Here is a 57,671-nt window from a genome sequence, read left to right on the forward strand (position 1 = left end):
ATTGAGCCTGAACATCTCAATTTTATCGGAATGGTCTTGTTGGTCAAACCCTAGAACCCTCCACCCGCATAGCGGGTGGTTTTCTGTTTCGCGCGTTTCACGCACTCAACTGGCTAAAGCCATAATAGAATAAGCAGCCTAAGGCTGCTTATTTTTGTAATATATGACCATAGATCGCAAGCAGCTTTGGAATGATTTTGTCCCCGTCGTGATACTGCTCAATGAAGGTTCTGCCCATCCTCCCGAGCGTATGCCTGCGCTCTGAATCGAGTGCCAATTCCTTTAACCTGTCATACAGCGTATCCGGATTCGCTGAAACAACGGGGAAATTGGAAGGCAGCGTCGCGACAATATCCGGTCTCACATAGCAGATGACTGCCTTCCCTAATGCCATCCCTTCCACGCTCAAATTCCCGTATGCACCGCAAAGGATCTGATCAATGATAATATCTGCTTCCTGATATAATCGCAGCGCCTCCGCGTGGCTCATTCCCTCTATCAGCTTAAAGTCCAGCGGAATTTCCTTTTTTAATTGCTCTACAACTTTAATGACAATATCCGATCCTTTGAACAAACGATTCGTCGGTGCATGGACGATAAGCGGTCTTTTATTATGGACAGAAGGATAACTCGGAATGGTCTTTGCCGGATCAATCAGCCTTGGAAGCATATATACGGATTTCCCTTCCGCTGCATAGTAATCAATAACATAGTGATACAACTCAAAATCTTGAACAATCGCAGCGTCCATATGCTTTGCGAAAAAACGCAAATTCCGATCGATATCCGCATCCGGATGCGACCCTTCCGCATACACATAAGGATTATCATATCCGTTCCACCTTGCCGAGCGTTTCCTTGACCTAACGTCGTTCCCGCGATGATGCATGATCATCTTTTTTCCTGCGTCCCGGATCATTTCTACATCTTTAAATCCCGGAAGAATCGTATATCCATTATGAAAATGGAAAAGATCGAAAACCTTCGTTGCCGGCTCCAATATTTTGACTTGCTCTACCCCGCTCACTTCATAGATTCGATTATATTTTAGCGTGTTCGGAAAATAATTGTACCCCGCAGCATGATGACCGGCCTTTTTGGTAAAGTCACATATCATCCCAACTTGTCCTGCAATCTCCAACGGAACATGAATAATCTTATATTTGGATTTTTCCAAAGCGAAGCCGCACCTCTCTTTGTCCACCTATAATTGGTTATAAATTTGAAGCAGGCGTTTCGTGACTACACCTACGGAATGGTAATTTTCCGCGAATTTTCGGCTGGCCATCCCGATTTCATGACGCTTTGCAGGATTTTGGATTAATTCAGAAAGCACATCACGGAGTGTCTCCGGCGTAGCCCCTACAATAGGAAATTCAGGCGGTAATTTTCTCCTCACATCGTCACGGATAAATGCAACCACGACTTTTCCTAAAGACATGGCTTCCACACTTAATGCTCCGTATGTTCCTATTAACATTTGATCTACTACAATATCAGCACTGGAATAAGTTTTGAGCGCTTCCTCGTTCGTCTGCTTCTCGACAAGTCGAAACACAAACGAATGCTTGGCTTTCAACTCATCGATGGCCCGTTCCACATGCTCGGTTCCTTTAATTTTTCGATTCGTCGGCGCATGAACAATAACAGGAACTTGATTGGCCGGATCAGGATAAACGGGTATAAATCGATCGACGACGCAGGCTAATGGGAGAACATGAACATGTTTATAGTAATCTTGGACATAAGGGACCATTTCATAATCCTGCACGATGGCATGATCGATGTAGGATGAAGTGATTAATAAACGTTCGTGCATTTGTTCGTCCTTTAAATAGCTTGGCGGGAGAGGGTATGGATTGAGCTGCTTAACCCACTTTTGTGCGCGAACATCCGAACCCCAATGATGCATCACCATTTTTTTACCTGCGTTTTTAATATGAGGCAGATCCCTGTATTCCATCAACGCCGAATTTCCATTGTGAAAATGAAAAATATCACAATTATTGACGAGGGGATCTATGATTTTTGCAATCTCGTATCCATCCGTATGCACAATTTTCCCCTTATATTTAATGTTGTTCCGGAACCAGTTATATCCGTTTACGCTCATGCCTGCTTGACGAAGTCCGGTACATAATGCATTCATTTGTCCGGCTAATTCTGTAGGCAGATGTACAATTCTCAAGCATGATTCCCCCTGTCATAAATTCTCCTTATCAGTTTATTCATGCTTGACTGACTGGTTCGCCATGCGGTAAAAATGGTTGTTTCACTATAAACGAAATATAACGCTTGCTCATATGCTGTTTAAGAATGTAATTTAATGAGAAAGGCGTGGGTAACCCGATGCCAGAAACCGATGAATCTTTATGCTATCTCTCACCTGACAAGTTGAACATCCATAATCATCTATGCGTTCTCCCTTGTGGCGGACTTTCCGAAAAAGATGATGTCAAATGGACCGAAAAAGAGTTAGAGCCTGCTGTATGGTATCTTCTCGAGGGCAAAAGGGTTGACAGAATGTTCGGCGGATTCGTGTTTAACGCGATCAGCTGCCGCAAAGATCGATATCTGTACCCTCTGTATATGGGCTTCGGGGAATTGCCGGATATGGAAGATTGGAAAGAATGGATCAACACCCTGTTTCGCGGAGGAGAAAATCTGCACGCCCTGCAATCGCTTGCCAATCGACCGTTAGATGTTTGGGTATCCGTTCCTTACCCGCACCACTTCCAGGAGCAATTTGGCGTAGTGAATGGCAAGATGCTCGATTTTCGAGATGAAGAGGATCGTTTTCAAGCCGTGAAATGGTGGATTGATCTCTTTATGCAGCGGTGGAATGCTGAGCAACCTGTATTGAGCCATTTAAACTTCCGCGGCTTTTTATGGGCAAGGGAATCTGTAGACGAGGGTGACACGGGGCTGGCTAAGCGATATAATGCGTACGTCAAGGAAAAAGGAGCTCACTCCCTTTGGCTGCCCAATTATGGGACATACGGTATTGTGGACTCCAGCACTTTAGGCTTTGATGTGACGTTAGTCAATCCCAATTACTATGGCAACACTCCTTATGGCATGGAATGGATTCAGCATACGAGCGACTTCGCCCAAATTTATCATACCGGCATGCAAGTTATTTTCGGAAAAGGATTTGTTTACAACGATGTGCATTTATTGGACTACCTTAATTTCGGTCTGCCTGAGTACAAAAGATATATGACGAAAACCCTGATTGCTTACCAATTTCCGAATCAAACGGTGAGAACCATTTATGAACAGCGATTCGTGGACTATATCCGCATTTATAGTTTTATCAAAGGCATTTATGCAAAAGTCAATTATCCAGGCATCACTTATTGAATAGTGTGCCATTGATTTAATCAGATTGAATCAAACCTGCCGGGAACGAAGACACTTCTTTTAGATTAAGTCGATAACAAGATTGAAAAAAGAGCGAAATCACGTGGTATCATACACACAATGACTTCGCTCTTTTTTCGATCAATTTTCATTATTTAAACGAATAAATGCTCGAAACTCAGTTTCAAAATGCATTGAGATGCTTGCTTCGTTTTCTCTACCCCGTATAAATCCCTTTGATGAAGGTGTATAGCTGTATATAACGCTCCATGTCATTCACCATCATTTGATCCACTGTTTCGTTATGAAACTGGTACACCATCAGCGATTCCTTCATATACTTCAATTTGTTATCCAAACCTAAGCTGAAATAGTGCTGTACATGATCATCGCTAAAAGCATAGCCTCTCCCGATGTTCACCTGCATGCCCATATGATACGCTTTAGCAAAATGGCTCGCATTCGTGATCCAATCTACGCCATAGCTGTTATGGCCGTAATAATTGCTATTGATCGCAGCGACATCAAAGCCTTTGCTGTTCCAATCCATAACTCCGTACGAACCGTAATTAGGGAGCCACATCGTTTTCTGCCCATATCGATTATGGATCATCGTATTTACCTGGCTTACAAACGATTCTTCCTTTACAAGAACCGCTTCCTTCGGCCAAAGAAAACCTCTCAAATGCAAGCGAGAATACAGTGATCGCTCTCTGCTCCACCTTTTCATAAACTGTTCAATCCACCAGTCCAGTGCCTCCAACCGATCTTCGTCCTTTTGAAAATTGAGATCGCGCTGATGTACAGCACCAAACTGTGTCTTCATCGGATGCGGATAGGGAAGTGAAATCCAGACGTCCGGTATGATAAAGTCCGTTAGCTCCGACAAGGCCTGTAAATTATAACCCGGCGTAAACAGATCCTCAATCCACTGTCTCCAATGCCTCCTCCTTGACGGTCTCTTAAACCCGATAAACATGGGATGCAGCATTCTCTCATTGAGGGTGGTTCGAATGCCGTAAAATATATATCCGCCGAACATGCGATCTATCGCTTTTCCGTCCAATCGGTAAGCTGTATAAGGCGCCAGTTGCTCCTTACTCCATAGAATGCGATCGCTTGAATTTAAACCACCGCAGCGGATCACAGCAATGTGGTTCTGCACACCAGCTTCCTCAGGCTTAAAATAACCATATGGCAAGGCGCTCAAAGCCTTTCCCCTCCTTTCATTCCTCACCCCCTATCATATGACATCCATCCTTAGAACTCCTGATACAATCAACCATTTTCATCATAAATGCTGTCCATCGGTTCTGGCCGTGAATAAGATAAGCTATCAGCAACTGAAAATGAACCCATGGAGGGCTGGAATTGAAAATCATACATGCACCAACCGAAATTGCTGGGCAAATGGAAATTTTATGCCAAAGCTTAAAAAAACTCGAAGTGACTGCTAACGGATACAACTGGTTTCATAATTATCTTAACTTTGGTGATCAGCTCGTCAAAACCGACGCATATGAATTAGCCAAAATGCTGGACCCGCTCCTCCAATATTGTGACATTTTTCATTTCCATAACGGAAATTCGCTCTACCTCCAAAATAAAGATCTCCCTTTAATTCATCAGGCCGGCAAAAAAATGATTATGCATCATTGGGGAAACGACGTGCGAAAGGCAGCCATGGTATCCAAATTGAACCCTTATCCGCTGCCCCCCAGCTATTTAACCGATGAACAGATTCACGAACGATTATTATACTTGTCTAAATATATTGAACATGCCATTGTCCAGGATTATGAAACGTTTCCGTATGTGAAAGATTATTACGCCCAAGTACACGTATTGCCCTTGGCTTGTCATGTCGAACGCTTCCCGGTTCGCTTTCCGGAAGAAAAGGTGAGAATACCTAAAATCATTCACGCCCCGACGAATCAAGCCTTTAAGGGTAGTGAATTTGTAGAGAAAGCTATCAATGATTTAAAAAAACAATATCGTTTCGAATATATCCGTGTGGAGAAAATGAGTCATGCCGAAGCACTGCAAGCCTATGCTTCTGCGGATATTATTGTCGATCAAATTCTATGCGGATCGTATGGAATGCTAAGTGTCGAGGCCATGTCTATGGGGAAAGTCGTCGTTGCCTATATTCGGGATGATGTATTGAAACACAATCCGGTCGCGCCTCCCATCGTAAATGCCAACCCAGACAACATGAAGGAGGTTTTGTCCGATTTACTGAAACAGCCGGAACAGCTGCGGAAAATCGGCAAGAAAAGCAGAGCATACGTGAAGAAGGTTCATGATGCTGAAATGATTGCCCGTCAGCTAGTCCAAATCTATTCAAAATTATAAGATCTCAAGGGGGTTGAAGCCGTTGAGGAATATTTTGATTCTCGAAGGTCCCTTCTGTCCCGTTAGAAAAGTCGAAATGCAATGGCCGGTAGAGCAATTATCTCCTTTCACGACATATCCTGCCCCCTCGGAAAGCAAGTCGCTGTTTACAGAATTTTTACTGAAACCCGTACAATTACGATCCGGAAAATATATATGCGGCTTAGGTGCCAGCTTAACACCTGCTCATCCCGCCGATTGGGCGGAGTGGACCGATGAACTTCTAGGAAACGACCGCTGGCTGGATTCGTTAGGGCGTTTGTCGCAACTTCAACCTGAACCTTTCCGAGTATGGATCATGCTCCCTTATCCAGTGTATTGGATGTATATAGATACAAAAGAACGCATTGATGCCGTCAAAGTTTGGATTGAAGAATTCACTTCGCGCTTTGCTTCATCGCCTGCAGCAACATCTTTACAATTGTCGGGATTTATATGGGGGCGGGAATCTGTCCATGAAAATGATATTCCTGTCGTCCAAGGTATCAACGACGTTATTCATTCGATGCAGCTTCGGTCATTATGGTTGCCCAATTACAGCGGAGCCCGGGTACAAGAATGGAGCGGGCTTGGATTCGATGAGGCTGCGCTATTTTCGAATTATACGGGCTCTGGACCCATCACCAAAGATTGGGTAAGAAATGCATGCAAATCCGCTTTAGTCCATCAGTTCGGTCTGCAAATGGTTTATGGGATCGGAAAACGATTCCGTGCTGGGCATATAGAAACTTACAAAGAATGGATTACACATTATATCCGGTCCGGCGGTGCAGGTCCGATTATTCACCGATGCTTCTATCTTAAGCCACAGGAAATGATGTCGGTATTGCCAATCATGGGGAACATCCTCCGCTTCATGAAATGAGGAGCAAAACATCAGAGAGGAAGTGAGCCTATGAAAGTATTGCATTTGCCGCTGGAAGTAGGGAATCAGGTCAGCGAGCTTTGCAGAGGGATTAACGACTACGGTGAGACTGCCATCGGCTTCAATTGGCGGCCGACCCACTACCTTGGCTATGATAAAAAATTAGTTCAAATCGATTCCTATGAAATGGCTTCTCATATGGAACTGCTGATTCATCATTTTGATATTTTTCATTATCATACGGGATATACGATCTTCGAAGACAAGACGGATATTTTACACGTCCTTGATGCAGGCAAAAAAGTCATCATGCATCATCGGGGCAATGATGTTCGTATTCCGGAGCAAGCGTTAAAAATGAACCCGTACGTATATACGGGAGATTCTCAGCCAACCGAAAAGATCATTCAGAATCTGCAATTCTTCTCAAAACATATATCCACCGCAATCGTACAAGACCTTGAGTTATATGATTACGTTTCAGATTATTATGAAAAAGTCTATATTCTCCCAAGAATTATTGATACAAGTCGTGTGAAACCAATTCGTAAATGGCGTTCAAAGAAAAAGGATTTGCTCGTCGTCCATGCACCCACGAGCAGACGCTTTAAAGGAACCAGCCAAATCATCGCTGCTGTCGAAATGCTGCAAAAGGAAATTCCGTTTCAGTTTCGTTTGCTGGAGCAGATGAGCCGTCAGGAAATTATAGACTGCTTTCATGAAGCGGATATTGTTATTGACCAGATTTTATGCGGAGCCTATGGCAATGTGAGTGTAGAGGCAATGGCCTTAGGGAAGCCTGTCATTTGTTATATTCGTCCGGATATAGAGAAGCGTTCGGAAATCCCGATTCCGGTCGCCTCAGCCCATCCGGAGCAGTTGTATTACAAGCTAAAACTGCTGCTGACTGAAGAGCCATTGCGGAAAAGGATGGGGAAAATGGGAAGAAAATATGTGGAGAAGGTTCACGACCGCCGCGCGGTGATTCCGAAGCTTCTAAAGATTTATCGCGAACTTCTGGACCAGTAAATAGTTTAAGACTGGGTTAACGAGACGCGCGATACTCTATTTGATGTTCACGAACTTCATCCGACTCGGACCACTTAAACGAAGGATGAAGTGCTATTCCCCGCCGCTTTATTTCATCGAGCAGCAATTGAATAAACGCCTTCTCACACTTCACTTGGACGGCCAACTCGTAAGTTTCAATCAACAATTGATCATTCAGCTTCAGCATAGAGGAACTCATCCTCTTCACTCCTTTTCTTTATTGAAACAAGATCATAGGAACTAGGACTATTGTCGATAAATTACTAATTATTTTCAGTTTATTAAAATATTCGATATATTTCAATGATATTTGTCCTTTTATTTTACGAATTTCGCATTTTTTCGCCATCATCTGTTCATAAAAAACCTCAGGCCGACTCGGCCTGAGGTTTTTTATCGTGCATGTTTGCGGCGTGAGACCTACAACAAGGATTCCGCCCCATCGATATAGATCTCGGTTCCCGTAATATGCGAGGACAGCGGGGATGCAAGAAATGCGACTAAATCAGCAACCTGCTCCGGGCTGCCTGGCCCGTGCTCCAGCGGTTGACTGCCTTCCGGATATTTCACCGGGATTTTAATTTTATCCAATTCAGGGGATTTGAATGTGTTCTCACCGATATGGGTTTGGATCGCGCCTGGACAAATCGCATTGACACGGATGCGATATCGAGCCAGCTCCAATGCCGCCATCTTCATGAGTGCGACTTGACCCGCCTTGGAGACGCTATAGGCAGACATTCCAAATCCGGAATATTTACGGTTGCCGTTAATGGAGCTGGTGAAGATGACGCTCCCGCCCTGCTGCTTCATGTAAGGAAGCGCACATTTCAGAGTCAAGAACGTTCCTGTTAAGTTCGTCGACAGCGTATGTTCCCACTGCTCTAAAGTGAGATCCTCAATCGGTGCGACCGTTCCGTTAATACCTGCATTAGCGAAAACAATGTCGATTCGTCCCCACTGTTTCGCCGTCTGCTGAATGGCTTCCTCTACCCGATTTACATTGGACAAATCGGTATCGCATACGATCGCCTCTCCGTCAAAATCTTGGATCTGCTTCTTCACCTCTTCGGCGCGGCCTTCCTTTAGGTCTACTAAAGCGACCTTCGCTCCCGCCTGAGCAAGTCTTATAGCTGCCGCTCTGCCGATACCGGAGCCAGCTCCGGTGACAAAGGCCACTTGGTCCTTCAGCTCAATTTGCGGATTTTGCTTTACATTGTGTTCTAACGTTGAGGTCACCATGGTGGAATCGTTCCTCCTTCACAAGGATGCATCGTTTTCCTCCCCATTGTTCCTCCAGCATACAACATTTATGTACTTTATCATTAACAGATGGCTGCTTGACTCCTCCCGAACCGCCATAACTCGCCGAAGTTCAGCCCTGCTGCTTCAAGAGCTGGTACAGCACTTGCGTTCCGCGGTCGGACTCCCCTTGCGCACTTAATTGATCATACAGCCTTTTGGCAAGACGCAGGCCCTCCAGCTGAATGCCTAGCTGCTCCGCCGCTTCTATCGCGATTTTTAAATCCTTCAAGAAATGCTTTACATAAAATCCGGGAGCAAAGTCGCCTTTCAACATCCTTGGTCCTAGATTGGACATCGTCCAGCTGCCAGCAGCCCCGCTCTCAATACTTCTCAGCACCTCGAATGGATCGAGACCGGCTTTTTCTGCGAATACCAGCGCTTCAGCTACAGCGATCATCGTCGAAGCCACCGCAATCTGATTGCTTAGTTTGGTATATTGCCCGGCACCAGCCTTCCCTTGATACACAATATTTCGTCCCATTTTCTGAAAAATGGGCAGCGCCGCCTCGAAGACATTCCGTTCCCCGCCAACCATAATCGACAGCCTAGCTTCCCGCGCACCGACGTCACCGCCGGAGACCGGTGCATCCAGCGCGTAAATTTGCTTTTGTTCCGCGTGTTCGAAAATGGTTTGCGCCAGCTGTGGACTTGACGTCGTCATATCGATCACAATACTTCCGGGCTTAGCATGTGCCAAAATGCCGTCAGAATCCAAGTACAAGCTTTCCACGTCCTGTGGAAAGCCGACCATCGTAATCACTATATCGGACTGCTCCGCCAGCTTTCCAGGCTGATCGAACCATACAGCCCCCTTCTCTAAAAGCGGCTCGGCCTTTTGCTTTGTCCGGTTGTATACATGCACGGTGTAGCCCGCACTTAACAGATGTCCAGCCATACTCTGCCCCATGACGCCTGTGCCAATCATACCGATCTTTGGATGCTCCTTCATGATCATACGCCTTCAGCCCTTTCGTTCATGTTTTCTTCTTATTGTAAGAAAAACAGCAGTCGAAGTCTATTCAAAGCAGTCGTTTTTCCCGTTCATGACGATATGCGAGATGTTCGGCGGGCAATGTTTTTCGCCATTTGTGTTATTTTTCGGCCTCCTTCCGCCATCAGCCATCGCACAAGCGGTTCTTGCTTCACATATTGACTTTTCCACTTGGCCTGCGGATTGGCAGCATGTGCGGCTTGACATAAAAAGAACAAGGCGATGATCGCAATCGCCGTTGGCAGCATATCCGCTTCTGCGTCTGTTAAGGGACCGTATCCTTTTAGAAAAGCATGATCAAAGCTAGCTGAGTGCTCAGGGAGCAGCATATAGATGACCCACATCGTATAAGCCACATCCAAAATCCGTTTTCCGTGCTGTACAAAGTCGAAATCGAGAATATAACGTACCATCCTGCCTTCGTACAGCTGATTCCAGAAATGCCAATCACCATGTAATATCGTCTCAGGCAAATCCGGAGCCGAATCATTCCAGCTGCGCCATATTCGTTCCAGATAGCGTTCAATGGCTGACAGCTCAGAATCGGAAATCGTAAACAAGCTTTGCAAACGACGGATCGCATCCTCATAATACGACTCCGGGCGAAAAAACGACCAGCCAGGCATAGGACCGGGTTCTTCATCCACTAACGCTTGATGGAACGACCTCAGCATCGATCCACTCGAGTACACTTGATTCTGCTTGCACAAAAATGTCTCCGCACTGCAATAAGGAGTCACCTGCACTAACTCCCCCTGATAATAGACGAAGGGTTCTCCACTTGGTGCGGTCTCCGGCACGATGGCTGGCACGCCTTGCTGGGACAACGTCAGCAATATGCGCTGAACATATTTTAGATGTTCTGCCGTATTGGTCTTATTTAATATCCGCACAATATAGTGATTTTGACTCGATTGAATTTTCAAATTTCGATTAAAGGAGCCGCCGACAGATCCTTTAGTTTCCCTCCACTCCCCCAAATGAAAATATCGGCAAACATACCTAGCAAGCATATTGTGATCCAGCGCCTTCAATCGTATCTCCTCCCGATTCAAGACTTACTTCGCCCATTCAAGTGTTGACGATCTCATATCCTGACTTTTACAGAAAACAGCTGCCTAAGCCACTATATTCCGAGAGGCAGACGAAAAATTGGGATAATGGCTTATTTTCTAGGGATTTTTACAAATTCCACTCCTGTACATATCGGCAAACGGCTAAATGACATATGCATATGAGTAAACCATTCCTATGCCGCGACCAAAGGAGGTGCATCCGTGTCTCGGAAAAAAAGTGTACAAAAAATGAAAACAGCACATCGCGGTAAAAGGGCAGCCCATCCGAGCCGACCCGAAAACAGCAGCCGCACGTCATTGATTGGCAAGCCGCCTCTCCTCAATGCTTCGCCGCCTAAAGCAGAAACCGCAAAGGCTGCCCCTATTCCCGAAACACGTACCGCTTCGCCGCGCATATTAATGGTCATGGATCAATTCAACGTCGGTGGAACGGAAACGTACATCCTCTCACTAACCAAAGAGCTGCTTCGGCAAGGAACGTCCGTCGTTGTAGCCGGTAAAAAAGGCAGAATACTGGATTCATTTGTTGGTCTCGGATGTCCGTGCTATGAGATCGATTTCGTCCTCGATCATTTTGAATTGGATCAATCCAGCTGGAGAAAGCATCTAGAACTTCTCAAATCGATCATCGTCTCTGAACGCATTGATCTTGTGCACGGGCATCAGGTTCCTTCCGGCCAAATTGCTCTTCAAGCCGCAGCAGAAATGAATGTTCCTTTCGTCTTTACCGTTCACGGAACATATTATGAGGAACCTTTTCTGCGAAAGCTTCATGGCGGCGCAAGTCTGATCAGCGTCAGTCCAGCAGTCCACAATCTGCTGGCGAAAAAGGGAATTCCCTCCCTTCTCATTCCTAACGGCATTCACATCCATGACCAAGGCATTCCTTCCATCACTTACAAAGAATACACACGGGAAAGGCTAGGGCTTCCTATCGGAGCCAAAGTCGTCATGTATGCAGGCCGATTGACATGGGAAAAAGCGGAGATTTGTTCAGATATTTTACGTGCCGTATGTGAAATGAATTTGGTTCCGACCCGCAACGTGTATCTCATGATTGCCGGCGGCGGTCTGAGGCAAAGTGACATTGAACGGCAAATCGAGGAAATACATCACGCATTTAAATCGAACTCCATTGTGTACTGCGGGGAGGTTTTGAACATTCATTCGTATTACCATGCCAGCGATGTCGTCATTGGAACCGGAAGAATTGCACTGGAAGCCATGTCGTGCGGCAGTCCATTCATCGCGGTCGGAAGCAAAGGGGAGGTCGGAATCGTTCGTCCAGAAGTATACAGCGAAGCGTGGAATAACTGGTTCGGTGATCATGGCGCGAAACAGATGTGGTCTGTAGGACGGATCTCGAATCAGATACAAGAGGCGCTTTCGATGAACGATAAAGATCGAATGCACCTCGTCCAAAGAAACAAACAATGGGTTGCGAATCATTTTCACATTACGCCGATCACGAAAAAAATCAATGATCTTTATCGCTCTTTAATCTATAAGACACCCGAAATAGAGCCCATTGCCGTCTCTATGAATGGATAAACCATTTTGGATGATATGGAGGGAACAATGTGGAAGGTTATCAAATAGTACCGTGGGATCACCTCATTGCTGCTATGCCTGCAGATACAGTTTTGGAGCAATATGTACCGCCAGAAGTCGAGGCTGTTGCTCAGCAGGTGATCCAGCAGTATGACATGCAAGTCCACGACATGACACTGATCACCTCCAAGCCTGATAAAGGCGGCGCAATATGGAAAATCAACACCGATAAAGGCCCTAGAAGCTTGAAGGTTCTTCATCGAACGCCGCAGCGGAGCTTGTTCAGTGTGGGAGCACAAGAATATCTGGTGCAGAAAGGAGCGAGAGTACCGGCATTAATTCGCAACAAGCAAGGCGATAATTGTACGGAAGCCGGCGGAAAGCTGTGGATCGTGACCAATTGGATCGAGCTTGCACCCGCTTCCAAAATTGATCTAGAAGGAGCTTCTGCTCTCTGCTACGGTCTGGGGGAATTTCATAAGCTTTCCAAAGGCTACATCCCCCCTTTCGGAGCTGCCGTTTCATCCAGGCTGTACAGATGGCCGAAGTATTACGAAAAGATTGTCCAAAAGATCGGGTGGTTCCGTGACATCGCCAGAGCTTACGGAGAGCTTGAGGGAAGCCAACTGCTTCTGTCTGTCGTAGACGATTTTGAGCTTCAAGCAAAGCAATATCTTGAACGCTTCCATCAATCTGCTTATAAGCGTATGGCAGCCAAAGGCGATGCATATTGGGGCCTCGTACATCAAGATTATGGTTGGTCGAACGGTCAAATGGGGCCGGGCGGAATTTGGATTATCGACCTCGATGGGGTCGCCTACGATTTTCCAATCCGCGATCTTCGCAAATTGATTACCAGCACCATGGATGATATGGGGAATTGGGATCTGACTTGGATCCGCGGTATGATTGATGCTTATCATCAGGCCAATCCGCTAGATCAAGAGACATTCGATCTGCTGTGGATTGACATGGCATTTCCAAACGAATTCTATAAACATGTGAAAGAGGTTCTATTTCATCCTGCAGAATTCATACCGCTCGAGCTTCAATCCATTATACAGCGCGTACTAACGACCGAAGCGAGTAAATGGCAGGCGCTAGCTGAATTGGAAAAGGATCTAACCCAATACCCAGCCGGAGATTATCCTGAAGAAGAAGCAACCATCGTTCCTGTTCTGGTGGACGAATCCATATTCGCTCCAGCACCTTTATCAGTACAACCTGAAGCGCAGCCAGTCATCACTGAACCTGCTGCAGCTGTTGAACCTGTCGCTATTGAACCTACCGCTATTGAACCTGTCGCTGCTGAGCCCGCACTATTCACTGAGCCTCCAGTTTATGTTGAATCAGCAGCAGAAGCGTTGCCCGTCATAGAACCCGCGCCAATTCCTGCGATTCCTGTTTACTCGGAAACCACAGTGTCAGAGCCTGCACCTGTCATGGAGATCCCTATTTCTGTGCCACCGCTCGTCGCTCCCGCTCCAGCACTTTCGCGAATAACGAAGAAGATCAAGGTGAGACGACCCTCGTCTTCTAAAACCAGAAAGGCTTCTTCCAGCAAGAAAAAAATAAAATCGAAAAAGAAGCAGCTGTCCAAATCATCTACCGCAAAGACATCGAAAACAGGAGGTAAATTAAAACAGGTTAAGAAAAAGACGATCACCAAGCAGAAAAAGAAAAATCATTCAATGAAAAAAGCAGCAGCGAAGAAAGCAAATCTTCTCAACAGTTCGAAGCAGCGAAAAGTAGCCTTATATGATCCGAACCGAAAAAAAATAAAACAAATGACTGTGAACAGAGCCTCCGCATCCAACCAAACGTTATCCTCTTCTTTGAAAAAGAAAATAGCAAAAAAGCTGAAGTCAGCGTAATTTAGGGAGGGGAAAGTAAAGTGAATGTATTGATGATTTGTACAGAAAAATTGCCAGTCCCCAACATTAGAGGCGGTGCCATCCAGACTTACATCGGCGGTGTCGCTTCCATGTTGGCCAAACATCATCGGCTTACCATTTTAGGTCGAGATGATCCCGAATTGCCGCAGGATGAAACCGTCAATGGCATACGTTATGTCCGTAGAGAATCGCAAGGATTGCTCGATATATATGCCCAGGGTGTCATTGAATTTTTAAACAATTGCGGTGAAGTTTATGACATCATTCATATTTTTAACCGTCCAAAGCTGGTGCTGCCGGTGCGTCAAATGGCTCCGCAATCACGCATTATTCTCAGCATGCACAATGATATGTTTCATCCTGAAAAGCTTCACAAACAGGAGGGAACTGCTCTCTTGGAGCAGACCGAACGCATTGTTACGATCAGCAATTACATCGGTCAGACCATTGTTCAATATTATCCGCAGGCCGCACCGAAGCTGCGAACGATATACTCCGGCGTTGATTTGAATTTATTCGCTCCATGGACAGTATCGGAATACGCAAGGCAAACACGCCAAACGATCAGGGCAGCGAATAACCTTGACTCTAAAAAAGTGATTCTTTTCGTCGGCAGACTATCGAGAAATAAAGGACCTCACGTCCTTGTTAAAGCGATGTCCCAGCTGCAGCATTCCGATGCCGCACTCGTTATCGTTGGCGGAGCTTGGTATAGTGACAATCGAATCAGCGATTATATCGCTTATGTTCGCGCATTAGCTGAACGATCACCCATCCCTGTCATTACAACCGGGTATGTTCAAGCACATGAAGTACATCAATGGTATCTTGCCGGTGATGTATTTGTTTGTACTTCCCTTTGGGAGGAACCATTGGCTAGAGTGCATTATGAAGCCATGGCCGCCGGGCTGCCCTTTGTCACGACGGCGAGAGGAGGAAATCCGGAAATTGTAAACGGCAGTAATGGTCTGCTGGTCAAGAACCCGGAAGATCCGGCGGAATATGCAAGAGCCTTGAACCAACTGCTGTCGAATATGGAGCAAAGCCGTCAAATGGGATTAAACGGACGCCGCATTGTAGAATCGAATTTCACGTGGGAAAGAGTGGCTTCGAATATATTGGACGTTTGGGCTGGAAACTGAGGCATTTGCTACAAAATCATAAATACCCTTGTCGGAAGAATGCAATCATCCTGACAAGGGTGTATTGTATTTATAATATAAGAAAACGACTGCCGGCGTTCATTCATCCCCTTGGCTGATGTTAAACCGCTGCAGGCAGTCTTCATCCAAATTAATCTTCCTCGTCCTCATCCTCGTCTTCGTCGTCGTCATCATCTTCATCATCTTCGTCTTCGTCATCAACTACAGATATCGTGGCTGATTCATCTTCATCATCATCTTCATCATCTTCATCATCATCTTCGTCTTCATCATCTGGATCTTCTAGATCTAATTCTATTTTGTCTCCGTCCACCAATTCGCCTTCGACTTGAACGACTTGATCCCAATCGACTTCTCCCAGCATCGCTTGTAGAGCTTCGGCACGGTTAACGACAGCTCCAGACTCATCCTCATCCTCTTCAATTGAAAAATCGCGAGTTTCCCCATCCTGGTATTCCACTTGAATTTCAATCAAATTCGGATTCGATTCTACCCATTGACGAACCGCTTGCGCTTTGTCCAACTCCATCATTCCCTTCTGCTCTTCAACGTAATCTGCATTTCTCCACAATGTATCATATTTCTGATCACTGATAAGTGCATGGGTATAATTCGCGTTATAACAGCGGATTTATGTGAAGGTCCATCGTAATGAAAGTGCACAATTCCCTTTGTACGGGATTCATGCCTTTACCTTACCGCATGAAGTCACATAAATTATAAAAAATTGTAAATGACACGAACCTAACAATGCACTTACTCATTCATCATATGCATCCCTGCTTGCTCATCATGACCTTCGTGCCAATTTTTTATATTCTACAGCAGAATGGAGGAAAATGAAGGATGAACATTCTTGTGATGGGTATGGGATACGTTGGAATTACCACCGCATTGATGCTGGCAGAATCGGGATGGACCGTCACCGGCTACGATGTGGATGAACGTAAAATCAGTTCACTCAAGCAAGGGGTCGTTCCCTTCTTCGAGCCTGGTTTGGATGCTTTATTGTCTCAACATTTGAATAGTGGACAACTGCATGTCACTTCGTCAGTGAAATCCGCCATAAAACAAAATCAGGTCATTTTTTTATGTGTTGGGACGCCTTCCTTGGACGACGGAAGTCCCGATTTGAAATATATTCACAGTGCTGCCGAAAGCATCGCCCGTTATATGCAGGAATACAAGCTGATCGTCGTGAAAAGCACCGTTCCTATCGGTACGAATGGACGATTAACGGAATGGATTGCATCACATCAAATTTCAGCCGTACCATTCGATGTCGTGTCTAATCCCGAATTTTTGCGGGAAGGCAGTGCGCTCTACGATTCGCTGCATCCGGATCGCATTGTGATTGGAACCGATCATAAATGTGCGGCTCGTCAAATGCGGACCATTTACAATGCAATAAATGCTCCCATCCTTATCACGGAACCCAAAACGGCTGAAATGATCAAATATGCGTCAAATGCCTTTTTAGCAACCAAAATATCGTATATGAATGAACTCGCCCGGCTCTGTGATACGCTGCAGATTCATATTGATGATGTCGCCAAAGGAATGGGGATGGATCATCGAATTGGGGCACATTTTCTCAAGGCTGGAATTGGATATGGAGGTTCCTGCTTTCCAAAGGATATCAATGCACTTTTAAATACAGCAAGCGGTCATCAGCACAGGTTAACGATCCTGGAACAAGTCGTTCAAGTGAACAATACCCAGCATGCTTTTTATTTAGACAAGTGGGAAGAGATAGTCGGCGGTTTCAGAAACAAGAACGTCGCGGTATTCGGTCTCTCATTCAAACCTGATACGGACGACTTAAGAGAGTCTCCTTCTCTATCGATGATCTCCTCTCTCATCAGCAAACGTGCATCCGTTAAAGTACATGATCCTGTCGCCAAGCTTCCGGCACAGCTCAGTTCCAGCCCTGTGGAGCAATGCGATTCGATCGATGAAGCCGTTACTGGGGCGGATGCCATCATATTATGTACGGATTGGAATCATTACAAATATGCAGATTGGTCTCGCATCCATTCCTTAATGAAGCATCCCTTTCTATTTGATGGAAAGAATGCGCTGAACCGAAGAGAGATGGAAGTTGCCGGATTTCATTACTTCGGCATCGGCCAGCCCTATGAAACCCATAAATTAACATCACGCTCGCAGCTTCTGCCATAAGTCAAATAAGCCCGAAGTCAACGAATCATCAATGAGGTATGAAGGCGTTACTTCTAAGCACTAAAAGGAGAATGCATATGAATATATTGGTTACAGGATGTGCAGGATTTATAGGCTCCCATTTATGCGAGCGGCTACTGCGGGAGGGGCATACGGTCTATGGCTTAGATGCCTTAGTCCCCTCCTCTACCCCCCAGCATATTCGGGAACGAAATCTGAATGGGGTGCTGAATCACCCTCGATTTCAGTGGATTCAACAAGATGTGCTTACAGTCGACTGGAGCCAGCTTTTGACCAAGGTCGATATCGTTTATCATTTAGCCGGCATGCCGGGAGTACGATCGAGCTGGGGGAAGGATTTCAAGCCTTACGTTACACACAATATTGAAGCGACACAGCAGCTTTTGGAAGGCTGCCGCAGGTATCCCGTGAAGCGGTTTATTTACGCTTCGACCTCTTCTGTATATGGAGAGAAAACAGGCAGGGTGGATGAAACAGCTTTGACGGAACCACTGTCACCTTACGGCATTACGAAATTAACCGGTGAGCATCTCTGCCGAGTGTATGCTGCAGCGTATGATATTCCTGCGGTCGTACTGCGTTTCTTCACCGTCTATGGACCGAGGCAACGGCCTGACATGGCCTTTAATCGCTTCATTCATCATATGGCTCAGCAAACGCCTATTCCAGTCTTCGGCGACGGAACGCAGTCACGAGACTTTACCTATATCGATGACTGTATCGATGCGGTGGCTGCCGCCACACATGCGGATGGAATTATTGGAGAGACGATCAACATCGGCGGAAAAGAGCGGGCGACCGTATTGGAATGCATTTCGATTCTCGAGGAAATCTTCGGCATACAGGCTGTTCTGCAATTTACGGGTAACACACGCGGAGAACCAAAGCATACGTGGGCCGATATTTCTAAAGCTCGAGCTTTACTGAACTATGAACCGAAAGTAACGCTGCAGGAAGGACTTCGAATGGAGGTTCGTGATTTACTGCCAGACTTTCCTATTGATTAATTAGCTCATATTCCAATATATGCATACAAACAGGGACTGTTTCCTATAAGAAAGAAGTTCATCTTATAGAAGCAGTCCCTGACCTTTTTTAACATTACATCGATCTAGCTATAAAATTCATTAGGAATGGCTCCGAATTTGCGAAGATGATATAAGAGCGGAGCTTTATGATGATTAACGATATCGATTACTTCGCCGATGAGGATGGTATGATCCCCAGCATCCATCGTTTTAAACGTTCTGCACTGCATGACCCCTGCTGCGCCTGAAATGATGGGAAGCTGATGCGGTGAAAGCTCCCATTCGCAGTTTTTAAAACGATCAATGCCTTTGCTCGCGAATAATGAACAGATGTCTGCTTGATCACTCGACAATACATGAACAGCGAATTTATCCGTATTCACAAAAGCCGGATAGGACGAAACCTTTTTATCAATCGACCATAAAATCAGCAGAGGATCCAATGATACGGAGGCGAAGGAATTGACCGTTAATCCTAACGGAACTTGGCCTTCCCCTACAGTAGTGACAACCGTAACGCCAGTCGGGTAATTTCCCATCACTTCTTTAAATGTTGTGGCTGCTGGCTGATGACTCATTCAATCACACCTTTTCGTTTGATTTCCTTTGGATTTTCAATCTCTTTTCAATATTTAGTAAATAGTTATGTTTATTATGTTTGAACCGGAAACAAAAAGCAACTGTTTCCAGTATAATCGGATAACAGCTGCCTTATGATATTTGTCAAAATGGTTGCTTCAACGCTTCTTCAACCAGATTGGCATATGATCGCGAATATATTTTAATCCGGTATATCTTTGGCGAATATCGGGAGCTCGAAGCAGCGCATCCGTCACCAGCTCCTCGGAAATTCCCAGCTCCTCTGGTGTCGTAGGTCCTCCTGCAGCTCGCATCCATGAGGCAATCTGTTCCGCCTCCGGTATAGATGCATAGACCTCGAAGGCACTCCCAGGCTTTTCCGAAGCCAGTCTGTGGTATAAAGGCGTTAACAATATCGTTGCCACCCCGACCTTCGCTCCGTGCAAAAGCTGCTTTCTGCCGTTCAAAATAAAATCCATTTCCCACATATGAGAAATATGATGCTCCCCTCCCGATGCAGGTCGTGAATGATCGATCATCAGCATCGATAACCCGGACAGAATCAAGCTCTCCATTAAAATTTGAATGCCCTTTTCACTGCCTGAAGCAATCTCTTCTGCATACTCTACACAAGCATCCAGCGCTTCTTTAGTCCATTCATATGCCAAAGGACAAAAAGGTTCTTGTCCCATTTCCCTGGAAATGATCCAATCCGCAAGGGAAGTGAATTTACCGAGCATATCACCAAATCCGGCGGCTGTCAGCGCCTTTGGAGCCTTTACCAAAATTTCGGTATCCGCGAAAATCGCCTTCGGCGGAACAGCTTGAATCGTCTGCTTAAACTGATGAATGATGAGCGGTGCTCCTGCAGAAGTAAATCCGTCTACAGATGCTGCGGTAGGCACCGAAATAAACGGAATGCCGGTCTTGTAGCTGACGAACCGAACGATATCATGAATCGTTCCAGAACCTACTGCAATGAGAAGCTGAACATCCGGAATCAGCTCGGATAACAGCTGCAGGATTGAGTCGCCATCCGCTAACACGTCTCCTGCGGCATTGGGCTTTAAACGAGTAACCGAGCATGGAATATCATGTCCCTCAAGCTGTTCCTTCAATCGTTCACCCGCCGCCTTGAATGTATGGTCATCCGCTATGATATGAGGCTTTGAATAATTATTTTCATTCAAATATGTCGAAACTTGAACCAGCACTCCCCTGCCAATGACGCATTCCATCTCCACAGTATGATGGGGGTGTCCGCACTGGCATACAGAGGAACCTCCATTCATACGATCAATCTTCGATTTCATAGTACCGCTCCTCCTGCATTGCTTTCGTCTCTTCTCTATTCTATCATTTTTTTGCCAGACGAATCACGTTCCAGGATGCCTTTGCGAGAGTGGCTTCAATTTTGCCATCCTGCAGCAGTGCATTTCCGTTCGAGTGAGGCTTCACTTGTTCACACTGTTCGGTGTTAACAGCTTTCAGGTCATCGTTCTCCAGCACAATGTGCTCTACGAGCTGATATCCTGCAAAGCTTCTAACGTCACAATCCAGATGAAGCTCATCCGTAAGGGAACGATTCACTGCAAAAATGGTTACCGCTTCACTCTCCTCATCATAGACGCTAACCGATTCCAAATAAGGAACATCCGTAAATTCCTTGCTGTCATACTTATCGGAAGAAATAACCGGCTGCAATGCCTTCCCTCTTCCGTATACCGAAGTATGAAGATACGGATAGAAGATCGTTTGCTTCCAAGCTCCTCCTCCATTGGATGTCATAATCGGAGCTATTACATTGACGAGTTGTGCCATGCATGCCATCTTCACACGGTCGGAATGCTTCAGCATCGTGATCAGCATGCAGCCGACGAGCAGTGCATCCTCAAAATTGTATACATCCTCCAACTGAGGCGGCGCGACCTGCCAAGGCTTCAGCTGCTTATCCGCAGAGTGGGAATGATACCATACATTCCATTCGTCAAAGCTTAACATAAGCGTCTTCTTGCTGCGCTTCTTTGCTTTGATGTAATCGCAGGTGGAAATGACGGTTTTAATAAAATGATCCATATCCAACGATTTCGCCAAATAGCTTTCCGTGTCGTTATTCGGATTGCCGTAGTATTGGTGTAAGGAAACATAATCCACAGCTTCATACGTAATATCCAGGCTGGTCGCTTCCCATTCAGGGAACGTCTTCATCCCTGTCGAAGAGCTGCCGCACGAGACAAGCTCGATAGAATCATCCACCCATTTCATCACTTTGGCCGCTTCCAGCGCCTTCTTTCCGTAATCTTCAGCATTCATATGGCCGATCTGCCAAGGACCGTCCATCTCGTTGCCGAGACACCATGTTTTAATTTTGTGCGGTTCCTGATACCCATGGGATTTCCGCAGATCGCTCCAATATGTACCTCCCGGATGATTGCAGTATTCGACCAGATTTCTAGCGGCATCGATGCCTCGAGTACCTAAGTTGACAGCCATCATGACCTCTGTGTTCACTTTTTTCGCCCAATCGGCAAATTCATTCGTGCCGACTTCGTTTGTCTCAATCATCTTCCAAGCCAGCTCCAAGCGTTTAGGACGGTCTTCTTTCGGCCCAACGCCGTCTTCCCAATTGTAACCGGATACAAAGTTCCCGCCCGGATAACGCACAATCGGAACTTGAAGCTCCTTCACCAGTTCCATCACATCCCTGCGAAATCCTTGCTCATCCGCTTCCGAATGCCCTGGTTCATAAATACCGCCATAGACAGCTCTTCCTAAATGCTCAATAAAGGACCCATAAATTCGCTTATCAATTTCCGAAATAACAAAATCCTTATCCAGTAACATTCTTGCTTGTTTCAAGTTGATTCTCCTCCCTGCAGACATTGATTTAACTTCCTTCTTCTATACTCATCATAATGAAAGGTTCTTACATCGTCAATAAAAATATATTATATTAATAAATTTATTAATTTACATAGATGTAAAAAGCGCCCGTCGGCATCCTCTGAAAAAGAAAATGCTGCCCCATGTTAAAAAAGGAGCATTCCCTAACGGAATACTCCTTCATTCACTGCTGTTTCCTTCGCACGTGTATCGTTCATGCCCCGAAATTCGCAGTGTGTATTATGAGGCAGCGACGATCGTGTACGTCTCACCTTTTTTCGTCTCGAAAGACTCATTGCCCAATACGGTCCCATCCTGTCCAAGCACTTGAACCGGTACTGCGGATCGAATACGACAAGCCCCATCCTTTGTAGACAAGATCGATGCTTTTAGCAGCTTGCCATCTTTCCAAGCCATATCTACAATAAAGCCGCCGCGAGCCTTTAAACCCGTGACTGAACCTTCTGACCATGCCTCCGGCAGAGCAGGCAGCAAATCCAGCTCATCCAAGTGAGATTGCAGCAGCATCTCCGCAATCCCAGCCGTTCCGCCAAAGTTGCCGTCAATCTGGAATGGAGGGTGATCATCGAACAAATTCGGATAGGTGGAACGAGAGAGCAGCGTTTGGACAAATTGATGGGCGGTCTTCCCATCTCTCAATCTAGCGTAGAGATTGATCAGCCACGCACAGCTCCAGCCCGTATGGCCGCCGCCATGCTTCAGTCTTCTTTCCAATGTCACTTTGACAGCTTCTACGAGCTCGGGTGTATCACGATGATTAATTTCATTCCCCGGATACAAGCCATACAAATGAGAAACGTGGCGATGTCCAGGTTCATGCTCTTCAAAATCTTCATACCATTCCTGCAGCTGTCCGTGCTTTCCAATCTGATACGGCGGAAGCTTCACGATTGCATTCTTTAGCTCTCCTCGAAATTCCTCATCTGCCCCCAGCACTAGGCTTGCCTCTATACAATGGCTGAACAAGTCCCGCATAATTGCCATATCCATCGTCGAAGCCATCGACACGCTGCAGGGCTCCCCATCCGGTGTGACAAATTTATTTTCCGGAGAGGTTGAAGGGATCGATATCAATTTGCCGTCCTCGGTCTCGACGAGCCAATCCAAGCAAAACCTTGCAGCTCCTTTCAAGATTGGATATGCCTTTTCACGCAAAAAATCCTCATCGAGATTAAATTCGTAATGCTCCCACAGCTGTCTGCTCAGCCACGCTCCTCCCATCGGCCAGAACGCCCAGCTCGCATCCCCGTCTGACGGGGACGACATTCTCCACAAATCCACATTATGATGCGCCGTCCACCCTCTGCTGTTGTAATGAATTTGTGCGGTTCGGCTTCCGCTCACGGTCAAGTCATCCAGCATTTGAAACAAAGGCTCATGAAGCTCGCTTAAATGGCATACTTCAGCAGGCCAATAGTTCATCTCTGTATTAATATTAATCGTATAATTGCTGTTCCATGGCGGTGAGACGTGATCATTCCAAATTCCCTGCAGATGGGCTGGCTGTGTTCCCGGCCTTGAACTTGCAATGAGCAAATAACGTCCAAATTGGAAATACAGCGCTTCTAATCCCGGATCGTTCTTATCCTCCTTATACCGCTCCAGTCGTTCATCCGTCGGCAGTTCACTTCGCTCGCCCGAACCTAATCGGAGCTGTACTCGATTAAACCAGGCAGCCTGCTCCTGTTCATGACGCTTCAACAGAGCCTCATAGCTGTGCTTGGCTGCAGATGCGAGCCACTCTATGCATTTTTGCTCTGGATTTATGGTGCTGTGCTTGGGATCGATATCGAACTTCTCAAAATTTGTGGCAGCGCTTAAATAGATCATCACGGCATCAGCTTGTTCGACGATAAGCTGTCCTTCATCGTTCGGACGAACGGTCCCTCCATCGATGTGCAGTTCAAGATGGATTTCAAAGCTGAGTCCTTGTCCTTCCAAATAGTAGACGGGATTCGGATGGTCACCGCGGTAATTGTCAGCTATGTGAGCTGGAGCTTGTCCTTCCAATACGAGCTTAGATCCGCCCTTTGCAATGACGTTATGCCGAAGCTTGGACCAAAGTCCAATCTTCATGTTAATCTGTGCCTGCTCGCTGGCGGTTACACGAACGGCCATCACTTGATCGGCTGCACTGACCCAAGCTTCCCGAACGACCTGTACGTCTTCGATAGAATAAGTTGTGGTGGTGACGCCTCTTTCTAAATCCAGATCTCGAGTCGAATACTGCACCTTCTCTACACCTTCATGTTCAATCAGTAGATCTCCCAATGAAAGGTACGATTCGGTGCGACGTGCAACCATGTGCCGATTAATCAACTCCTCGGCTTCTTTATATTTTCCTTGCTGGATCAGTTCTCTTGCTGTCTTCAAATGACGCAGAGCTTCATAATTGTTGGTATCCCTGGGAAAGCCGGACCACAACGTATCCTCATTAAGCTGAATTCTTTCCTGCAGGGCCCCACCGAACACCATACCTCCTAGTCTGCCATTCCCAATCGGCAGAGCTTCTTCCCAGCGCGATGCAGGCTGGCGGTACCACAGCTTCCATGGTGATGTTTTTTTCAATTGATTCATCTCCTGACCTATTGCTTTATGACTTTGAAAAGAAATTATGAATCATCCAGCTGCTTTAAACAGTCGGAGCCTTCTTGTTAACCATCAATACAATATAGCCTTCCATTTGACTTTACCATGCTGATAGTGAATTTCAAGATGTCCATTTTTAGGGTGGCTCACATATGGAAGAAAGGGTCCCTTTAGTACGAGACCCTTTCTTCTCATTATATTAATCAATAAAAACGCTTACAAACACCCCAAACATTTCCTGAAATCTCATATAGTTTTTTGACATTTTCATTTCACAATCCAACCGATCCGCCCCAATGCTCGATCCTTGCCTTTACGAACGTTTCATATTCGTCTTCCATTTTCTCAACACCGTTTTCCTCAATTTCGGTCATGTATTCATCCCACAACGCGTCGAATTCAGCTGGCTCGGCCAAGATGATTTCAGGAATCCGCCTTCTTGTAATTTCCTCCATCGTTTTGTACAGTACTGCATAATCCGTATCCGTTGGCGTAGAAATATTCCAAGCTGCACCCCAAGGCTTCACCGGGAACTCATCCCGCTGCGGCCACAATTCAATCCATCTTTCTACACCGTATTGGGAGAGTGTTTCTTTCTCCACATCCGAATAGCTTTGGATAATCTGTTCGGGATATTTCGTCGTATAATAATTTCCAGAAGAGTCCTTCACTCCGTCACCATAGCGGGCAGAAATGCTGTACATGCCAATACCGGACTCTTTCGTGAAATTGGTCGCATCATTTACCTTTCGATCTAACACCTCATCTGGAATAACACGTGTACCGTTCTCATCTACCATGTAGTGCTTCCCTTCAATCCCCCAGTTGTTGAGAATTTGACCTTCTTCTGAAGCGAGGTAATCTAAAAATTGAATGGCACGTACCGGATCTTCCGCTTCCGTCGTGATTCCGATGCCCCATCCTGCCATAAAGCCGGTGCTTTGAAGCGAATGATCCTTATACTCTTCAGTCAAGGTTACAGGAAAGTGAGCATAAGTTTGTTCAAATTTGCCCTCGGCCTTTAGTGCGTTCACACTGTCTTGAAAGCCCCAATCCTGATCAATGACACCGACCACACGGCCAGATGCGATTTTAGCTTTATATTGATCTTCCTTCTGTACGAACGCTTCTCGATCAAGGAGCCCGATATCGTTCATATGATTTAACCAGCGAAAATACTCCTTTTCTTCAGGGCGTCTGTAATGGTAAGTGACTTCATACGTTTCTTGATTAATATGAAATTCCCCGTCATCAGGCGCGCCTGTCGTGTAAAACGCCGGGTTCGTTACCCCGATCATAATTCTCCAATCATCCGCGAGCACCGTTAAACCGATCGTAGGTTGACCATCCGCCGTCGTTGGATGTTGATCTACATACTGCTGAATGACAGCTTCGTAATCTTTAACGGTTTTGATGTCTGGATAGCCCGCTTCTTTCACCGCAGCATGCTGGAGATGGAAGGAACCGGCAATATCCATATATTGTTGATCGATGGATTCAGCGGTAGGGAGAATGTAGATGGCATCATCCTCTGCACTCCACCTGAGGCGGTCCCAGTATTTTTCATATGCCTTTTTCAGGTTCGGACCATGCTCTTCGATCAGATCTCTTAAGTCAATCAATGCGCCTGCGTCAACCAGCTTGCTGGCATCCCCTTTAGGAGAAATCATATCCGGGTAATCGCCGCTGGCAATCATCAACGCGATTCGATTCGCATCCATCGCAAATTCTGCTTCCAAGGTAACGCCTGTTTTTTTCGTAAGTTCTTTTCCGACTTCGTCCTGCATATTGTTCCAAGATGAAATAGGATCGACACTGAACCAAGACAATGTGATAGGCTCAGCGTTTGTATCTTCTCCGCTGCCTTCCCCCCCATTACCGGAATTGGTATTGGTATTTGCGTTCGTATTGGTGTTGGTATTGTTCTCGTTCCCGCCATTATTACCGCTTCCGCAAGCGGCTAATGTTGTAACGAGTGTTGAGACGATGAAGATAATCATCAACATCTTGGCTGTGGATTTCTTCATGCCGTATAACCTCCCATAATTTTGGTTTTAGGCAAAACAACAAAGTCCTTGTTTATAGGAAACCACTGGTTCGTTGTTTATGACCTAATCGTAATTGATAAAAGCGCTTTCAAACACCCTAATAATTCATTGCAAAATCATACATATATTGGAGATTTGACATTTTGTGACGAAAATCGTATCGTGCTTTCAAACGTTCGTGAACTTCACATGAGGTGAAATAAAAAAAGGGACTGCCCAAGTCAATCATTTGACTGATGGACAATCCCATATGTTTAGAATTAATTCCAGAGTTCTACTCTTGCTTTAACAAGCTTCTCGTACTCGTCTTCGAATTTCTCTACGTCATTTTCCTCGAGCTCTGTCATAAACTCATCCCACTTAGCGTCGAAATCAGCTGGATCTGCTAGGACGATTTCCGGAATCGATCTTCTTGTAATCTCTTCCATCGTTTTGTACAGAATCGCTAAATCGGAATCACTTGGATAAGATAGATCCCATGCAGCACCCCAAGCTTTCACTGGGAATTCATCCTTTTGAGGCCACAATTCAATCCATCTTTCTACGCCGTAAGCAGCAAGAGTTTCTTTCTCTACCTCGTTGTAGTTATTAATTACTTGCTCTGGGAATGTTGTCGTGTAATAGTTACCAGTGGAATCTTGTACACCGTCACCATAGCGAGCGGAGATGCTGTACATACCGATTCCTGTTTCTTTCGTAAAGTTGGTGTTGTCGTTAATTTTCTTGTCCAATACTTCTGGAATAATGACACGCTTACCGTCTTCTACAGTGTAATGCTTGCCTTCGATTCCCCAGTTGTTCAGGATTTGACCTTCATCAGATGCTAGCCAATCCAAGAACTTGATCGCACGCACTGGATCTTCCGCTTCCGTCGTAATACCGATTCCCCATCCCGCCATGAAACCGGTGCTTTGCAGAGCGTGATCTTTATACTCTTCTGTCAACGTAATTGGGAAGCGAGCATAAGCCTGCTCGTATTTGCCTTCGGATTTCAAGGAGTTCACCGAGTCAGCAAAGCCCCAATCCTGGTCAATGACGCCGACGACACGTCCAGTCGCAATTTTAGCTTTATACTGATCTTCTTTTTGTACAAACGCTTCCGGATCAAGCAATCCGATATCGTTCATGTGGTTTAACCAGCGGAAATATTCCTTCTCTTCAGGACGTCTGTAGTGAAGAGTCACTTCGTATGTTTCTGGATCGATATAGATTTCACCGTCATCCGGTGCACCCGTCGTAATGAACGCTGGGTTCGTCACGCCGATCATAATTCTCCAGTCATCGGCCAACAATGTTAAGCCAATGGTAGGTTGTCCATCTGCAGTTGTTGGATGGCTGTCGACATATTGCTGAATGACTGCCTCGTAATCTTTCACCGTCTTAATTTCAGGATAGCCTGCTTCTTTCACGGCTTGATGTTGAAGGTGGAAAGTACCGCCTGTATCCATATATTCTTGATCGACACCATTCAGCGATGGCAGGATGTAGATGGAGTCGTCATCTTTGCTCCATTTCAGGCGCTCCATGTAATCCCCGTATACTTTCTTCAGGTTCGGACCATGTTCTTCGATCAAATCTGTCAAATCAATTAATGCACCTGCATCAACGAGTTTGCTGGCATCTCCCTTTGGAGAAATCATATCCGGATAGTCACCGCTTGCAATCATGAGAGCAATCCGGTTCGCATCCATGGCGAATTCTGGTTCTAAAGTAACGCCGGTACGTTTTGTAATTTCTTGACCGACTTCATCCTTCATGTCGTTCCATGTCGCTATCGGATCCGCACTGAACCAAGATAATGTAATTGGCTCTGCGCTGGACTCTCCTGCTCCGCCTTCTGCATTGCCGGAATTAGCATTCGTGTTACCGTTTTCATTATTGTTGTTACCGCTTCCACAAGCCGCTAACGATGTAATCAGCGTTGTGACGATGAAGAGTATTGCCAACAGCTTGGCAGCTGACTTCTTCATTCTGTAAGCCTCCCTTTAAATATGTTTGTTTTTTATACAACGAGAGTTGTAATTTAACCGGTTGCAATAATCATATCTTCGTTGCTTGCCTTTATCCTAATATATAAAAACGCTTTCAAATACCCTATAAATTAGATGTAAAACCATGTAACATTTTGACATCGAAAACTTCTTTTCTAAAAAAATGTTGAATCGTCTGTCACAATATAGGCTATTCATATGAACACAAAAACAGGGCCTCCTTCATGGAGACCCTGTTAGGCAAACGAAACGTTATTCTACCGTTCCGCCCCAATGTTCAATTCTTGCTTTGACATACGTTTCATATTCGTCTTCCATTTCCTCTACATCGTTATCCTCGAGTTCAGCCATGTAGTCATCCCACAGCTGATCAAATTCGGCAGGATCCGCAAGAATAATTTCTGGAATCCGTTTTCTCGTGATCTCTTCCATTGTCTTATACAATACCGCTAAATCGGAATCGCTTGGATAAGAGATATTCCATGCAGCACCCCATGGCTTCACTGGGAACTCATCCTTGCTTGGCCACAATTCAATCCATCTTTCAACACCGTATGCTGCAAGCGTTTCTTTCTCGACATCATTATAGTTTTCAATCACTTGCTCTGGGAACGTAGTCGTATAGTAATTTCCTGTTGAATCCTTTACGCCGTCACCAAAACGAGCGGAAATGTTATACATGCCAATACCGGTTTCTTTCGTAAAGTTCGTGTTGTCGTTATTTTTTCTTTCCTGTACTTCAGGAATAATGACGCGCTTGCCGTCTTCTACCGTGTAATGCTTGCCTTCAATACCCCAGTTAATCAGCACTTGACCTTCATCGGATGCGAGCCAATCCAAGAATTTGATGGCACGGACTGGATCTTCAGCTTCTGTCGTGATACCAACGCCCCATCCAGCCATATATCCTGTATCCTGGAAGGAATGATCCTTGAATTCTTCCGTCAATGTAACCGGGAATCGAGCATACGTTTTATCGAATTTGCCTTCGGATTTCAATGCGTTGACACTGTCTGAGAATCCCCAGTCTTGGTCAATAACCCCAACCACACGACCGGAAGCAATTTTCGCTTTATATTGGTCTTCTTTCTGGACGAATGCTTCTGGATCTAACAATCCGATATCGTTAATATGGTTTAACCAGCGGAAATATTCCTTTTCTTCCGGACGTCTGTAGTGATAAGTCACTTCATACGTTTCTGGATCGATGTAATATTCGCCATCGTCCGGTGCTCCCGTAGTAATAAACGCCGGGTTTGTTACCCCAATCATTATTCTCCAGTCGTCTGCCAAGAGCGAAATACCGATCGTTGGCTGACCATCTTCCGTTGTTGGATGATTTTCCACATATTGTTTGATAACGTTTTCATAATCTTTAACCGTTTTAATTTCAGGATAGCCTGCCTCTTTCAATGCTGCATGCTGAATTTGGAACGTACCGCCGGCATCCATATACTGCTTGCCTACTGCATCCAGCGTAGGAAGAATGTAGATGGAATCATCTTCTGCGCTCCACTTCAAGCGATCCATGTAATCGCCGTATACCTTTTTTAGGTTCGGGCCATGCTCTTCAATCAAATCCGTCAAATCAATCAATGCTCCAGCATCAACCAGCTTGCTTGCATCACCTTTCGGTGAAATCATATCCGGGTAGTCCCCGCTGGCGATCATTAGAGCGATGCGGTTCGCATCCATAGCGAATTCAACATCCAGCGTTACACCTGTTTGTTTCGTAATTTCTTGACCAACTTCATCCTTCATATCGTTCCATGTTGCAATAGGGTCCGCACTAAACCAAGACAAAGTGATTGGATCAGTACCAGGTTCAGTTCCACTATTTCCGTTGTTTCCGGAATTAGTACTTGTGTTCGTGCTGTTATTATTCTCGTTGTTATTACCGCTGCCACAAGCCGCTAATGAAGTAATTAGCGCTGTAACGATGAAGAGAATCGCTAACATCTTTGCTGCAGACTTCTTCATGTTGTAAACCTCCCTTTTTGTGTGTACGTTTTTTATTGTATAACAGCGAATGCTGTTGATACCGAAGTGATGAACTAAGCCTTTACTGCTCCCAATGTCATACCCTTCACAAAATATCTTTGCAGAAATGGATATACGACTAAGATTGGTACCGTAACGATGATTGTAATCGCCATCTTAACCGATTGCGGCGATACACGGTTCATATTTTGAATCACACTGTCACCGCGCGGCGCGGTATTGCCCGTTGTCGTACTCTGCAGTACCTTCTGCAGTTCATACTGCAAAGTGGTCAGCTTTTCATTGGAACCGTTATACAGATAAGTGTCGAACCATGAGTTCCATTGACCGACAGCAACGAACAAAGCGATGGTTGCTAAAACCGGTTTACATAACGGCAGGATGACTCTTAAGTAAATTGTGAAGTCATTGGCGCCGTCCAGCTTCGCGGACTCCTGCAGCGCATATGGCAATCCATCGATAAACGAGCGGATGATAAATACATTGAAGGCAACTACCATTCCGGGAAAAATGTATACCCAGAAAGAGTTCGTCAATCCCAAGTCACGAATCAGCATGTAGCCCGGAATCAATCCGCCGGATACGTACATCGTCAGCGCCAAGTAGGTCGAGACGAATTTTCTTGCCTGAAAATCGTGCCGGCTCAGAACGAATGCCAGCATGGACGAGCTGATGACTCCAAGGATCGTACCGATCAGAGTACGCAGAACGGATATTTTCGCCCCTTGAATCAAACCTCCGAAGGTAAATATTTGTTCATAATTGGCCCAAGTGAAAGCACGCGGCCATATGGTAATTCCACCCTTAACCGTATCCGACGATTCATTGAGCGATATCGCCAGTACGTTCAAAAACGGATAGAGCGTGATTACAACTACACCGATCATGAAGATCGCATTGCATATATCAAAGATTCGATCACCGGTCGTCAAACGGCTGTAGCGTCTCGATTTAGCCAATGTGATCCCCCCTTACATGATGCTTTCTTTCGTAACTTTTTTGAAAATTCCGTTGGCGGTGAACAGCAGTATGATACTCACAACAGAGTTGAATATACCAATCGCAGTACCAAAGGAATAACGTCCCATGCCAATACCATAATTCAGTGCGTATAGATCAAGCACGTCCGAATATTCTCTGACTAAGTTGTTTCCTAATAAGAACTGCTTCTCAAAGCCGATACTGATCAAGTGTCCGATCGACATAATGAGAAGAACGATAATCGTCGTGCGAATACCCGGCAGTGTAATATGCCACATTTGTTTGAGACGGTTCGCTCCGTCAACCCTGGCGGCCTCATACAATTCAGGGTCAATCCCTGCAATCGCTGCCAAATAGATGATGGCGCTCCAGCCCATTTCTTTCCAAGAGTCTACGGCAGTGATGATATACCAGAACCATTCGCCTTTCGCCATAAACTGGATCGGCTTATCAATAATTCCTAATGTCATCAACAAATCGTTAACGACTCCTCCATCGATGGACAGCATCGTGGTCACCAAGCTCGCTACTACAACCCATGAAACGAAGTGAGGCAAATACGATACCGTTTGTACAAATCGTTTCATAAAGGAATTTCTTAATTCATTCAACAGAATGGCGAAGATGATCGGAATCGTAAATCCTGCGATCAAGCTTAAAAAACTCATCGCGAGTGTATTTCGAAGCACTAAATAAAATTTATCATCACCGAATAGTGCAATGAAGTGTTTAAATCCCACCCATTCCTGTTCACTAAAGGATCTTGCCGGTTTAAAGTCCTGGAACGCCATCGTCCATCCCCAAAGCGGCAAATAGTTAAAAATGAAAACCCATACAATAAACGGGATAGACATGATATAAAGCCATTTTTGCTGCAAGGCTTTTCTCCAGAAGCTGTTTTTCTTTCGTTCGACTGGAACAACATTATTTTCTGTTACCGCTTTCAAAACAACTCCCCCTTTACCTTTCCTAATTGCTGACCATCTCTTTTGGCTCCTTTTATAACCCTATCTTAAAATAATAAAGCGCTTTCATATACCCAAATAATTTGATAATAAATCATATAATTTTTTAACATCGCCTATGTTTTTTCCAATGAATCCTAAAAATCATAAGAAAATTCCACAATTTACATCACAAAAGAGAGACCCGATCTACGGGTCCCTCAGCTGCAAACATCATATTGGATTACTCGGCGCTGCCGCCCCAATGTTCAACTCTTGCTTTTACATACGTTTCATACTCATCTTCCATATCTTCTACACCATTCTTTTCGAGCTCTGCCATGTATGCATCCCACAGCGCATCGAACTCAGAAGGCTCGGCAAGAATAATTTCTGGAACACGCAATCTTGTGATTTCTTCCATCGTTTTGTAGAGAATTGCTAGATCGGAATCACTTGGATATGCAATATCCCATGCTGCGCCCCAATCCTTCACTTCGAATTCTTCAGGCTGAGGCCACAATTCGATCCATCTTTCAACACCGTATGCAGAAAGTGTTTCTTTCTCTGCATCACTATAGTTTGCGATCACTTGCTCAGGGTATTTCGTCGTGTAGTAGTTTCCAGTGGAATCCTTCACACCGTCACCGTAACGGCCAGAAATACCGTACAGACCTACACCCGTTTCTTTCGTCCAATTCGCTGTATCGTTGTTTTTACGGTTCAATACGTCTTCAGGAATGAAACGAACGCCATTCTCATCGTATTCATAATGCTTACCTTCAATACCCCAATAATTCAAGATTTGACCTTCTTCGGAAGCAAGGAAATCCAAGAATTTAATAGCACGTACTGGATCTTCTGCTTCAGTCGTGATACCTGTACCCCAACCTGCCATAAATCCTGTGCTTTGCAGGGAGTGGTCTTTATACTCTTCAGACAAAGTAACTGGGAAGTGAGCATAAGTTTGCTCGTACTTGCCTTCGGACTTCAAGGAGTTTACGCTGTCTTGGAAGCCCCAATCTTGGTCAATCACACCGACCACACGACCGCTCGCGATTTTTGCTTTATATTGGTCTTCTTTTTGTACGAATGCTTCTGGATCAAGAAGTCCAATATCGTTAATGTGATTTAACCAACGGAAATATTCTTTTTCTTCTGGACGTCTGTAGTGATAAGTCACTTCATATGTTTCTGGATCAATGTAGAATTCGCCATCGTCCGGAGCACCCGTCGTAAAGAACGCAGGGTTCGTTACCCCGATCATGATTCTCCAGTCGTCTGCCAGCAGTGAAATACCAATCGTTGGCTGACCGTCTGCTGTCGTTGGATGTTTATCTACATACTGCTTGATGACTTCTTCGTAATCTTGAATGGTTTTAATTTCTGGATAGCCTGCTTCTTTCACTGCAGCATGCTGCACGTGGAAGGAACCTGCGATATCCATGTATTGTTGATCTACTGCATTCAAGGCAGGAAGAATATAAATGCTGTCATCCTCTGCACTCCACTTCAAACGATCAAAATAATCGCCGTATACCTTTTTCAGGTTTGGACCATATTCTTCAATCAAATCCGTCAAGTCGATTAATGCACCAGCGTCAACCAGTTTACCTGCATCTCCTTTAGGAGAAATCAGATCCGGATAGTCGCCGCTCGCGATCATCAGAGCGATCCGGTTCGCATCCATGGCGAATTCGGCTTTCAGCGTCACGCCTGTTTGTTTCGTAATTTCTTGACCTACTTCATCCTGCATGTTATTCCAAGAGGAGATAGGGTCTGCACTGAACCATGTCATAGTGACCGGATCGGTACTTGTCTCACCGGCGCTCCCGCTGTTGCTGCCGTTGTTTTCATTGTTGCTGCCACAAGCCGCTAACGAAGTAACGAGCGCTGTGACGATGAAGAGAATCGCTAACATCTTAGCTGTAGATTTCTTCATGCTGTGTAAACCTCCCTTTATTTCTGCATAAAATATAGTGTATATAACAGCGATGGCTGTTGATACCGAAGAAATGGTTTAAGCTTTTACAGCTCCTAATGTCATCCCTTTAACAAAGTATCTTTGCAGGAATGGATAAACGACAAGAATTGGGACCGTTACGACGATCGTGATCGCCATCTTCACCGATTGCGGTGAAACGCGGTTCATGTTCTGCAGCACACTGTCTCCACGCGGAGCAGAGTTACCCGCTGTAGTGCTCTGGAGTACCTTCTGCAATTCGTACTGCAGCGTCGTCAGCTTTTCATTAGAACCGTTGTACAGATACGTATCGAACCAAGAGTTCCATTGCCCAACGGCTACGAATAATGCGATGGTCGCAAGCACCGGCTTACAAAGCGGTAATATAATTCTCCAATAAATCGTAAAGTCGCTCGCGCCGTCAAGTTTAGCAGACTCCTGAAGCGCATATGGCAATCCGTCAATAAATGAGCGGATAATAAACACGTTAAAGGCCACAACCATACCGGGTAAAATATAGACCCAGAAAGAGTTTGTCAATCCCAAATCACGAATCAGCATGTAGCCGGGAATCAATCCGCCGGAAACATACATCGTCAGCGCCAAGTACGTGGAAACAAATTTTCTAGCTTGGAAATCCTGGCGGCTGATAACGAAAGCCAGCATGGAGGAGCTGATAACTCCGAATACCGTACCAATGATCGTACGAAGAATAGAAATCTTCGCCCCCTGCATCAATCCGCCGAAGCTCAGCAGCTGCTCGTAGTTCGCCCAAGTGAATTCCCTTGGCCAAATCGTGATTCCGCCTTTGACCGTGTCCGACGATACATTCAGCGAGATAGCAAGCACGTTCAAGAACGGATAAAGCGTAACGACAACGATGCCGAGCATAAAAATCAAGTTGCATATATCAAAGATCCGGTCCCCCGTTGTCAAACGGCTGTATTTTTTAGTCTTTGCCACTGTGATCTCCCCCCTTACATGATGCTTTCTTTCGTGACTTTTTTAAAGATTCCGTTGGCGGTAAACAACAGAATAATACTTACAACCGAGTTGAATATACCTATCGCTGTACCGAAGGAATAACGTCCCATACCGATACCGTAATTCAGTGCGTATAGATCAAGCACGTCCGAATATTCTCTGACTAAGTTGTTACCAAGCAAGAATTGCTTTTCAAAACCGATACTGATCAAATGCCCGATTGACATGATGAGAAGTACGATAATCGTTGTCCGAATTCCAGGCAGCGTAATGTGCCACATTTGTCTAAAACGGTTTGCTCCGTCTACTCTGGCAGCCTCATAAAGCTCTGGGTCGATCCCTGCAATCGCTGCCAAATAGATGATCGCACTCCAGCCCATTTCCTTCCATGAGTCTACGGCGGTGATAATGTACCAGAACCATTCGCCTTTCGCCATAAACTGTATCGGCTGATCAATAATCCCCAGTGTTACCAACAAATCATTAATTACTCCGCCGTCAATCGACAGCATCGTGGTTACTAAGCTCGCGACGACAACCCACGATACGAAGTGTGGCAAGTAAGATACCGTTTGCACGAAGCGTTTCATAAACGAGCTTCTCAGTTCATTGAGCATAATGGCAAAGAAGATGGGGATCGTAAATCCTGCAATCAAGCTCAAGAAGCTCATCGCTAAGGTGTTTCGAAGCACCAAATAAAATTTATCATCACTGAACAGTGCAATGAAGTGTTTGAATCCTACCCATTCCTGTTCTGTAAAAGATCTTGCCGGTTTGAAATCTTGGAACGCCATCGTCCATCCCCAAAGCGGCATATAATTGAAAATGAAAACCCATACAACAAATGGAATGGACATAAGGTATAACCACTTTTGCTGTAAGGCTTTTCTCCAGAAGCTGTTTGTCTTCCGCGGCGCGGATGGTGTAGTCTCTGTTGTCATCGCTTCCATTTTTAGCCCTCCTTCACAGTACGTTTCTCATTTATGTTTCTATGATAAATCTATAAAGCGGTTTCAACCACCCGAAGGATTCGCCCAAAAATCATATAATATTTTTACATCATTCGATACAAGTCGTCATGTTTCGAAAATAATGCTTTACCGTTTCCGCAGCGAGCTTAGGACGACGATACTCGTCGAAAATTCCTTTGCTGTTCATCGTTCTTGCTCTAGTCAGAAGCCATCCCGTCCCTTCCGTAACACGAACATCACAGAACTGCCATATAAATAAGCCTTGAATATAGTCTCGGCCGATAAAATCTTCCAAGGCTTTGCCGACGATGTCAGACTGACGCTCCTCCGTCCCTCTTACTCTTGTACCGGATCGATATCCGTAATAACCATCTGCTCCAAATTCACTTATGATCATCGGTTTCCCAGCCCCATTCGCCTCATCCGCCCATGCCTTTATGCGATCTGCCAAATCGCCGGGCACGTCATCGTTATACCAGCCGGGATATACGTTAAACGAAATAATATCTGCCAAGTCCAGACATAGATCGGAGAAAAATAAATGCGAGGCGAAGCTTAGCGGTCTCGAAGCGTCCATCGCACGGATTTGTTCCAGCTGTTCCTTGTACATCGCTCTGCCTTGTTCGGTATCACTGGCACACTCGTTCAATATCCCCCAAATCACGATGCTTGGATGATTATAATGGTTCTCTACCATCTCGCGATTGCAGTCTAGACACTGTTCTCTAAAGCCAGGCTTCAGCATCTGTTCCAGGCTAAGTCCTCTGGCATGGTTTTCTTCCCATACGAGCATGCCGTACTCGTCACACAAATCGAGAAACCGTTCATCGTTCGGGTAATGGCTGGTCCTTACCGCATTGCAGCCCAATTCCCTCATCAGCTCCATATCCTGAACCATCTGTTGAACCGGCAATGCGGCTCCAAAAGCAGGATGGTCTTCATGACGGCAAAAACCCTTCAGCTTCACTTTTTGGCCATTTAAGACAATACGGTCGCCGAGAACCTCTACTTGTCGGAATCCGACACGCTCAATTAAATCGTCAATCACCTTTCCGGTCGCAGCCGAGCAAAGCTGAACTTCCAGCAGATATAAGTTCGGATCCGTATCGGACCAAGGCTGAACATGAGGAAAAGACAGACTTGTCGACACTTCGCCACTCTGCCTTGCATCTAGAGTGATTTGTCCGATGTCATATTCCAATTCCCCTAATTTACATCTCACGTTCCATGTTCCGCGCTCAGCTCGCAGATTGACCACTTTAGCTTTGATTTCCGCGCGCCAACCACCCGTTTCTTTCATCGGTGTAAACCATATCCGTTCCACAAACGCTTCCCTTACAAAATCCATCACAACAGGTCTAATCATACCGCCGTAGGTGTAGTAATCATTGGGTACATGGAGGGTCGATTGCTCCGTGAAGCGATTATCTACTTTAATCAACAATTCGTGTTCCCCGGCATCCACAAACGGCAGAACCGTGGAAAAAGGAGTGTACGCATTATAATGTTGTGCAATTAGAGCGCCATCAAAGTATACATCTGCAGTATGGCTGATACCTTTAAACTCTAATCTTAGCCCCGTCGCTTCGTCGATATAAAGACGTTTCCTATACCACCCAATGCCCCGATACGTCTGAAGCTCAGGATGGGATTCCCAGCATCCTGGAACAGGAAGCTTGTATTTATAAGCCGAAGGAATCATCTGTTCTTCCTCCGCAGTGGCAAATTCCCACATGCTCTCTAATTCAACACTTTTCCGCACTTTATGCAATGCAAACATTCGAATCATCGCTGCAATCACTCTCCTATTCAAAAATGAACTAAATTCACTCTAACACGTCTTCACTCATAAAATACCACGAATTTTTATACCTTTTTCATATAAAAATTAGATTCCAAAAAAAACAGCCATGCGCACAGGTCATGACTGTTCCCTTCGATATGCGGAAGGTGAAATGCCTACATACTTTTTAAACTTGCTGTGAAAATAGTCGACATTCGTGTAACCGATCCGCTCAGCGACTTGATAGACCTTCAAATCCTGCTGCAGCAGTTCCTTCGCTTTGTCGATCCGCACTTTATCCAGGTAGGTATTGAAATACTCGCCCGTATAATTTTTAAACAATTTTCCCAAATAGGCACTATTGTAGTTAAATGTTTCTGACAATGTTTCCAGTTTTAAATTTTCATTATAATTACGATGGATCAATTCAACCATCTGCTTCAATATCGTATCATTATTTTTGCTTGTCAGACGAATGACGATATGGTTCGCCAGCTCATTCGATAGATTTAATAAATCATATATATTGCGCTGCTTATAAATATCTACAATTTTCTTGGATGCTTCCTGTATTGCAGGCCTATAATCCGGGTGTGAATAGCTTAATTTTTGGAACACAGCAGTAAGCAGCTGCACACAATTCGTTTTGATGCTTTGCTCCGATTGTTCCTCAGCAATCATCTCATTTAACGCGTCCGTTAATGCTTTCTCAATCGCTTCCTTGTTTCCGATGTCCATGGCATAATAAAGTCTGTCCACCGAAGCTTGTGCATCGAAAGCGATAGTGCGTCGTTTTTACCCGATTGTGTCCGGTATAGTGGGTAGCCCTCTGCTGTAATCCATCTTCCTTTTTTATACAAAAAGTGTCTTCTTAACAACTCTATCGCTTGTTCAAAGCTTTTACTAATATCCAAATACGATTTCACAGGCTCGCCCAATGCAGCATTGAACCCAACACCGTGCTTGCTGATCAACTCGCTCAAATCATGATACAACTGCTGAGAGGCTTGTTCGGTTCGAAGTGAGGTACGAAGGAGCATGCCTACATAATGGTCTCGCGAAAATACAATCCCGCGCTGATCCTTTTCTGCATAGCCTGAGAGCGATTCTTTAATAGCATAAATGGTTTCTTCCGTCACATCGTGCTCTGCATATAATTGAAACACCACCGGTTGATAAGTGCTCCATAAGAGATCGCTTCGTTCAAGCTTCTGCTTGAATTCCTGATCTGCCTTTCCCTTTTCATGACTGAGCAAGTATTGGACCAGATGATCGTGGCGCCATTCCGTCTCCAGCTCGGTAGTATGCTTTAGTTCCGATTCCTTCTTCAGCATATTGGAAACTTTTTCCAAATATGAACTTAATTCATCCTCGTCCACAGGCTTAACGATATATCCATCAACGTTGCAGACGATTGCCCTTTTTGCATATTCAAAATCAGCATACCCGCTGAGAATTAAAAAATGTAAAGAGCTATCCTTTCTCCGAATGTTTTCAATCAATTCGAGACCATCCATTCCAGGCATTCGAATATCTACAACCATCAAGTTAGGTTTATGGATTTCGTACTTTTCAAGCGCATCCTTCCCATTCTTTGCGATGTCTACGATCGTGAAATCGTACGACTCCCACGGTACGAGTGTCTTAAGCCCTTCCCGAATCAATGGTTCATCGTCAACAATCACAACCTTAAACAACACTAACCCCTCCTGACGGTATACTAAAACGAATGGTCGTACCTATGCCCGGCTTACTATCAATCTTCAGTCCATGCTCCTCGCCATAGAGCATCTGCAGCCGGTTATGAACATTTCTCATGCCAATCCGATTGCGGGATGATTCCTCTGTGTCCTCGAGCATCTGCAAAATCGCCTTCATCCTTGAATCGCTGATCCCGACACCGTTGTCCGACACTTCAACCTGCAATATATGATCTACTAAGCTTGCTTTCACGCTTAGATAGCCTTCTCCTGATTCTTTACCTTCCAAACCGTGAATGACGGCATTCTCTACTAAAGGCTGTATGATTAATGGGGGAACAAGCATTTGTTGTGCGGCTGGATCTAATTCCAGATCAAAATTCAAACGGTCCCCGTAACGGAACTTCTGAATTTCCAAGTAGCAGCGAACCATCTCAAACTCATCTTTTATCGCGATTTGATGACCGCCAACCTCAAGGTTTTTCCTCATTAATCTTCCCAATAATTTCACGACTTCGGCAATTTCAGTTTCCCCTTTGATATGGGCTTTCATGCGAATGGATTCGAGCGCATTGAACAAAAAATGGGGATTGATCTGACTTGCCATCATTTTAAGTTTAATCTCATTTTGTTTGAGTTCCAGCTGTTTTTTTTGCATATTCGTTTCATGGACCTCCTGCATGAGTTCTTTTATGCTTCGAACCATGAAGTTAAACTGTCTGGACAGCTGACCGAATTCGTCATTGCCGTCGATCATGACCATCGTATCTAAATCCCCTCGCGCCACCTTGCTGATGGACTTGCTTAGCTTCAAAAAGCGCTTCGTAAGCAATGAAGATACCCAAACAATAAGGATGAGAGCAACGATAACACTGACCAAAATGACGGACATTCCAAGCCTGCTGAATGCATTGGCATCCTTGACGATACTGTCAACAGAGAAAATCGTAATGACCCGCAAACCGTTGTGACTTGCTTCCGGATTCAATTCTTCAATCATAATGTTTACATTTTCTCCGTCCCATTCTGTATCCAGCTTACCAGAATGACTGAGATCGATATCCGGAAAGATGTCGGTTAATTGCTGGTTGATCCAATTTTCTCGGTTAGCGGTAATAATATTATTTTGATCATCGACAATCAATGTATCGAAAGGCTCGCTGTCAACTACCGAATGTAAGTACGACGGGTCGATCGTGATTACCAGCACGTTCTCGTTCAAATAATTGTCAAAATTAATTCTTCGTACGAGACTAAGAAACTTTTCGTTGTCTTTCGTTTCGTCTTCAAGGTAGTGCCAGCCAATGACGCCTCTTTCATTCAATGCGGATTGATACCATGCCGTGCTTTTAATCGTATCATCGGCGGGGAAAAACTCCCAGTTCATAATCATCGTGGTGTTTTGAGTATACATTTTAATATTCGCCACTTCTTGACTGAACTGCATGTAACGCTCAAAATCCGGATAATCTTTATAAGCCTGAACCATCTCAAACTGCGTTTCATATTTGTGATTCACAAGATCTCTTAATCGATCGTCAAACAGCAGCTTGTTAGAAATGTCTATCGGCACGTGAAGCAATTCCATTATTCGCTGCTTGACCCGGTCCATATTGACAGTGGTCTGTTCCACAGCATCTTTCATCGCACCTTGACGGAGTTCATTCGTTAAGAACAGGCCGACGATCATGACAGGGATAAATACAACAAAAATAAACGCAATCATCAGCTTGTTGCGCAGTTTAATGTCATTCCACTTTCGTGGGAAATGGGAAAATAGTTTCATCTTTGCACCACCAATAGACCAGAGCTGCATTCGCCTACAAACCGTAAGCGATTACATCAAACCCTGTATATTTCATTGTAAACAATTCATTACAACAAATGTCATGTGTATATTACACATTATTTCATATATTTATTAGTGATCGCTAGTTAAGATTAAGGAATTGATAGAATAATTAGGAAATTTTAATACGAAATAGAAAAAAGCCCGGGCATTGCCCAGGCGTCATGAATGGAATCGAGTTACTGCTTTTGTATTATCGCTACACCGTAAGGTGCCAGCTGCATCTTCTGGTGAACCGCCTCGCCGCTAAGCAAATCGATCGCCTGAATACCACCAAGCTCCACGGATTGTTCATCTTTCGTATGGTTCATAATGAATAGGAACGATTTGCCGTCTTTCTCTCGCTGCGTCACTTCGATTCCTTCCGCTGTTTCCAGCAGTGGAGCAATTTGCTTCTCCGCACATACTTGCTTTAGAAAACCGTTTAAGAATGCATCATCCGGACTAGAGGCGATATACCATGCCTTTCCTTTTCCGAAGGAATTGACCGTAACTACTGGACGGCCTTTATAGAAGTCGTCGCCGTATTCGGCGATCACATCTGCACCCTCGGAATGAATGAGATCATATAGTAAGTTGCAGCTGTATGTTCCGCTAAGCGAACCGTATCGTTGTTTCATGACGATTTGATTCGTATGCTCCGGTGCGAGCGCATCAATTTCCTCTGCCCAAATGCCAAGCACTTTTCTCAGCTCACCCGGGTAACCGCCTAATGTCACCAGATCGCTTTCATTGACGATTCCGCTGAGGAAGGTGGTCACGAACGTGCCGCCTTTTTGGACGAATTCTTCAATTCTCTGTGCATAACCTTCTTTGACCATATACAGAACCGGTGCAATAACCACATCGTATTTGCTCAAATCGGTATCTATTCCGATGAGATCGGCTTGTATATTTTGATCATACAGCGCCTTGTAATACTTATGCACCTCATCCACATATTTCAGCGCGAAGTTAGGACCGCTCGAGTATTCGACAGCCCACCAGTTTTCCCAATCGAATACGATGCCCACCTTCGCTTTATACAGTGAATCCAGTGTCGTCTCTCCCAGCTTCTGCAGCTCATGGCCGAGCTCGCTCACTTCACGGAACACGCGAGTATTCTCATGACCGACATGCTCGATCACCGCACCATGGAATTTCTCACAGGCCCCGACGGAACGACGCATTTGAAAGAATAGCACGGAATCCGATCCTCTCGCGACGGCTTGATAGCTCCATAAGCGCATCACGCCGGGACGCTTCAGGGAGTTGTATGCCTGCCAATTTTGCTGGCTTGGTGTCTGCTCCATTAATAACCATGGCTTGCCATCCTTCAGACCTCTCATCAAATCGTGCATCATCGCTGTGTAGCTGCGCGGGGTGTCGATAGATGGATAATTGTCCCATGAAATAATATCCATATATTTGCCCCATTTGAAATAATCAAGAGGTTTGTAGGCGCCCATCAGATTGGTCGTAATCACCGCATGAGGCATTTCCTGCTTAATGGCTTCATATTCAAGCTTATAGCATTCTAGAATACTATCGGAATTAAACCGGCTGTAATCGAGTGAAATGCCCTGGAAGCAGGTTGAACGCTCGCCCCACTGCTCGCTCAGCTTATTCGGCGCTACGATTTCATCCCAATCATAGAATGAATGAGACCAGAACGTCGTGTTCCATGCTTTATTCACATTCTCCAGCGTTCCGTATCGCTCCTTCAACCAGACACGGAATTGCTTCTCGCACAGATCACAGTAGCACGCGCCGCCAAACTCGTTGGAGATGTTCCAAAGCTCAAGCGCAGGGTGATCTTTATAGCGTGCTGCAAGCTTGCCGGCAATCGCTGCCGCGTATTTGCGGTAGGTCGGGCTGTTCGGACAAGAGTTATGGCGGCCGCCGAATTTCCGCTTGCTGCCGTCAAATTCAACTCGCAAAATATCCGGGTATTTCTTGGCCATCCAAGCCGGATGGGCACCGGTGCTTGTACCAAGACAAACCTTCATGCCATGGCCATGAACGTAATCCAGCACTTCATCAAGCCACTCAAAGTGATATGTAATTTCATCTCTCTGATTAAGCGCCCAAGCGAAGATATTGATTCGCAAAAAATCGATCCCCGCTTTCTTGAACATGCGCATATCTTCTTCCCATATCGATTTGTCCCACTGTTCGGGATAATAATCTCCGCCATAAACCATTTTGTTCAGCTTAGATTTGAACATTTCTATCAACTCCTTGATATAATAATAACTACATCTTATACTGAAATAGATTTGCTTCAAACATAATAATAGTGTGATCAGATATAAAAATACGGAAATCAGGGATAAGGATGAACGGGGAGAAAAGAAGATTTTTCATGAACACCGCTGACCCTGCTGCGCCATTTTATATTGAAAGTCTCGGTTTTAACCCACAGCAGGAGTCCGTGTCTCGCGAGGAAGGCTATCCTTGCTTTCACTGGCTGCAAACGTTATCCGGGGAAGGACTGCTGCAGATGCAGGATCAGCAAATCCTGCTTCCGTCCGGCAGCGGCATCCTGCTTCAGCCGGGGGTTCCGCATGCGTACCGATTGCATGGCGGAGAATGGTCAACTTACTATATTACTTTCGGCGGCCCGCAGGTGAGCAGCATCATTACACAGCTGGGTATACAGCACAGTATGATCTATCAGTGGGACGAGCAGTCGCCGTTTCACTATTTGTTAGAGGAACTGTTCCAGTTGATTTCCGCCAAATTTGATTTAACGGGGCTGGATCATTCCGTTGATCTTTATCGATTTTTCATTCAGTTAAAAAAACACGCGCACGTCAACAAACAACCATCCATTCACAGCTTGATCGAACGAATGGCCCCGCTTCTGCAATGGCTCGATCAGCACTATGGCAATCCAGATATCGGAACACACGAAATGGCCGCTTCGATCCAAATCAGCCCCCGCCATCTGAATTCCTTATTCCAGCGGGCTTTCGGCTACACACCGTATCATTATTTACTGCAGCTGCGCATACGCAAGTCTAAAGAATTCATTCTGGCAGATCTCGGTCAACCGATTAAACATATTTCCGAGAAGGTTGGTTTTCGCGATGTGAGCCATTTTATCGCCACATTTCGAAAGCTTGAAGGAACGACGCCTGAAAAGTTTCGCAAGCTTCATTCACAATGACCACTGGAAGAAGTTACAGCCGTCATATCAACTTTTTTATTTTTAAAAAATGAAACGAAACAGAAACTCGTACGTATTACATGCTGCAAACCAAAATATCAATGAATGAATAAAAGGAGCATCGCATCATGAAAAAAGTCTTCTTATTGCTGATAGCCATGACCGTCGTTTTCTCTTTCACGGCAACCGATTACGTGGATGCCAAACCGCGCAGCGGATCGTTCAAATCCGGCAAAAAGTCGTTTACCGATACGCCGAGCCAATCGAGTAATGTGAACAAAAGTGATTCCGGAACTAAGTCGTCTAATAAATCGACCTCTTCCAGCTCCGGAACGACAAATCGCGGATTTTTCAGCGGCGGCAGCCTGATGAAAGGTTTAATGATCGGCGGCCTGGCGGGATTGTTGTTTGGCGGCATGTTCTCCAATATGGGATTCTTAGGCGATATGCTGGGACTGTTCATCAACATTTTGGCCATTTACATTATCATCATGGTCATTCATTCGATCTATAAGAGATTCACCCAGCGCAAAGCCAAGCCTTATCCCGATCCAAACGAGCGAGTTGAAGAATAATGCGGCTTGGAATGGATGAAATCATCAACGCGGTTTGTCTTCATATCGCGGAACGCAAACAGGTCAAGCCAACCGATGTGGAAGTCGAGCTGAGCTGGGATGAGCAGTACGGGTTTACTGCTGAGGTATGGGTTCAAGGAAGAAGCCAATACTTAGTAGAGGCTAATTTGCTCGAGGCTATTGAGCGATACATGTATACAAAGTACGGCAAACGAATCTTCCGCAGTCAGATCGAATTGGATGTAGAAGATGAAATGTGGGCCGATATAAGGGAATGAAAAACAAAAGAAGCCACTCCTTGGTAAATGTCAAGCTACCATGTTGGATGGCTTCTTTTATTTATCCCCTATGATATGGATCAACCCATGTTGACCAATGGATTAGATGGAATCGGGTGTGTACATTTCTCCCTTTTCGTTCCATATCACTTTTCGTCTTCCTGTGCAGGGTGCTCAATCTGTAATCCTTCTACGTGCTTGCGCTTCATTAGATTTCGTTTCTTTCTCGTTTCCTTGCTCTCGAAGACGATATCCATATCGTAAGCTTCCGGATACAGATGCTTTCGATCAATATATGGCTTGATTCTTTTCTGATTGATCTTCACTTTTTCATTTTGAATCTTCAACGTCACTTCACCGCGCTCATCCGCCGTCTGATAAATCACGCCTGCTCGCTTGAGAGAAGGAATCCATACGACGTCACCAACCTCATACGAATGCACTTCTCCACCTTCCATTCGCTGAGGTCTGGAAGGCTTCTGCTTCTTTACCGAAGCTGCTCCGCCTCTAGATTGGTGTTTCCCAGTCTCCGTATTCGGTTTAGGAAGTGACACCTTGGCTTCGCTTCCTGCTGCGGATGTAATCTCTTTGGCGCGCTCGATGACTCGGCCGTCGATGCCCAGCTTCTGCGCAATATAGAACGCATAGCTCTGGCCTGCTTCTCCTACCGTTAACGTATACAGCGGACGCAGCGTTTCCAAATCAAACTCCATTCTCGCATTCTCAAAGCCGTCTGCCTGTGAGGCAAAATTTTTGATTTCATTATAGTGCGTCGTGGCCACGATCGTTGCCCCTTTACGGTACAGTTCCTCCAATACTGCGATCGACAAACCGATGCCTTCTCCCGGATCGGTTCCGCTCGCCATTTCATCGATCAAGATCAGCGTTCGATGATCTGCACTTCTGAGCATCTGGATAATATTTCGAATATGCGACGAGAACGTGCTGAGTGATTGGTCCATACTCTGATTATCGCCAATATCCACCTCCAAACGTTGAAAGACGGATATCCCGCTTGATTCTTTGACAGGGACGAGCAGTCCCGACTGAGCCATGAGCGTCAGAAGTCCTAATGTTTTCAAAGCGACGGTTTTGCCGCCGGTATTGGGACCTGTAATAATTAAGGCGCGATACGCTTTGCCAAGCGACAAGTCCAAGGGAACGCGTTCCCCACTGAGCAGCGGATGAACTGCACCGCGGAGATGAATTTCTCCGTCATCTCTAATTTGTACGGAACGCCCATCCATCGTCGCGGCATACTTTGCCTTCGCGAAAATAAAATCAAACTGTCCCGTTGCCTCTCCATTTAGCTCCAGCTGCGGCCTGTACCGGTCTACTTCCTCCGTCAATGCGCTCATCACCTTTTGTTCTTCCACGTATTCCTCGGCATGGAGTGAGGACAGCTCCTGCTGGAACGAAGTCAATTCAGCCGGCTCGATGAATACCGTCTGTCCGCTGGACGATTCATCCCAGACGGTGCCTTGCATTTTTTTCCGAAATTCTTTTTTCACCGGTATGACATACCTGCCGCTGCGCTTGCTGACCATCAACTCCTGCAGGATCGACTTATGCTTTTGCAGAATGGCGTCCAGACGTCTCTTGATCCTCTCCTCCAATGTACGGATTCGTTTTCGGATTTTCCATAAGTCGGCGCTCGCTTGATCCTTAATTTGACCATGTTCGATACATCGATCGATTTCAACTAAAACGCTGCTGACATCATACATCGATGCCGCGTAGGCAGCGAGCGAAGGCGCTAGCGCTTCCTTTCGCTGGATAAAGCTTCTCCACTGGTTGCAGCTTTTGATAAACTGCGCCACAGCAGACAGATCTTCGCACGTCAGGACATATCCTTTGCCGAGCAGGCCGAATACTCCCTCCATTCCTTCCATAGAAGGAATCGGTATACTTGAGCTGTTTTGGACGACGTTCAGCGCTTCTTCTGTTTCCGCAAGCCACCGTACAATCTGGGCTGGAAGAACTGATGGCTCTAGCTTTTCCACCAACGCTTTCCCTGTATATGTGACCGCATACTGCATAAGCTGTTCCTTGATCCGCAAATAATCCATCTTCTGATACGTATTCGTATTCATGTTCATGCCTCCATCCGTTTCAGTTCGTAAAAATGGGTACAAAAAAAAGGCAGAGAGAACGTCAATACGTCACTCTCTGCCTTGATCCAGAATAAACCCCGCTGAACAAAAAAATCCATGCTTCACAGCATGGATTGTTGTCACAAGGCTCATCGAGATACACATTTTATAATAGGTGTGATCCATTATAAAATGTGGGCTCCTGTGATGTTTGCTGTTCTTAACTGTGAACGACTTCCGAAAAAGCACATCGCAAAATAAACCTCAGTCGATGAGGGTTGGTCCCATTTTGCCGCTGTTTTCGGTTATCGTATGCAATTCACTAGTTAAGAACAATCACCAACATCAAAATTTCCCCTTTGCGTAAGGATGCTTATATTGTATGAAACGCGGCTGGAAATGTCAACATATCCACCCAGCATTCGGTGGGTTCAGCCTTAATCGCGATCCATATGGTCTTCCGGTTGAGCCGCCTTCACGGTCAGACCACCGTCCACCATCAGCAGATGCCCATTCACCTGCATCGCTTCCTCCGAAGCCAAGAACACGACTGCGTCTCCGATTTGACGTGCGGTACCAAGCCGCTTCATCGGATTGGCTTCGATTTCTTTCTTGCGAATGTCATCATCTGCGAGAAAGTCCTTGCACATATCAGTGTCGACCGTGCTTGGTCCGACCGCATTGACATTGATGTTGAACTTACCCAGCTCGATCGCCATACCTTTCGTCAGCATATGTGCTGCTGCTTTAGAAGATTGGTAGTGCGGAATGACCGGACTTGTAACGACTAAGCTCGCAGTAGACAGCACGTTGACAATTTTCCCGTGTCTTCTTTCGATCATCCCTTTGGCTGCACGCTGTGAAGTCAAGAAAATCGATTTTACATTCGTATTGTACGTACGATCCCAAGTCTCTTCCGTGACTTTCATAAACGGTTCGAATGGAGCAATGCCTGAATTGTTCACTAATACCTCAACCGGGCCCAATTCTTGCTCCACCTGATCGAACATGCGCTCCACGTCCTCTTTCTTTCCTACATCCCCTTGCACGATCATCGCTTTGCGTCCAAGCGCGACCACTTGATCGCGAACTTTCTTCGCTTCCTCTTCTCCGCGATAGTAGTTAATGGCGACATCTGCGCCCTCTTCGGCCAAACGAATGACAATCGCCTCTCCAATTCCACGGCTGCCGCCGGTCACCAAGGCTACTCGATTTAATAAACGCTGCATAGTTATATGGTACCTCCTAGATTAAAGTGTCGGACCGATCCGATTAATGCTGAATTCTTGATGACCTAACACTTCGGCTTTTGTCTGTTTGCCGTCCGCAACTTCCAATATTTCCTTCCAGATCATCTTGCCTGCCTCTTCTACAGTCAGCTTTCCGGTCAGCATCTGACTCACGTCGACGTCCATATTGTCCGCCATTCTGCGTGCAGCCAGCTCATTTCCCGTAATTTTAATGACTGGAATGACAGCCGAACCCGTCGGTGTGCCTCTGCCTGTTGTAAAGCATACGAGATGCACGCCGCTCGCCGCCATGCCCGATACGCATTCGATATCATTTCCCGGGGAATCCATAAAATAAAGACCTTTCCCAGGGATTGGCTCGGCATATTCAAATGCACCCACCATCGGCGAAGTACCGCATTTGCTAATACATCCTAAAGATTTTTCCTCAATCGTAGAAAGACCTCCCGCGATGTTCCCCGGGGAAGGATTTCCGCCGCGCATATCCGCGCCCATACGCTGCACTTCTTTCTCAAAGCGATCTACGAAGTGGTAGAGCTTCTGCTTCACTTCCTCGGTTTCACAACGCTCAGCAAGGACATGTTCCGCACCGATGATTTCGGTTGTTTCGCTGATCACTACGGTGCCGCCTTCGCGCACCAGTTCATCCGAAGCGAACCCTAATGCCGGATTGGATGCCATCCCGGAGGTCGCATCGGAACCGCCGCACTTCACGCCGATTCGCAGCTCAGACACAGATACTGCTTCCGTCACTGCTTGATCCAGCTGCTTTCTCATTTCCTTAGCCAGTTTGGTTCCTTCCTGAATCGCTTTAACCGATCCGCCAACCTCCTGGATATCAATCACTTCCACTCTTTTACCCGTTGTACGAATATCATCAGCCAGCTTATAAGGATCAATAACCTCGCAGCCCAAGCTGACGATCAATACCGCTCCTACATTTGGATTGCGGCCCGTTCCAGCCAATGTAGCGAACGTCCGATCAACGTCGGCCCCGATTTGGCTGCAGCCGTGTTGGTGCGGAATAGCAACCGTCTCTGCCACCATCTGAGTAATCCGGTTGCATACTTGATTTGCGCAAATTACGGTTGGAATAATCAGCAAATGATTGCGGATACCTATATCTCCGTTTTCCCTGCGATAGCCTTGAATGGTTAGAGCCATCTATCTTACGCCTCCTTTTGAGGTGCGGCTTCGGTGCTTTGATCTCCGCGGCCGCGAATCCCTTCAATATTATGAATGTGCACATGCTGTCCGATTTGAATATCGTCCGTAGCCCTGCCGATCGTTTCACCATATTTCGTTACAAGCTCACCTTTAGCTACAGCGGCAATGGCTACTTTATGACCAAAGGGAATTGAATCGATCAGCTGTACCTGCTGTAGTTGATCACCTATTCGATAGCTTGCTTGCTCTCCCGCCTTTAGATCCTTAAGTGCCGTTGCCACATTGTCCTTCGGACTGACAACCAGCGCGTCGACATTCATATCATACGTCGCCATCGTTCCACCTCTATCCCCATTTATCAAATGATGCTTTATTCAGCCAGCGAAAGCTGCATGGCTATGTTTTGAATCGCTTTAATGGCTTGCTCCTTTTTCTTCATCCAGCGACCCGTCAGCATCGAGAAGCTGACTGCTGCAATAACTTTTCCTTCGGTATTTTTCACGGGTGCGGCAACACAGCTGAAGCCTTCTGCCACCTCTTCTTGGTCCAGCGCATAACCCTGTTTCCGTACCGTATTTAAACTCTGTTCCAATTGGGCCAGACTCGTTATCGTGTTGGGTGTAAGCTGTAGGAACGATTCATCCTTGTACAAGCTTCTTAATTGCTCTTCCTTCAAATCGGCCAGCATCACTTTACCCATTGCAGCAGCGTAGGCGGGAATTCGTGTACCCGGCTCGGAAATAAGGCGCACAGGCGAGATCGATTCTTTCTTCGCCAAATAGATAATATCGCCGCCCTCGAGCTTCGACAGCTGCAGGGTCTCCCCGATTTCCTGTAAGCCCTCTTCAGCCAATTCCATAAAGCGATCAATCAAATCATTGTTCGAGAAATAAGCATTGCCGAGTGTTCCGAATATCGCACCAAGCGCATACGTATCCCCTTTGTCTCGCTTAATCCATGATAACGACTCCAGCGTATGAAGCAGGCTGAACATCGTGCTCTTATGAATGCCTGTGACATGACACAAATCCGTCATCTTCAGCATAGATGGATGCTCCGCGATTTGCCGAAGAACCATATCCGCTCTTTCCAATGCCGGCACCCAATACTTCCGTTCCATCCGATCACCTCAAGATCGCTGCATTTCAATCTATTGTTCTTGTCGTTGTATCTTGAGAGGGAAAGAGCTCCCCTTCAAAATGAATTTCAGCATACAGCTGACGGATTACTCAGCCACCATGCGGTTCGTCAAAGCACCGAGCTTCTCAATTTCGATCGTAACAATGTCGCCATCCTGCAAATAAACCTGTTGATCCTCTGGATAACCAAGCACAACCCCGGAAGGAGTACCTGTAAGAATGATATCTCCTGGAGACAGCGTCATATGCTGTGAAATATAGCTGACAATTTCATCACAGTAGAAAATCATGTCCGACGTGTTGGAATGCTGACGCACTTCTCCATTGACAATGCACTTAATGTCCAGTTGATTCGGATTGCCTACCTCATCGGCTGTCACCAAATAAGGACCGATCGGACTGAATTTATCGCAGGACTTCCCAAGCAGCCATTGATGCGTTCTCATCTGCAAATCACGCGCCGACAAATCGTTCACATTGCAGTACCCGAATACATAATCCAGCGCTTGATCCTTGCTGACATACTTCGCTTCCTTACCCATGACAATCGTAAGCTCCGCCTCATAATCGACTTTATTCGTAACCTTAGGCAGCGGAATCTCTTCGCCCGGCGCCGCGATTGTGTTGCTGAATTTATTGAACAAAATCGGATATTCCGGAATCGGCGCATTCGTTTCTTCCGCGTGCTTTCTATAGTTCAATCCGACGCAGATGATTTTGCCCGGAGTCGGAACGCAAGGCCCAATTTGAACGTTTTCCTCCTGAACCACATATTCCGCGTCGCCAGCTTGCTTCAACTGCTGTACATACCCCTGGAGAGCTTGCATGCTCTCGCTGCTATGAATCAGCTCCATCATATCGGTTGTCACGCCTTGACTCGGCACCGCTTTCAAAGCCGCTTCAATATCATAAACACGGCCATCTTCTTGGACGCCCAGCGTTAATCGATCATTTTTTTGAATCGTTAAAAGCTTCATTTCATGTTCCTCCTACAGCTTTATTGTATTTGATGAATGATAACTTTAAGCGTTTTTCCCAAAAACGACGCCCCCGTCAATGTAAAGCGGTGACCCCATCATGAACTTCGATTCGTCCGACGCAAGGAACAACGCGGCCTTCGCCACATCTTCCGGTCTGCCTAAATCGCCGCTGAGCTGTCTGCTTTTAATCGATTTCAGACCTTCCTCCGGATCATCGTACGAGTTTCTTAAATAATTTTCTACGAATGGGGTAAGAATGGTTCCGGGTAAAAGCGCATTCACTCGGATGTTATAAGGAGCATAGTCTACCTGCATCGACTTCGTCAAGGCTAATACCGCACCTTTCGTCGCAGAGTAAGAAGCTCTGCGAGCTAGCCCGATTTCTGCAATACAGGACGACATGTTAATAATGTTGCCGGACTGTCTTTCCATCATATGAGGAATGACATATTTGGAAGCCAAATAGACTCCGCGAATATTGACGAGCATGACCCGGTCCCAAGCATCCGGCTCCACTTCGTGGATAGCGCCTACACCGCTGATCCCGGCATTGTTAAACAATACGTCGATGCGGCCGTAAGCTTCAAGCGACTGCTTCACCAGCTGCTGTACAGACTCTGGATCTGTTACGTCGGCTTGAATGAAAATGGCTTCACCGCCTTGTTCACGGATGGTGGAAACCGTCTCTTTGCCTTTCTGCTCATCCAAATCGTTCACGATCACCTTGGCGCCTTCCTGGCCAAAAAGGTTGGCCGTTGCTTGGCCGATCCCAGAGCCTGAGCCCGTGATGAGAACGACCTTATCATTCAATCTTGCCATGGCAGGGTCACCTCTCCTTTATCGGTTTATTATAATAAACTAAGTTTTAAATATGATACATTGAAAGCGTATCATTTTTGAACTCCGGCCGTCAATCCTCATTTTTCTGATCCTTTTCAGTAACAAATTGCACATTTTACAGTTCTTGAACGAAATGTCCTGTACACGAATGCAAAAGCGAGAACTCGCACATCTATAAAAAAATCTTCGCAGAAGGACATTCTGCGAAGATGTTGTGAACTGTTGTGAACGTACATATATTCGATAACGAGCATGAACATAGATCTCACAAATAGCGAGTAGAAAAAAACATTCATCTGTTATAAAACCCTACTATCCAACGAGCAAAACATACACAATTCCTGGACCGTGAACTCCGATCGTTAAATCGTTCTCAATATCGGCAGAGCGGCTCGGCCCTGATATAAAATGAATTCCAGCTGGCAAATTTCCGTTTAATGCGTTCAGCTCCTCCATCACTTCCCCGAGCCTCGTCTTCAACCTGCTGATCGGTAAAATCACAATCAGCTGTGTCGGCAGCAGACTAACAGAACGTCCCTTATAACGGCCGGACATGCAGACGACCGTACCCGTATGGCAAGCACCGTAGTCCGCCATAACGATTCCGATATCCGCTTCGGACGAATCATGCAGCAAGCTGACGCCTTCAGCTCCGTCCCATACTTTCCATTTCAGATCTGGAAGCTGGCCCTCCAGCTCCATTGCGCGCAAAGACGGTTCATTTTGATAGATGATATTCTGAGCGTGCGTTTCCTTAATGTGCCGCTCAATCCAATCGGCTGCCGCCTGATCGTTCTCCAGACGTACCGTGTGGCCACCCGTACTGTGGAAGTGATCCATGAACTGCTTCACCCGATCCTCCAGATCCAATTCATAACTCTGCCAAAAATCTGGAGCACCACGGAACGGATGCTTCGGCTTCTCTTCAGGAATTCGGCCGCCCGGTCTTCTTAACCGTTCTGTTATCCGGTTGAAAAATTGCTCTTCTGATATCCCTGGCCTAGTCATGCGAAGTCACACCTTTCCGCTTATTTTTATTGGCCTGAAGCCGCTGTTCCACATCCGGATTCATGGATTGTCCCTCCGATTTCAGCTCCTGCTGCAGCGTCTCCCATTGCTCTCTGAAGGAGTGCTTCGGCAGTGTCGGAGCGTAGCGGTAATTCGTCCAGCCTTTCAGCGGGCCGATTTTCGCTTTAATGAACCCGTCTTTCGCCACAAAGCGCTGCCCGGCTTTGGCCAGCTTGACTACCGCGCTCATCCGTTTAGAATCGGACATCACATAACTGAAGCCTTTAAATCCAGTTTTCTCCAGCCATGCCGTATTACCGCTCTCCGCCTTCCTTCTGCGCAAATAAACGAGCATATCATGCAGCGGAATCTTCACCGGACACGCTTCATAGCAAGCGCCGCATAGGCTTGACGCGTATGCGATATCATCCCATTCGGTAACGTTGCTGTTCAGTGCAGGCGTCAATACGGCACCGATCGGGCCGGAATAAGTCCCTCCGTACGAGTGACCGCCGATGTGGCGATAAACGGGACATGCATTCAGGCACGCACCGCACCGAATACAGTTCAGCAGCTCTTGGAACTCCGGATCTCCAAGCTGGTTGGAACGGCCGTTATCCAGCATAATAATGTGCATCTCATCCGGTCCGTCACCGTCGTCCGAACGTCTCGGCCCTGAAATGACCGACATATATACCGTCAGTCTTTGACCTGTTGCCGAACGCGGAAGCAGTGTCGCCATCACTTCCAGATCATCCAAGCTCGGTATAATGCGTTCCATTCCCATAAAAGTAATCTGAGTACGCGGGACGGTCGATACCATACGCGCATTGCCTTCATTCTCGAACAGCACCATAGAACCTGTTTCGGCAATAGCAAAGTTACAGCCGGTCACACCGATATCGGCTTCAAGAAATTTCTGTCTCAGCTTTTTTCGTACAAAACCGGCAAGCACCTTAGTGTCAGGAGGCAGCGTCTCCCCCGCTTCTTTGGACAGAAGCTCGGCAATTTGATGGCGGTTCTTATGAATCGCTGGAATAATAATATGCGACGGTGTTTCCTTCGCAAGCTGAATAATATACTCTCCAAGGTCAGTCTCTACCGCTTCGATGTTTTCGTGCTCCAGCGCATGATTTAAGTGAACTTCCTCTGTAACCATCGATTTAGACTTCACAGCGGACTTCGCGTTCTTTTCCTTAGCGATGTGCATGGCGATATCTACCGCTGTCTGGGCATTATCGGCAAAATGTATATGCACACCCTTCGCTCTGGCTTGCTCCACAAACAGCTTTAAATAGTAATCCAGGTTCGCAATGGTGTGAAGCCGAATTTGTCTTCCCCGTTCACGCCATTCCTCCCAATTTCCCTGCTGTGAGGAAGCATCCAGCTTGCCGTTTCTCAGCTTCTCCGTCGTATACTTAACCGCTTTTCGCAAAAAGTCATCCTGCAGCGCCTGCTTTGACCGCTCCAGCACCGTACCTTGTTTCATTCCAGCCATTACAACTCCGCCCCTTCCATTAACAGCTCTGCCAGATGCATGACCCGTACCGGCTTGCCGTGGTAGTTCAAGTGTCCGCCGATATTCATCAAACACCCCATATCCGTTCCGACCAAAACCTCAGCTTCCGTTTCCAGTACATGCTGGGCTTTCTCTTCAACCATTGCACCGGATATCTCGCTCATTTTCACTGCGAAGGTTCCCCCAAAGCCGCAGCAGTCCTGACCGTATGGAAGCGGAATCAATTCCAGCCCATCTACATGCTGGAGCAGCGCTAACGGCTCATCCTTTACTCCGAGCAATCGGCTTCCGTGACAGGATGGATGATACGTCACCTTGTGCGGGAACGATGCCTTCAGATTCTCTACACCAAGCACACCAACCATAAACTGCGAAAATTCATACGTTTTGTCCACCAAATCCTGGACTTTTTCCTTCATTTCAGGCTCCTGCTCAAACAACTTCGGATAATAGTGATGAATCATGCCTGTACATGAGCCCGACGGTGCAATGACATAATCGCTGTCTTCAAACGCGGATATGATCGTTCGTGCGGAAGCTCTCGCCTCATCCCAATAGCCGCTGTTGAAGGCAGGCTGCCCGCAGCAGGTCTGCACTTTCGGGAACGTGAGCGCGACACCCTGCTTGGCCAGCAGCTTCGCCATCGCCGTTCCGACGCGTGGATAAATTTGATCGCCTAAACATGTAATAAACAATGATACCTTCATCCTGCTTTCACCCCTAATGATTGACCTATCATGTTATCAGCTTATCAGATAAGTTGCATGGAAGGAAGATCTTTTCGTAATATCTTCCGTACAAAATGCAGTCACTCCAGCTTAAACCTGCTGTTTAAGTAATGCCTCTACGAAGAGCAAGTGCTCCTGCATATACTGCTGTGCCTGCTGCGCGTTCTTATCAGCAATCGCATTTAATACCTGCTGATGCTGTTCCCATAAGCGCTTAGATATCGTGGAATCGGCATACAAATAAAGCCGTCTGGTTTCACGAATGGACGTCTCCAGCTGCCCAGATATCGATTCGAGCAATCTGACCATAATTGAGTTATGGGTCGATCTCGCGAGCGCCGTATGAAAAGCAAAATCCATCTTTTCGCCGATCTCTTCACTGCCTAAATGTTCTCGCATTTCATCCAATATGAGCGACAGCTGCTGAAGGTCTTCCTCTGTGCGCTTCTCTGCGGATAAACCAGCATTAGCGACTTCCAGCGCTTTCCTCGCCTCAAGTAATTCAAGTAAGGTATCTCGCTGCATCAGCAGCGAATCCAGATCGGGAATTTCTACATCTTGCGGAGTGATGCTCTTCACATAACTCCCTTCCCCTTGGCGAATCTCAATTAAGCCCATTGCCCTTAAGGCGCTTAACGCCTCTCTTACCGTGGACCGTCCGACTTGAAAGCTCTCAGACAGTTCTTTCGTAGATGGCAGCTTCTGTCCAGGCTTTACCTTGCCGCTCACAATTTGCTCTCGGATCTGCTGAGCGATCGTCTCATAAATATGGC

The 57,671-nt window shown here is 45.9% G+C and carries 48 protein-coding genes (1 of these 48 running past the window's edge); 12 read left to right on the top strand and 36 right to left on the bottom strand.

The features are described 5' to 3' along the window. Positions 1-148: 148 nt before the first annotated feature. Together ACFPXP_RS04660 and ACFPXP_RS04665 are read right to left on the bottom strand one after the other, a co-directional pair. The gene (locus tag ACFPXP_RS04660) at positions 149-1,177 is read right to left on the bottom strand and encodes a glycosyltransferase (RefSeq protein ID WP_379892842.1); all 1,029 of its coding nucleotides are present in this window, start codon (positions 1,175-1,177) and stop codon (positions 149-151) included. Positions 1,178-1,204: 27 nt separating this feature from the next. Further along, a complete protein-coding gene (locus ACFPXP_RS04665) occupies positions 1,205-2,188 on the bottom strand; it encodes a glycosyltransferase family 1 protein (protein WP_379892844.1) in 984 nt (327 codons plus the stop codon). A 161-nt stretch (positions 2,189-2,349) separates the two neighbouring features. Between ACFPXP_RS04665 and ACFPXP_RS04670 the strand changes: the two genes are divergently transcribed. Next, on the top strand, positions 2,350-3,363 hold the full coding sequence (locus ACFPXP_RS04670) for a DUF4855 domain-containing protein (protein ID WP_379892846.1): 1,014 nt from the start codon (positions 2,350-2,352) through the stop codon (positions 3,361-3,363). Positions 3,364-3,580: 217 nt separating this feature from the next. On the opposite strand, the gene ACFPXP_RS04675 is transcribed toward ACFPXP_RS04670, so the two are convergent. Then, entirely contained in the window at positions 3,581-4,573 is a 993-nt protein-coding gene (locus ACFPXP_RS04675) for a DUF4855 domain-containing protein (RefSeq protein ID WP_379892848.1), read from the bottom strand. Between the two features lie 161 nt (positions 4,574-4,734). On the opposite strand from ACFPXP_RS04675, the gene ACFPXP_RS04680 reads away from it, so the two are divergent. The 3 genes from ACFPXP_RS04680 to ACFPXP_RS04690 are packed head-to-tail and all read left to right on the top strand — an operon-like array spanning position 4,735 to position 7,651. After that, a complete protein-coding gene (locus tag ACFPXP_RS04680) occupies positions 4,735-5,718 on the top strand; it encodes a hypothetical protein (RefSeq protein WP_379892850.1) in 984 nt (327 codons plus the stop codon). Positions 5,719-5,740: 22 nt separating this feature from the next. Further along, positions 5,741-6,622: a DUF4855 domain-containing protein gene (locus ACFPXP_RS04685; RefSeq protein ID WP_379892852.1), complete on the top strand. Its 882-nt coding sequence runs from the start codon at positions 5,741-5,743 to the stop codon at positions 6,620-6,622. A gap of 30 nt (positions 6,623-6,652) precedes the next feature. Further along, complete coding sequence (locus tag ACFPXP_RS04690; protein WP_379892854.1) at positions 6,653-7,651, top strand: glycosyltransferase; 999 nt, start codon at positions 6,653-6,655, stop codon at positions 7,649-7,651. A 16-nt stretch (positions 7,652-7,667) separates the two neighbouring features. On the opposite strand, the gene sda is transcribed toward ACFPXP_RS04690, so the two are convergent. The 4 genes from sda to ACFPXP_RS04710 form a co-directional block, all read right to left on the bottom strand. Continuing rightward, on the bottom strand, positions 7,668-7,871 hold the full coding sequence (gene sda / locus ACFPXP_RS04695) for a sporulation histidine kinase inhibitor Sda (RefSeq protein WP_379892856.1): 204 nt from the start codon (positions 7,869-7,871) through the stop codon (positions 7,668-7,670). A gap of 221 nt (positions 7,872-8,092) precedes the next feature. Further along, a complete protein-coding gene (locus ACFPXP_RS04700) occupies positions 8,093-8,914 on the bottom strand; it encodes an SDR family oxidoreductase (protein WP_379892858.1) in 822 nt (273 codons plus the stop codon). Between the two features lie 133 nt (positions 8,915-9,047). Then, complete coding sequence (locus ACFPXP_RS04705; RefSeq protein WP_379892860.1) at positions 9,048-9,926, bottom strand: NAD(P)-dependent oxidoreductase; 879 nt, start codon at positions 9,924-9,926, stop codon at positions 9,048-9,050. 92 nt (positions 9,927-10,018) lie between these two features. Next, the gene (locus ACFPXP_RS04710) at positions 10,019-11,002 is read right to left on the bottom strand and encodes a phosphotransferase (RefSeq protein WP_379892862.1); all 984 of its coding nucleotides are present in this window, start codon (positions 11,000-11,002) and stop codon (positions 10,019-10,021) included. 243 nt (positions 11,003-11,245) lie between these two features. Between ACFPXP_RS04710 and ACFPXP_RS04715 the strand changes: the two genes are divergently transcribed. From ACFPXP_RS04715 to ACFPXP_RS04725, 3 genes are read left to right on the top strand one after another with little or no spacing between them, the layout of a single operon-like run. Then, the gene (locus tag ACFPXP_RS04715) at positions 11,246-12,595 is read left to right on the top strand and encodes a glycosyltransferase (RefSeq protein ID WP_379892864.1); all 1,350 of its coding nucleotides are present in this window, start codon (positions 11,246-11,248) and stop codon (positions 12,593-12,595) included. A 29-nt stretch (positions 12,596-12,624) separates the two neighbouring features. Beyond that, positions 12,625-14,469 carry a CotS family spore coat protein gene (locus tag ACFPXP_RS04720; RefSeq protein ID WP_379892866.1) on the top strand — a complete coding sequence of 615 codons (1,845 nt, stop codon included), beginning with the start codon at positions 12,625-12,627 and terminating at the stop codon, positions 14,467-14,469. Positions 14,470-14,489: 20 nt separating this feature from the next. Next, on the top strand, positions 14,490-15,632 hold the full coding sequence (locus tag ACFPXP_RS04725) for a glycosyltransferase family 4 protein (RefSeq protein ID WP_379892868.1): 1,143 nt from the start codon (positions 14,490-14,492) through the stop codon (positions 15,630-15,632). Between the two features lie 151 nt (positions 15,633-15,783). Here the strand turns inward: ACFPXP_RS04725 and ACFPXP_RS04730 are convergent, their stop codons facing one another. Next, entirely contained in the window at positions 15,784-16,224 is a 441-nt protein-coding gene (locus tag ACFPXP_RS04730) for a hypothetical protein (protein ID WP_379892870.1), read from the bottom strand. Positions 16,225-16,499: 275 nt separating this feature from the next. Here ACFPXP_RS04730 and ACFPXP_RS04735 point away from each other — a divergent pair, with 275 nt between their 5' ends. Continuing rightward, on the top strand, positions 16,500-17,834 hold the full coding sequence (locus tag ACFPXP_RS04735; RefSeq protein ID WP_379892872.1) for a UDP-glucose dehydrogenase family protein: 1,335 nt from the start codon (positions 16,500-16,502) through the stop codon (positions 17,832-17,834). Between the two features lie 77 nt (positions 17,835-17,911). Next, positions 17,912-18,862, top strand: a complete 951-nt coding sequence (locus ACFPXP_RS04740; RefSeq protein ID WP_379892874.1) for an NAD-dependent epimerase/dehydratase family protein — start codon at positions 17,912-17,914, stop codon at positions 18,860-18,862. A gap of 104 nt (positions 18,863-18,966) precedes the next feature. Here the strand turns inward: ACFPXP_RS04740 and ACFPXP_RS04745 are convergent, their stop codons facing one another. The 17 genes from ACFPXP_RS04745 to ACFPXP_RS04825 form a co-directional block, all read right to left on the bottom strand. After that, entirely contained in the window at positions 18,967-19,461 is a 495-nt protein-coding gene (locus tag ACFPXP_RS04745) for a flavin reductase family protein (RefSeq protein ID WP_379892876.1), read from the bottom strand. Between the two features lie 159 nt (positions 19,462-19,620). Continuing rightward, entirely contained in the window at positions 19,621-20,775 is a 1,155-nt protein-coding gene (locus ACFPXP_RS04750; RefSeq protein WP_379892878.1) for a sn-glycerol-1-phosphate dehydrogenase, read from the bottom strand. 43 nt (positions 20,776-20,818) lie between these two features. Continuing rightward, the gene (gene arfA, locus ACFPXP_RS04755; protein ID WP_379892880.1) at positions 20,819-22,345 is read right to left on the bottom strand and encodes an arabinosylfuranosidase ArfA; all 1,527 of its coding nucleotides are present in this window, start codon (positions 22,343-22,345) and stop codon (positions 20,819-20,821) included. Positions 22,346-22,585: 240 nt separating this feature from the next. Continuing rightward, positions 22,586-24,943: a glycoside hydrolase family 95 protein gene (locus ACFPXP_RS04760; RefSeq protein ID WP_379892882.1), complete on the bottom strand. Its 2,358-nt coding sequence runs from the start codon at positions 24,941-24,943 to the stop codon at positions 22,586-22,588. A 284-nt stretch (positions 24,944-25,227) separates the two neighbouring features. After that, the gene (locus ACFPXP_RS04765; RefSeq protein WP_379892884.1) at positions 25,228-26,982 is read right to left on the bottom strand and encodes an ABC transporter substrate-binding protein; all 1,755 of its coding nucleotides are present in this window, start codon (positions 26,980-26,982) and stop codon (positions 25,228-25,230) included. Between the two features lie 281 nt (positions 26,983-27,263). Then, positions 27,264-28,973, bottom strand: coding sequence for an ABC transporter substrate-binding protein (locus tag ACFPXP_RS04770; RefSeq protein WP_379892886.1), 1,710 nt, complete (start codon positions 28,971-28,973; stop codon positions 27,264-27,266). A 273-nt stretch (positions 28,974-29,246) separates the two neighbouring features. Further along, on the bottom strand, positions 29,247-30,974 hold the full coding sequence (locus ACFPXP_RS04775) for an ABC transporter substrate-binding protein (protein ID WP_379892888.1): 1,728 nt from the start codon (positions 30,972-30,974) through the stop codon (positions 29,247-29,249). Positions 30,975-31,048: 74 nt separating this feature from the next. Next, positions 31,049-31,882, bottom strand: coding sequence for a carbohydrate ABC transporter permease (locus tag ACFPXP_RS04780; protein ID WP_379892961.1), 834 nt, complete (start codon positions 31,880-31,882; stop codon positions 31,049-31,051). A gap of 84 nt (positions 31,883-31,966) precedes the next feature. Continuing rightward, a complete protein-coding gene (locus ACFPXP_RS04785) occupies positions 31,967-32,923 on the bottom strand; it encodes an ABC transporter permease (RefSeq protein ID WP_379892890.1) in 957 nt (318 codons plus the stop codon). A gap of 241 nt (positions 32,924-33,164) precedes the next feature. Beyond that, positions 33,165-34,862 carry an ABC transporter substrate-binding protein gene (locus tag ACFPXP_RS04790; RefSeq protein WP_379892892.1) on the bottom strand — a complete coding sequence of 566 codons (1,698 nt, stop codon included), beginning with the start codon at positions 34,860-34,862 and terminating at the stop codon, positions 33,165-33,167. A 78-nt stretch (positions 34,863-34,940) separates the two neighbouring features. Continuing rightward, on the bottom strand, positions 34,941-35,774 hold the full coding sequence (locus ACFPXP_RS04795; RefSeq protein WP_379892964.1) for a carbohydrate ABC transporter permease: 834 nt from the start codon (positions 35,772-35,774) through the stop codon (positions 34,941-34,943). A gap of 86 nt (positions 35,775-35,860) precedes the next feature. Beyond that, entirely contained in the window at positions 35,861-36,808 is a 948-nt protein-coding gene (locus tag ACFPXP_RS04800) for an ABC transporter permease (protein ID WP_379892966.1), read from the bottom strand. A gap of 118 nt (positions 36,809-36,926) precedes the next feature. Then, entirely contained in the window at positions 36,927-38,627 is a 1,701-nt protein-coding gene (locus ACFPXP_RS04805; RefSeq protein ID WP_379892894.1) for a glycoside hydrolase family 2 protein, read from the bottom strand. Between the two features lie 132 nt (positions 38,628-38,759). Beyond that, the gene (locus tag ACFPXP_RS04810) at positions 38,760-39,359 is read right to left on the bottom strand and encodes a helix-turn-helix transcriptional regulator (RefSeq protein ID WP_379892896.1); all 600 of its coding nucleotides are present in this window, start codon (positions 39,357-39,359) and stop codon (positions 38,760-38,762) included. Continuing rightward, positions 39,320-40,318 carry a response regulator gene (locus ACFPXP_RS04815; RefSeq protein ID WP_379892898.1) on the bottom strand — a complete coding sequence of 333 codons (999 nt, stop codon included), beginning with the start codon at positions 40,316-40,318 and terminating at the stop codon, positions 39,320-39,322. The genes ACFPXP_RS04810 and ACFPXP_RS04815 overlap by 40 nt, the downstream gene beginning before the upstream one ends. After that, the gene (locus ACFPXP_RS04820; protein ID WP_379892900.1) at positions 40,311-42,107 is read right to left on the bottom strand and encodes a sensor histidine kinase; all 1,797 of its coding nucleotides are present in this window, start codon (positions 42,105-42,107) and stop codon (positions 40,311-40,313) included. The genes ACFPXP_RS04815 and ACFPXP_RS04820 overlap by 8 nt, the downstream gene beginning before the upstream one ends. A 242-nt stretch (positions 42,108-42,349) precedes the next feature. Next, positions 42,350-44,377, bottom strand: coding sequence for a beta-galactosidase (locus tag ACFPXP_RS04825; RefSeq protein ID WP_379892902.1), 2,028 nt, complete (start codon positions 44,375-44,377; stop codon positions 42,350-42,352). 137 nt (positions 44,378-44,514) lie between these two features. Here ACFPXP_RS04825 and ACFPXP_RS04830 point away from each other — a divergent pair, with 137 nt between their 5' ends. The 3 genes from ACFPXP_RS04830 to ACFPXP_RS04840 all read left to right on the top strand — a co-directional run bounded on the left by ACFPXP_RS04830 (position 44,515) and on the right by ACFPXP_RS04840 (position 46,174). Beyond that, a complete protein-coding gene (locus ACFPXP_RS04830) occupies positions 44,515-45,321 on the top strand; it encodes an AraC family transcriptional regulator (RefSeq protein ID WP_379892905.1) in 807 nt (268 codons plus the stop codon). A 128-nt stretch (positions 45,322-45,449) separates the two neighbouring features. After that, complete coding sequence (locus ACFPXP_RS04835) at positions 45,450-45,896, top strand: hypothetical protein (protein ID WP_379892907.1); 447 nt, start codon at positions 45,450-45,452, stop codon at positions 45,894-45,896. Then, the gene (locus ACFPXP_RS04840; RefSeq protein WP_379892909.1) at positions 45,896-46,174 is read left to right on the top strand and encodes a YxcD family protein; all 279 of its coding nucleotides are present in this window, start codon (positions 45,896-45,898) and stop codon (positions 46,172-46,174) included. The genes ACFPXP_RS04835 and ACFPXP_RS04840 overlap by 1 nt, the downstream gene beginning before the upstream one ends. Positions 46,175-46,320: 146 nt before the next feature. On the opposite strand, the gene ACFPXP_RS04845 is transcribed toward ACFPXP_RS04840, so the two are convergent. From ACFPXP_RS04845 to ACFPXP_RS04895, 11 genes are all read right to left on the bottom strand, one after another. Further along, a complete protein-coding gene (locus tag ACFPXP_RS04845) occupies positions 46,321-48,267 on the bottom strand; it encodes an endonuclease MutS2 (protein WP_379892911.1) in 1,947 nt (648 codons plus the stop codon). A gap of 437 nt (positions 48,268-48,704) precedes the next feature. After that, entirely contained in the window at positions 48,705-49,496 is a 792-nt protein-coding gene (locus ACFPXP_RS04850) for an SDR family NAD(P)-dependent oxidoreductase (RefSeq protein WP_379892913.1), read from the bottom strand. A gap of 21 nt (positions 49,497-49,517) precedes the next feature. After that, positions 49,518-50,681: a UxaA family hydrolase gene (locus tag ACFPXP_RS04855; protein WP_379892916.1), complete on the bottom strand. Its 1,164-nt coding sequence runs from the start codon at positions 50,679-50,681 to the stop codon at positions 49,518-49,520. Between the two features lie 5 nt (positions 50,682-50,686). After that, a complete protein-coding gene (locus ACFPXP_RS04860; protein ID WP_379892919.1) occupies positions 50,687-51,019 on the bottom strand; it encodes a UxaA family hydrolase in 333 nt (110 codons plus the stop codon). A gap of 35 nt (positions 51,020-51,054) precedes the next feature. After that, positions 51,055-51,804 carry an IclR family transcriptional regulator gene (locus ACFPXP_RS04865; protein WP_379892921.1) on the bottom strand — a complete coding sequence of 250 codons (750 nt, stop codon included), beginning with the start codon at positions 51,802-51,804 and terminating at the stop codon, positions 51,055-51,057. A gap of 105 nt (positions 51,805-51,909) precedes the next feature. Beyond that, positions 51,910-52,800 (bottom strand): fumarylacetoacetate hydrolase family protein, encoded by an 891-nt coding sequence (locus ACFPXP_RS04870; RefSeq protein WP_379892923.1) that lies wholly within the window; start codon positions 52,798-52,800, stop codon positions 51,910-51,912. A gap of 45 nt (positions 52,801-52,845) precedes the next feature. Then, the gene (locus ACFPXP_RS04875; RefSeq protein ID WP_379892925.1) at positions 52,846-53,622 is read right to left on the bottom strand and encodes an SDR family NAD(P)-dependent oxidoreductase; all 777 of its coding nucleotides are present in this window, start codon (positions 53,620-53,622) and stop codon (positions 52,846-52,848) included. Positions 53,623-53,955: 333 nt separating this feature from the next. Next, positions 53,956-54,651, bottom strand: a complete 696-nt coding sequence (locus tag ACFPXP_RS04880) for a LutC/YkgG family protein (RefSeq protein ID WP_379892927.1) — start codon at positions 54,649-54,651, stop codon at positions 53,956-53,958. Then, on the bottom strand, positions 54,644-56,149 hold the full coding sequence (locus tag ACFPXP_RS04885) for a LutB/LldF family L-lactate oxidation iron-sulfur protein (RefSeq protein ID WP_379892929.1): 1,506 nt from the start codon (positions 56,147-56,149) through the stop codon (positions 54,644-54,646). The genes ACFPXP_RS04880 and ACFPXP_RS04885 overlap by 8 nt, the downstream gene beginning before the upstream one ends. Then, positions 56,149-56,877, bottom strand: coding sequence for a (Fe-S)-binding protein (locus ACFPXP_RS04890; protein WP_379892931.1), 729 nt, complete (start codon positions 56,875-56,877; stop codon positions 56,149-56,151). The genes ACFPXP_RS04885 and ACFPXP_RS04890 overlap by 1 nt, the downstream gene beginning before the upstream one ends. A 111-nt stretch (positions 56,878-56,988) precedes the next feature. Beyond that, on the bottom strand, positions 56,989-57,671 hold the 3' portion of the coding sequence (locus ACFPXP_RS04895; protein ID WP_379892933.1) for a FadR/GntR family transcriptional regulator. It continues 28 nt past the right edge of the window; only the last 683 of its 711 coding nucleotides appear in the window; its start codon lies off the right edge, out of view; it ends in the stop codon at positions 56,989-56,991.

Source organism: Marinicrinis lubricantis, from assembly GCF_042658665.1.
GTDB classification, from domain to species: domain Bacteria; phylum Bacillota; class Bacilli; order Paenibacillales; family KCTC-33676; genus Marinicrinis; species Marinicrinis lubricantis.

Bases quoted from the DNA above. Each gene is read 5' to 3' on its own strand.
- ACFPXP_RS04670 (WP_379892846.1), top strand. From the start codon at position 2,350: ATGCCAGAAACCGATGAATCTTTATGCTATCTCTCACCTGACAAGTTG.
- ACFPXP_RS04690 (WP_379892854.1), top strand. From the start codon at position 6,653: ATGAAAGTATTGCATTTGCCGCTGGAAGTAGGGAATCAGGTCAGCGAG.
- sda (WP_379892856.1), bottom strand. From the start codon at position 7,871: ATGAGTTCCTCTATGCTGAAGCTGAATGATCAATTGTTGATTGAAACT.
- ACFPXP_RS04700 (WP_379892858.1), bottom strand. From the start codon at position 8,914: ATGGTGACCTCAACGTTAGAACACAATGTAAAGCAAAATCCGCAAATT.
- ACFPXP_RS04705 (WP_379892860.1), bottom strand. From the start codon at position 9,926: ATGAAGGAGCATCCAAAGATCGGTATGATTGGCACAGGCGTCATGGGG.
- ACFPXP_RS04735 (WP_379892872.1), top strand. From the start codon at position 16,500: ATGAACATTCTTGTGATGGGTATGGGATACGTTGGAATTACCACCGCA.
- ACFPXP_RS04740 (WP_379892874.1), top strand. From the start codon at position 17,912: ATGAATATATTGGTTACAGGATGTGCAGGATTTATAGGCTCCCATTTA.
- ACFPXP_RS04745 (WP_379892876.1), bottom strand. From the start codon at position 19,461: ATGAGTCATCAGCCAGCAGCCACAACATTTAAAGAAGTGATGGGAAAT.
- ACFPXP_RS04750 (WP_379892878.1), bottom strand. From the start codon at position 20,775: ATGAAATCGAAGATTGATCGTATGAATGGAGGTTCCTCTGTATGCCAG.
- arfA (WP_379892880.1), bottom strand. From the start codon at position 22,345: ATGTCTGCAGGGAGGAGAATCAACTTGAAACAAGCAAGAATGTTACTG.
- ACFPXP_RS04760 (WP_379892882.1), bottom strand. From the start codon at position 24,943: ATGAATCAATTGAAAAAAACATCACCATGGAAGCTGTGGTACCGCCAG.
- ACFPXP_RS04765 (WP_379892884.1), bottom strand. From the start codon at position 26,982: ATGAAGAAATCCACAGCCAAGATGTTGATGATTATCTTCATCGTCTCA.
- ACFPXP_RS04770 (WP_379892886.1), bottom strand. From the start codon at position 28,973: ATGAAGAAGTCAGCTGCCAAGCTGTTGGCAATACTCTTCATCGTCACA.
- ACFPXP_RS04775 (WP_379892888.1), bottom strand. From the start codon at position 30,974: ATGAAGAAGTCTGCAGCAAAGATGTTAGCGATTCTCTTCATCGTTACA.
- ACFPXP_RS04780 (WP_379892961.1), bottom strand. From the start codon at position 31,882: ATGATCGGTGTAGTTGTAATCACGCTCTATCCGTTTTTGAACGTACTG.
- ACFPXP_RS04790 (WP_379892892.1), bottom strand. From the start codon at position 34,862: ATGAAGAAATCTACAGCTAAGATGTTAGCGATTCTCTTCATCGTCACA.
- ACFPXP_RS04795 (WP_379892964.1), bottom strand. From the start codon at position 35,774: ATGCTCGGCATCGTTGTCGTTACGCTTTATCCGTTCTTGAACGTGCTT.
- ACFPXP_RS04800 (WP_379892966.1), bottom strand. From the start codon at position 36,808: ATGACAACAGAGACTACACCATCCGCGCCGCGGAAGACAAACAGCTTC.
- ACFPXP_RS04805 (WP_379892894.1), bottom strand. From the start codon at position 38,627: ATGATTCGAATGTTTGCATTGCATAAAGTGCGGAAAAGTGTTGAATTA.
- ACFPXP_RS04810 (WP_379892896.1), bottom strand. From the start codon at position 39,359: ATGGACATCGGAAACAAGGAAGCGATTGAGAAAGCATTAACGGACGCG.
- ACFPXP_RS04820 (WP_379892900.1), bottom strand. From the start codon at position 42,107: ATGAAACTATTTTCCCATTTCCCACGAAAGTGGAATGACATTAAACTG.
- ACFPXP_RS04825 (WP_379892902.1), bottom strand. From the start codon at position 44,377: ATGTTCAAATCTAAGCTGAACAAAATGGTTTATGGCGGAGATTATTAT.
- ACFPXP_RS04830 (WP_379892905.1), top strand. From the start codon at position 44,515: ATGAACACCGCTGACCCTGCTGCGCCATTTTATATTGAAAGTCTCGGT.
- ACFPXP_RS04835 (WP_379892907.1), top strand. From the start codon at position 45,450: ATGAAAAAAGTCTTCTTATTGCTGATAGCCATGACCGTCGTTTTCTCT.
- ACFPXP_RS04840 (WP_379892909.1), top strand. From the start codon at position 45,896: ATGCGGCTTGGAATGGATGAAATCATCAACGCGGTTTGTCTTCATATC.
- ACFPXP_RS04845 (WP_379892911.1), bottom strand. From the start codon at position 48,267: ATGAATACGAATACGTATCAGAAGATGGATTATTTGCGGATCAAGGAA.
- ACFPXP_RS04850 (WP_379892913.1), bottom strand. From the start codon at position 49,496: ATGCAGCGTTTATTAAATCGAGTAGCCTTGGTGACCGGCGGCAGCCGT.
- ACFPXP_RS04855 (WP_379892916.1), bottom strand. From the start codon at position 50,681: ATGGCTCTAACCATTCAAGGCTATCGCAGGGAAAACGGAGATATAGGT.
- ACFPXP_RS04860 (WP_379892919.1), bottom strand. From the start codon at position 51,019: ATGGCGACGTATGATATGAATGTCGACGCGCTGGTTGTCAGTCCGAAG.
- ACFPXP_RS04865 (WP_379892921.1), bottom strand. From the start codon at position 51,804: ATGGAACGGAAGTATTGGGTGCCGGCATTGGAAAGAGCGGATATGGTT.
- ACFPXP_RS04870 (WP_379892923.1), bottom strand. From the start codon at position 52,800: ATGAAGCTTTTAACGATTCAAAAAAATGATCGATTAACGCTGGGCGTC.
- ACFPXP_RS04875 (WP_379892925.1), bottom strand. From the start codon at position 53,622: ATGGCAAGATTGAATGATAAGGTCGTTCTCATCACGGGCTCAGGCTCT.
- ACFPXP_RS04880 (WP_379892927.1), bottom strand. From the start codon at position 54,651: ATGACTAGGCCAGGGATATCAGAAGAGCAATTTTTCAACCGGATAACA.
- ACFPXP_RS04885 (WP_379892929.1), bottom strand. From the start codon at position 56,149: ATGGCTGGAATGAAACAAGGTACGGTGCTGGAGCGGTCAAAGCAGGCG.
- ACFPXP_RS04890 (WP_379892931.1), bottom strand. From the start codon at position 56,877: ATGAAGGTATCATTGTTTATTACATGTTTAGGCGATCAAATTTATCCA.